The organism is Syntrophomonas sp. UBA1041, from assembly GCF_002316705.1.
In the GTDB taxonomy this organism is placed as follows: domain Bacteria; phylum Bacillota; class Syntrophomonadia; order Syntrophomonadales; family Syntrophomonadaceae; genus DTU019.
Genome location: NZ_DCEA01000003.1, coordinates 89186 through 131910, shown reverse-complemented (window position 1 = coordinate 131910; position 42725 = coordinate 89186). Strand labels below are relative to the sequence as shown.

Below are 42725 nucleotides of genomic sequence, written 5' to 3'. Positions count from 1 at the left end.
TCACCCGCGAGGAATTCTGTGAGCTGGCGCTTTTGCTCTATGAAAAGACCACGGATAAAACGCCCGCGCCGGTTTCACCCAATCCGTTTACCGACACGACAAACCCGCGGATATTGAAAGCCTTCGCGCTGGGCATCACGCAGGGCACATCAGCCACCACCTTTACTCCAAACAAACTGATCAACCGGCAGGAGTGCGCCACCATGCTGTTCAGGACGATCAAGGCCATCGCCCCGAGCGCGGATTACTCCATCGCGGGCGTGCCCGACTTCCCCGACCAAAAGGATATCGACTCCTGGGCGGCGGAGAGTACGAAATACATGTCGAAGCTGGGCATTATCAAGGGCGACGACAAAGGTTACTTTATGCCGAAAGCGACCACTACGGGACAGGAGGCTTCCGGCTACGGCACGGCCACAAGGGAAGCGGCGCTCCTTATGAGCGTACGGACTTATGACGCTATTTAAACCTTCAGAAAGGAGAGATCTTTAATATGGGATTAAAGATAAAATTGCTGTCCGTCCTACTGGCGGTATGTCTCGTGGGTGTTTACGCCCCCGCAACCGCATGGGCGGGGGATGGCGACGTCTGCGAGATCGGCGGTAAAGGCTACGCTACGCTGGATCTGGCGCTAGCCGCGGTGCAAAACGAACAAACCATTAAGCTGCTGCAAGACATCGACTACACAGACGGTATTGAAATCATGAATAAAGACATCACCTTTGACGTGAACGGATATACGCTGGATCTTGTGAATACCGCGGGATATGGACTCCGGGTCGACGACGGCATCGTTGACCTGACTGACACTTCCCCGGGCGGCGGCGAATTTAGCGTCACCGGCTCCACTTTCGGCGTGGTCGCCTTATACGGCACCGCCTCTGTCACCAACGCTACGGCTACCGGACCCGGCGGCTACGGAGCCATCGCGTTAGACGGCGGAGACATTGAGATATCCGGCAATGTCCAGGGCGTCACGGTGGGCGCTTCAGCCCAGGACGCAGGCAGCAGCATTTACATCGGCGGTGGTGTCACGGCAGGCGCCGGTATCGGCGCGGCCGCGGCGGATCAGGGAACCGTCACCGTTGACGGCGGAATTTCAGCCGCAACGTATATCAGGATCGGCGCTGTATCCAAAGCCCAGGGAGAACACACCGGAACCGAAGGCGGCTACTTCGTTTACACCGACCAAGCCAGTTCCGGCAGCACCGTACGGGTTAAGAACACCACCCCGCCGTCGGGTGGCGATGTCTGCGAGATCGGCGGTACAGGCTACGCTACGCTGGATCTGGCGCTGGCCGCGGTTCAGGATGGGGAAAGCGCGACCATTAAGCTGCTGCAAGACATCGACTACACAGGCGGTATTGAAATCGTGAATAAAGACATCACCTTTGACCTGAACGGGTATACGCTTGATGTGGTCAATACTGCAGGTATAGGGCTGCGGGTGGATACGGGCAGCGTTGACCTGACAGATACTTCACCGGGCGGGGATGGCGAATTCAACGTCACCGGGACTACTAACGGTGTGTATGTGGTCCGCGGCGAGGCCACGGTATCCGGCGCCACGGCGACTACAGGAACGGGCGCCTTCGCCGTCGGTTCATCCGCGGCTATCGTGATAACGGACGACGTGCAGGGTGAAACAAACGGCGTCTGCGCTGGCGGAAGCGGAAGCAGCGTCACAGTCAGCGGCAATGTCCAGTCAGACCAGACAGGCGCACGTGTTTATGACGGCGGAACGGTGACCGTCAACGGACAGATGACGGCAGAGGTATTCTATGTCATTGCCGGAAGCGCCACCGAACCCGTTTACTTATCGGAAAGTGATTACCAGCTTGACCTCGCAAACCCGGGCTATTACCTCTACACAGGCAGCGGCGCAGAAAAGGCCTGGGTCAAAATTCCCATTTTGGCGGACATCCCTCATGACGGAAATTCGGGAATCACAAATCAGACGCAGGGAGCACACGGCAGCAGACAGGTTACCCTGACCGTGACGGTGCAGAATGAGGCGGGAGACCCCCTGACCGGCATCGGTCCGGAGTATTTTGAAGTAACCATAAACGGCGAGCACCAGTGGTTTGACACCAGTTCCCTGCTCTCAGGCTTTACCGACAATGGAGACGGGACCTATACGGTGGTCTTTACGGGAGCCGCCGACAGCGCGGGATATCCCTTCATGTACCTGAAGGTGAAAGGCGTGATCATTGAGTACGGCCCGACAGCTGTCACGACTCCGGGGCCGACGGATGACTATGTCTGCGAAATCGTCGGCGGAGATCAGCATAACACGCTGGACGAGGCGTTGGACGCCGCGTTCAGCGGAGATATCATCAGGCTGCTCCAGGATATTGATTATGAGGGCGGCCTTGTTATTAACAGCAAAATCATAACCCTGGACGTGAACGGCTATACTTTGAATGTGGTTAATGACGAGACTGGAGGAAACGGACTGGTCGTGGAAAATCACGGCAGCGTTGATCTGGCGGACACTTCTGCGGAGGGTGGCGGAGAATTCAATGTCACCGGCAAAACATACGGGGTCAAGGCCGATTTGTCTTCGGTCACCGTTACAAGCGTAACAGCAACAGGCCCCGGAAGCATCGGCATTTTTGCCAATAACAGCAGCAGCGTCAATACAGAAAGCGTCCGTGGTGTGCAGTTTGCCGCCTATGCCTGCGCAGACAGCTTTATCGAGGTTGAAGGCGATGTAACGGCCGTTGCATCCAACGGCAAAGGCGTATATGCAGACGATAAAAGCGAGATCTGCGTTTCAGGCAATGTAACAGCGACCGGCGGCGCCGCAAGCATCGGTGCGCATGCCATCAGAAGCAGTGCGATTACCGTTGATGGTATTATTACGGCAACGACTTATATCAAGATCGGCGACGTACCTGTACTTCAGGAAGATTATACGGGCATTGACGGCAGCTATTATGTTTATACCGATGCGGCAAGTCCCGGCAACACCGTCCGGGTCAGGATCCCTCCGCCTGCCATCATCACTGAAAGTCTGCCGAACGGCAAGGCAGGTATAGCCTACAGCCACGCCGTTACAGCAACAGGCGGAGGCCCCATCGCCTTCTCGCTGTTGAATGGAAGCCTGCCTGGAGGGCTGAGCCTTGACCCTGTCACCGGATTTATCTCCGGTACACCTGACTCTACCGCTACATTTACCTTTACTGTCAGGGCTGAGAACAGCGCCGGAGTGTTCGATAAGGAGTTCACAATTACGATAACCGCAGCTTCCTCGGGTGGCGGCAGTGGCAGCAGTCCGTTAACCCCGGCAACGCCGACATATCATGCGGATGTAAAAGCAGAAAATAACGCTGCAACGACAATCCCTGTCGCGGTTAACAAGGATACTAGAACCGCATTTATAGATGCGGGCTCGCAGAATCTCACTCAAAACAGAACTGTCGTCACGGTCCCTTCTATTCCCGATGTTGACACTTATACTTTTGGCATACCGGTACCCGACTTATCAACAGCGGTCGAACATGGTACACTAACACTTAATACCGACACGGGCAGTGTCACCGTCCCGTCCAATATGCTTACAGGCGTGGCGGGAGTCAGCGGAAGCAAAGCTGACATCACTATCGGTCAGGGCGACAAGAACGCCCTATCAGACCATGTGAAAGCCTTAATCGGCGATAAGCCGCTCATCTCGCTCACGCTGTCCATCGATGGAAAGCAGACCGATTGGAGCAATCCCGTTGCGCCTGTAACTGTGAGCATACCCTATGCGCCCACGGCGGCGGAGCTTGCTAACCCCGAAAGCATCGTCGTGTGGTACATCGACGGCAGTGGAAACGTAGTCACCATCCCCAACGGACGCTACGATGCGGCGACGGGAACGGTGAGCTTCTTCACCACCCATTTCAGCGATTACGCTGTGGCGTATAACAAGGTAAACTTCAAAGACGTTGCAAGCGGCGCGTGGTATGCTGACGCTGTTTTCTTCATCGCGGCGAGAGAAATCACAGGCGGCACAGGAGATGGCACTACATACAGCCCCGAAGCCAAGCTCACGCGCGGAGAATTCATCGTCATGATGATGAGAGCCTATGGCATCGCTCCCGACGCGAACCCGACCGACAACTTCTCTGACGCGGGCAGCACATATTACACCGGCTACCTTGCGGCGGCAAAGCGGCTGGGCATAACCGCAGGCGTAGGAAACAATATGTATGCTCCGGGCAAAGAAATCACTCGTCAAGAGATGTTCACCCTACTGTATAACGCGCTGAAAGTCATCGTTCAACTCCCGCAGGGTGACCCCGGCAAGACGCTCTCAGACTTCACCGATGCCGGTCAGATTGATCCCTGGGCAAAGGAGGCGATGAAGCTGTTGGTCGAATCCGGAACGGTATCCGGCAGCAATGGCAAGCTCACGCCGACAGGCACAACCACCCGCGCTGAAATGGCGCAAGTACTGTATAATCTGCTGGGGATATAAGCTAAAAATAGGTAAGCTGTAAAAAGCAGAAAACCAGTCATAAAAATCGTGACTGGCTTCCTGCTTTTTTCGTTGCCCCGTACCGGTTATCCCCTCGGTTCAGTCATTGTACCTGTGGGTGACACTTGTGTTCCGGTATGTTATTGACGGCTTAACTGCTGGTAGATGATAGCGGCCAGGCCCAGTGAGCCCTGGCGGCTGATGGTTTTGGCGTATTCTTCGTCCAACATGGATTCAAAGGTCTCGGTGGCCATACCGCGGGCGATGAAATCACTGCGCGGGATGCTGGCCCGCATAGCTGACAGCAACCGGTATACAAAAACGCTCTCCAGCTCCTCGCAGGCCTGGCGTAATTTTTTATCCTCTTTACTCTGCATGGCTTCCTGCAATACCCGGTTGAACTTGCCGGCCTGCTGCTGTTCGCGGCTGGCCTGAACCCCGGACATATTGACGGGATTGCCGATGCCTATGGCGTTAACCGCACTCATTCGGGATCAGCCTCCTCTTTAGCGGCGCAGATTGGTAGTGGTCTGCAGCATTTCGTCCACCGACTGAACCACCTTGGAGTTAATTTCATAGGCGCGCTGAGCGGTGATCAGACCCACCATCTCCTCCACGATCTGTACATTGGAAGACTCCAGGTATCCGGACTCCAGGGTGATGGTGCTGTCCGCTTCGGGGTCCCAGTCCACCGCTTCACCGGCGGTGTCGGTGGCCCGATAGAGATTGCCCCCTAATTTCTCCAGACCGGAAGGGTTCATGAAGGTGACCAGTTCCAACTGGCCGGCCTCCTGGATTTCATCCGAACCTGAAACCTTATAAGTCACCCGGCCGTCCTTTTCAACCAGGATATCATAGGCGCCCGCTTCCAGCGCATCCACCCCCGCAACCAGGTTGCCGCCGCTGGTCACCAGATTGCCCTCCGCATCCAGTTTGAAAGAGCCATCCCGGGTATAGAGCTCTTGATCTCCAGGGCCGTAAACGCGGAAATAGGCATTACCACCGGAAATGGCTACATCAAGGGGATTGCCCGTGGGCTGCAGGTTGCCCTGACCGGTCATGATATCGATGGCGGACGGTCGAACCCCCAGGCCTACAGACACCCCCACCGGCTCGATCAGTTCATCGCTTACTGTGGGGCGTTTAATAGTCTGGTAGAGCAGATCCTGAAACTCCACCCGTTGCCGCTTGTATCCGGTAGTGTTCACGTTGGCGATGTTGTGCGCCAGGGTGTCCACATTGAGCTGCTGGGCATGCATGCCCGTGCTGGCAGTGTAGAGGGACCTCATCATAGCGGGTTTCCTCCTTAGAATAATTCGTTTTTGATCATAGCTTGAGGAATTGCACCTCGGTCGATCGGTGCAAGGTGGGCCCCTCGGCGAGTCCAGCCCACAACGCAATAAAAAGTTATTCCATTTCTATATCGTAAAACAGCTGCATAAACTTTAACGATAATTTGTCCACCAAAGGGTCTTAATGTAGCAACTTTTTTCCTCTATTTTCATATATTAAAGCACATACAGTTTTCGAGGTGTGATTCATGATAAAAATATCCGACTTGCGAACCCGAGATGTAATCAATATAGTAGACGGGAAGAAACTGGGCAACATCATAGATATAGATTTAGACTTGGAGAACGGCCGTGTCCTGGGTTTGGTCATGCCCGGGCACAGCCGGGGCTTCAACATTTTCTCCCGCCGGGAAGAGGTGACTGTGCCCTGGCATAAGATTATCCGCATCGGCCGGGACGTCATTCTGGTGGAAGTTCCCGTGGCTAATGAGGTTGAGGGCTACCAGCGCCGCGATTATCGCATCGATGACGATCGCTATTAAGCCTCAATAATATCAAGTTGAATTATCGGCCCCTTTTGGCGATAATAAGGGCAGCACCTGAACTAGAAAGGCCTAAGGGGGAAGATAATTTGAGATGCCCCTATTGCCAGGAGTTTGAGAGCCGGGTGGTGGATTCCCGGGCCAGTGACGACGGCGCCTCCATACGCCGGAGGCGGGAGTGCAACGCCTGCAAGCGCAGATTCACAACTTATGAGAGAATCGAAGAGAGACCTCTGGTGGTGGTAAAAAAGGACGGCAGCCGCGAGCAATTCAACCGTGATAAGCTGCTGGCCGGCATCACCCGGGCCTGTGAAAAGAGACCGGTCAGCATGGAGGATATTGAAAACCTGGTGGCCGGTTTGGAGCGCGAATTGCGCGATGAATATGAACGTGAAGTGAGCAGTCAGGTGATTGGGGAGAAGGTTATGAAGCGTCTGCAGGCCCTGGATGAAGTGGCCTATGTGCGCTTTGCCTCAGTCTACCGACAATTTGCCGATCTCAACAGCTTCATTAAAACCATCGAACAGCTGAAAAAACAGTAGGACATGAGACACATGGGGACGTCGGACACATGTGTCCGTCTGTGTCCGCGGGCGTCATCGGTTGAGGTAGGCGGTGAGGGCTTCCACTACCATAGCCGGCGGGAAGCTCTTTTCTTCCACCCGGGTGGAGGCACGGCCGTAAAGATACATGAAGTCTTCATAAGGCCCGGTCTCGCGGTGGCCCTGCTCCAGATCGGGAATATCTTTTAACCAGCGCCGGGCTGAGGAGCGGGGCAGGTGAAAAACGAAACGGTAGTTGCCTAGAGCTATAATAAACTCGAAAAGCGAGTAATATTCGGGTTCAACCGATTGCACAAAACATTTGGGACAGTGATGTCCCTTTTTTAAATATTCCACAAAGGAAAAGCCTGCGCTGCGGGCCGAGTCTTTGCAGTCTTCACACAGCCAGATGCGGGTGCGGTCCGGCCCCATGAGGTAGCGCACCTGAATAAGATCCGGATTTTCCCGGTAGAGCTTTTTTATCACCCGGTTCTTCAGGGAATACAGTTCCTGGCTTTGCTCTGGATAACGTTTGGCATAATGGTTAAGATGAAATAAGTAAAACGATATGCGCAGGACTTCCTCGCCGGGCAGGCCCGCTATGCTGGCCAGAAAACGGTCGTAATGGTGGACGGCCTTTAGCACTTTGCTGAACCGGGCCTTATTGAGGCCCCGGCCCCCCAGGAGGGATTTTTTATCTTGCAGGTCGGCCAGTGACGAATAAATATCGACCGCTTCCAGATCCTTCTCAGCAAACAGATAGCTTAGGCCCCCGTTGGCGTTGCGTAAGACCTGTGAGACCTGCAGATAGCCATATTCCATCAATTCGTGAACCTGGCGGTTGTTAAGCTGGTAGCGTCGGGCCACCTGGCTGATGGTCAGCAAGTTGGGCACCTTCCTTGCTTACTGATATTGCTTCCGGCCATCCGGATTCAGAAATCCAAATAAACCAAAAACCATTGAGATAAAGCGCTGCAATCTGAGCAAAACTGTATTGTTTTCAAGGGGGGATCCCGGCCCTGAGGTTCAAATCCGCAGAGATCAAACCGCTGATCCGGCCAGGATGCAGACTATTCAAGACAACTCCATAATCCGGATGGAGAAGCAGCCCTTATCTTAATTATCCGGAGCCGTGCCGGGTTCGCCTTCAGCTTGCTCAGGAACGGGCTCCAAGAGCCTCAAGGCCTCGGTTTCCCATTCCTGCGGCACTTTTATCACGGTTTCCGCATAAGGTCCTACCGACAGCGGAATCTGCGAAATGGCATTGCGTTCGATTCGATAAGGTATTTCCTGTGATCTTAACAGGCTTTCAATTATAATGTCATCAGGAGGAAAGACTCGTACTAGAGTAACCCAAACCATAGTCTGGTCGCGACTGCCCCCGCTGCCTTCAGGGGTCGGGGGAACGGAGTGACTGCTCATTACAACCCACCTCCTTAACCATATTGTACGCGAAAGAAAGAGGTTGAACAAATGAACCGCTGGACCTGGCAACAATTACATGGTCTCGAGTATATAACCGTGCCGTCCTGGCAGGAAAAAGGCGCGCAAGTGGTCTTTACCGCCCGCACCGGAGGCTTGAGCAGCCAGCCTTGCCACAGTTTAAACCTGGCCCTGCATGTGGGCGACGACCCCGAAAAGGTAGTGCATAACCGGCAGCTGCTGATGCAGCTTTTTGGCTTGGGGCTGGAGGATATGGTGTCCTGCCAGCAGATCCATGGCAGCGAAGTGGGTATAGTATCCCGCAAAGACCGCAGCAGCGGGGCTTACAGTGATCAGACCGCACTTTGCGGCTGGGATGGGATGATTACCGACCAGACCGATCTGGCTCTGGCCACTTTTTATGCCGATTGCATCCCATTATTCTTTTTTGATCCGGCCCGGCGGGTTATAGCCGTATCCCACAGCGGCTGGAAAGGTACTTACCTGCAGATTGCAGCCAAAACCGTACAGGCCATGGTCAAGACCATGGGCTCTGTTCCGGGGGATATACAGGCCTTTATCGGCCCCGGCATCGGCGCTTGCTGTTATCGCGTTCAGCCTGATCTGGTGCAGAAAGTAAAGGATAGATTTCGCGATTTTAGTGATATAATTTATGAGGATGAACACGGCTATACCTGGGATCTAAAAGCCACCAACGAGCAGATCCTGATGCTTGCCGGCATTCCCTGGGACAACATCATCACCTGCCCGTTGTGTACCGCCTGCTACCCGGAGCGCTTTTTTTCCTACCGCCGCGATCAGGGACAAACCGGACGCATGGGCGCGGCTATAGCTCTCAGGAAATAAGGAGAAGAAATGCAGAACACCAAGATACTGGTAGTCGATGACGAAACCTATATCGTTGAGCTGGTCAAGTTTAACCTGGAAAAAGAAGGATACAAAGTGGTTGTGGCCTATGACGGCCTCAGCGCCTTGCAGAAGGTCAAGAGCGAGATGCCCGACCTGATTATCCTGGATATCATGCTCCCCAAAATCGACGGGTTGGAGGTATGCCGTACTTTGAAACTCAACCCGGAGTACAACAGCATTCCCATCATAATGCTCACCGCCAAAGGCGAGGAATTCGACACCGTTTTGGGACTGGAGATGGGCGCTGACGATTATATCAAAAAGCCTTTCAGCCCCCGGGAGATGATAGCCCGGGTCAAGGCCAGGCTGCGCGCTTTGAAAATTCTGCAGGCCGAGAAGGCCATGGGCAAAAAGGTATATGTGTATAAAGATCTCCTGGTAATCCCCGAAAAGTATGAAGCCTTTATCGGTGAGAAGAAGCTGGAACTGACCCCCAAGGAATTTGAGTTACTGGGCCTGATGATCTCCAATCAAGGCAAGGTGTTTACCCGCGAAGCCTTGCTGGAAAAGGTCTGGGGCTATGAGTACTCTGGTGATACCAGAACGGTGGATGTTCACATTCGCCACCTGCGCCAGAAGCTCAGCGACGACTCGGCTTATCCGGATTATATTGAAACCGTCCGCGGAGTAGGTTATCGTTTTACTGAAGATAAATCGGTGATTTAGAGGTATTAAACATGGTTACATTACTGGATCAGCCTAAAATGCAAGCTATATTGACCAGCCTGGTCGAAGGCGTGATCATATTTGACCTGGACGGCCGGGTGATAGTGGCCAATCATGTCGCCGAGAGAATCTTTCGCACCGCCAGGGGCACCCTGGTAGGCAAGACCATGGAAACCATCAGCCCCAATAATGGCGAGTTGGTGGCCATGGTTGACGAAGCCCTGTTGGGGGGCAAAGAAACTTTTACTGAGACCATGCTGGGAACCCATAATCAGGTGTACCGGGTTCTGGTTCGGCCCATCAAGGACGAGCAAGGCCAGCTGGAAGGCACCGTAGTGGTTTTCCACGATATCACCGACATTCGTAATTTTGCCCAGGTCAGGTCCGAGTTTGCCGGCAACGTTTCCCACGAGCTGCGCACCCCTTTAACCTCCATCAAGGGTTTTGTAGAGACTCTTCTGGACGGAGCCATGGGCAATTCCGACACCTGCCGGCGCTTCTTGACCATCATCGACACCGAGACCGATCGTCTGAGCAGACTGATTGAGGATCTCTTGACCCTTTCTTCCATTGAATCCAAAGAAAAGCTGATTCAGCCCAAGCCGGTCGGCTTGGCCCGCTCTATCCGCTCGGTGATCAATATGCTGGGGCCGCAGATCAGTGAAAAGGATTTGATGGTTAAATTCATCTACCCGCCGGCCATGCCTGATGTGCATGCCGATGAAGACCTCCTGGGCCAGGTTTTGATCAATCTTTTGGATAATGCCATAAAATACACCCCTATCGGGGGAGTCGTGATCATTCGCTGCAAACAGCGGGAAAGCCGTATTATAATTACTGTGACCGACACCGGGGTGGGGATACCCGAGGACAGCATTTCCCGGGTGTTCGAGCGTTTTTACCGGGTGGACAAGGCTCGCACCCGCAGTCAGGGGGGCACCGGTTTAGGGCTTTCCATTGTCAAGCATATCGTGGAATCACATGGCGGGCAGGTGTTTGTCAAGAGTGAAGTGGGCAAAGGCTCCACTTTTGGAGTTTGTTTTCTGACTGTTTAGAGTCCCGGGAACCGGGAAGCAGGGAGTTGCGATTCATTGGGCATAGTCGAAAATCTACATAATATACAGCAAAAGATTGCAGCCGCCGCCCGGCGTTGCGGCCGCGACCCCCAGGAAGTCACCTTGATTGCGGTCAGCAAAACCGTAGGCTTAAAAGCCGTAGAGCAGGCCATGGCCCTGGGGCTGACCCATTTTGGCGAGAACCGGGCCCAGGAGCTGAAGCAAAAGCAGGGGCATTTCCCCGAAGCCCGTTGGCATATGATCGGCCGTTTGCAGACCAATAAAGTCAAGGACGTGGTCGGCACGGCGGCTTTGGTCCATTCCCTGGACCGCTGGTCTCTGGCCGAAGAGTTGGATAAAAGAGGCGGGTTGATGGGAATAGAGGTTCCGGCCTTGCTGCAGGTCAGTTTGGCCGGTGAAGCTCAGAAGACCGGGGTATTAGTTCCCGATATCGAAGAATTCTTGCAGTCGGTGGGGCAGTTGAAGTGGCTGAGGATAAAGGGTTTGATGACCATGGCTCCTCTTTCGGAAGATTCCGAAGAATCTCGGCCAATATTTAAAGAATTGCACGAAATTTATCGATGCTATAAGCGTAGGACTTGCCAGAATGTGGAGATGAGGCACCTTTCCATGGGGATGTCGCAGGATTTTGAAAGCGCCATAGAGGAAGGGGCTACCATGATTCGGGTAGGTACCGCGTTGTTTGGGGAGCAAAATCGTTAGTGAGCAAAGGGACAAGGAGGTAAGTAGAATGGGTAAACTTAACAAATTATGGAATTGGCTTGGTTTAGAAGCGGAGGAAGTCCAGGAGGAAGTCATCGATATGCCGGCAGTTCCCGAAGAAAACATGCGTAGTATTTCCAATGTGGTCAGCATACACTCCAATAAGACCATGAAAGTGGTGGTCTGCGAACCGGAAAGCTTCGATGAGGTGCAGATTCTGGCCGATCATCTGAAAAACCGCAAACAGGTAATCATGAACTTTGAAAATACCCCTAAAGAATTATCGCAGCGCATTCTTGACTTTGTAAGCGGCACCACCTATGCCTTGGACGGCAACAGCCAGCAGCTGGGCCAGCATGTGTTTATCTTCACCCCCAGCAATGTGGAGATTGCCAGGGACGCCCGGTCAATAATGCGCAAACATGGTTTAGGCAATATCTTCGGGGGTGATAAATAGTGCCCCAAAGACTGGCAGTTATCGGTTGCGGCAAAATGGCTTACGCCATACTCAAAGGACTTGACCGGCAGGCTTTTGCGGCAGTTTATTGCAATGATATCAACCCGGCCCGCAGCGCTTTGTTCGAGGCCGAGTTCGGAGCCGCGGCCTGCGCATTGTGCGAATCCATAGAGGCGGCCGATGTGATCATCCTGGCGGTCAAACCCCAACAGCTCGAGCAGGTCATGAAGGACAGCCTGGGAACCTGGAGTTCGGGTAAACTGTTGATCTCGGTTTTGGCCGGGGTCAAGACCGAAACCCTGGAAAAGGCCAGCGGCTGTAAAACCGCAGTCATCCGGGTCATGCCCAATACCCCCTGCTTAATCGGCCAAGGGGTATCGGCCCTGTGTGCGGGCAAGCTGGCTACGCCGGTGCAGATGCAGATCGCCCGGGATATTTTTGCCCAGTTGGGTGCGGCGGTAACTGTTGAAGAAAAACTGATGGACGCTGTCACCGCAGTCTCAGGAAGCGGCCCGGCCTATGTGTTTTTAGCGGTTGAAGCCATGATTAACGCCGCGGTGAATGTCGGCCTGGATGCGCCCCTGGCCCGGGAACTGGTGCTTGCGACCTTTAAAGGCAGCGTGGCCATGCTGGAGTCTGAAAGCCTGCATCCGGCTATACTGAGAGAACAGGTGTGTTCTCCTGCCGGCACCACCATCGCCGGGGTCAGGCAGCTGGAAGCCAACGGCCTGCGCAAGGCTTTCTTCGACGCCATTGAAAAAGCCTACCAGCGCTCCATAGAGCTGGGCAGACAATAAAAGACGGGAGAGAAAGAATTGAGCGGCTTATTAATCCAAATCGTCAATATCGCCTTCAGCGTATTAATCTGGATGGTGATTATACGCTGTCTGCTGTCATTTATACCCCATAATCCTTACCAGTCCATCATCCGTTTTGTGTACGAGGTCACCGAACCGATCATGGCCCCCTTCCGGCGCCTGGTGCCGATGCTGGGCGGGCTGGATCTTTCACCCATCGTGGTGGTTTTAGCTCTGGAAGTGGTGCGCTGGGCGGTTATCCGGGTCATATTGATGATATTCAGATTCTAACCGCCTGATCTAATAACTACGAATCATAAGAGCCGGTATCTGCCGGTCATTTGGTCATTTATCAAAGGAGTTGTCTTTTAAACTATGCGAGAATTAGAACTCCTGGCCCCAGCCGGAAAATGGGAAGTATTAGAGGCTGTGGCTGAGGCCGGGGCTGATGCGGTATACTGCGGAGACAAGCGCTTCAATATGCGCATGCTCAAACCCGGTATGAATTTCACCCCTGAGGAACTTCAGGATGCGGCCGCCTATCTGCATCAGCAGGACAAGAAATTATACATCACCGTAAACAACCTCTACTATGACCGCGAACTGAGCGAACTGCGCGGCTATCTGGATTTTGTGCAGGATATCGGGGCTGACGGCATGATCGTGCAGGATATGGCAGTGGTGGCTTTGGCCCAGGAAATGGGCCTGACCGTGCCCTTGCATGCCAGTGTACAGATGGGCGTCGGCAATCTGGCCGCAGTGCAGTTTTTGGAAGAGCAGGGTTTCACTCGGGCTATATTGTCCAAAAACCTCTCTCTGGCCGAAATAAAAAGCATTCACCAGAACTGCAGACTTTCCCTGGAATTCTTCGCCCACGGCGATCTGTGCATAGCCCATACCGGACAATGCTATATGAGCAGCTATCTTAGCGGCGCCAGCGGCAACCGGGGCCGCTGCATCAAACCCTGCCGCTGGGCCTACCGCCTCACCGGCGCAGCTGCCGACCCGAAAGAATTCAGCTACCACTTGGCCCACCATGACCTGTGTGTATATCCTTACCTGCGCGAATTAGCCCGGTCCGGGGTGCGCTCCTTTAAGATCGAAGGGCGCATGCGTGAAGCCGGGTATTTGACCAGCATTATTTCAGTTTACCGCCAGGCCCTGGACCGCATCATGAGCGATCCTGAAGCCGCCCCGGATCCGGAAGACCATCAATTGCTTATCAACCACCGGCAGCGCGATTTCACCCTGGGCAATCTCCTGGAGCGTCCCGGTCGGGAAGCGATCGGGCTGGATGGTTCGCGGGAGCCCTTTTTCCCCACCGAGGCCCGGCCTTTGTTGAGCCTTAAAGCTGAAGACTATCAGCCCCAAACGGTGCTTGCGCCCTGCCAGACGCAACTGCGGGTTAAAATAGGTTCTCTGGATCAAATGCGCGGACTGCTGGGCAGCGGGGTCAAAGAACTGATAATAGGAACGGAAAAGATGCGTCAGGAGGGCTCCAATTGGACCCGGCAACAACTCAAGACGGCCTTCGACCTGGCTGCAGCGGAGGATATCGGACTTTTTGCGGAAACCCCCCGCATCATCACCCAGGATAACCTGGACCCGCTGCGGAAAAATCTAAAAGCCTGGAGTCAATTTCCCTGGCAGGGGGTCATCGCTAATGAATACGGGGCATGGAAGCTGGCCGGAGAGATGGATATGGCGGTGGAAGCCGGGTATGGCCTGAATGTCGCCAATTACGAAACCGCCCATTGGTTGTTGAACCAGGGGGCCGCACTCGTCACCGCCTCGCTGGAAACCGACCGGGACAGCCTCCGGGCATTGGCTGCCCTGGGCGAAAAACTGGAGGTTCTGGTGCAGGGGCCGTTGTGCGGCATGATCACCGACTACTGCCCGGCCCGTTCCTGGAGCGATGATAGCGCGGCCGACTGCAAGATTCACTGCTTAAAGACCGGCTACGCTCTGATGGACTGCTACGAACAGGCATTTAAGATCAGAACCGACTGGCAATGCCGCAACCATATTTATTTCCCCTATGATCTGGCCTTGTTCAACCACCTGCCGGGTATGGCGGCGGCCGGCATTAAACGCTTCCGTATTGACGGGCAATTCTATCATCCTCAGCTGTTGCGGGAGGTGGTAGAAATCTATCAACAGGCCATAGCTGACATGGCGCAGGGAAAGCGGCTAGAACAGCCTTCCTACCTGCAGCTTATAGAGCTGTTCCCGGATGGACTGACCGCCCGGCGCCTGTAGCGCCGCCTCACACCAGCGCGCAAGCGGGGATGGTTCTTGACTCGCGCCAAAATAAATAAGTATGAGTATAAAATGAGGAGATGTTGAAACCCCGGGTATTCCACGGGGGTTGCACCAAATAGAAAAGGAGGGCTGCCTAATGATGACGTCCATGGAGATACGCAGTCAGCAGTTCAACCGCAGCATGCGTGGCTTCAAGGAGGAGGAAGTGCGCAATTTCCTGGCCCTGGTGGCGCAGGACTATGAGAAGTTGTTCCATGAAAACGCCACCCTGCGCGATCAAATTCAGCGGTTGGAATTTGAGATCAGCAAATACCGCAAGATGGAAGAGACCATGAACAACAGCCTCATTCTGGCACAGCAGACCGCCGAAGAATTAAAACAGAACGCTCACCGTGAAGCGGCCCTGATGCTGAGTGAATCCAAACAGAAAATTTCCGAGATGCTCAACATATACCAGGATGTGATCAAGCGGCTCAATATTTACAGCGCTGAACTCAAAGCCCAGTTGGGCGGGCAGATGGAAATGCTGGACAAGAGCCAGAAGCGCTTTGAAGACCTGGCCGGCTTTTTCTACGGCAAAGACCTCAAAGAGATGATGGAGGGTCTGGAGGCTATCAAGATGGAGGTAATATAGGTTGCTCAATATAATTGAAACCCGGGAAGGCCTGCGCCTGGAGGTCCTGGTTCAGCCGCGCTCCTCCAGGAATCAGATCGTGGGTGAATTCGAGGGGGCTTTGAAAATAAAAATCACCGCACCACCAGTGGAAGGCGAAGCCAACCAGGCCTTGGTGGCTTTTTTATCCCAGCGGCTGAAGCTCTCCAAAAGCCAGGTGCACCTGGCCAAAGGGGAATCCTCCCGCCATAAAACCGTGGAGATCAAAGGCCTGAACAGAGAGCAGCTCCTGGCTAGATTGGGATTAGCTTAGGATTATCAGGGGCAGCCATCCATTAAGCCTCTCAAAATAATCACTTCAACTTTTGCTGTTTCAGGCAATTTTTCTCAGCCCAAAAACTGCTTGTCATCTTGGCGGTTAGCCGTTATAATCAAAACATAACAAACATGATAAACATTATCCACTTTAAGCAACAGGAGCAGAGAAAATGCAAATCACCAGACAGGCCGAATATGCCATTAAAATAATGCTGGAACTGGCCAAGAACCCGTCCGGGGAAGTGTTGGCCAGCAAGCTCATAGCCGATCGGCAGGGGATACCAGAGGATTTTCTCAAAAAAACCGTGCATCTGTTGTCGCTGCAAGGTCTGGTCGTTACTCAGCGTGGGGTGCAGGGCGGAGTGCGCCTGGGCAAACCCGCGGGCGAGATCACCATAGCGGACATCATCGCCGCGGTAGAAGGTCCCCTGGCCCTCAATGTCTGCCTGGAACCGGGTTATGATTGCCCCAATCAGCCGACCTGTCCGGTGCACCGGGTTCTGGCCAGAGGGCAGGCTGCGCTGCTTCGGGAACTCAACCGCGAATCCCTTTTAGATCTGTTAGCGGACAACCCGGAATAAAAAATTTTACTCTAATTGTGGATAATAGTACTCAACAAAATCTTTTATAGGAGGATGACAAGATGTTCTGTAATCAATGTGAGCAGACAGCTAAAGGCGGCTGTACCGTCAAAGGAGTATGCGGCAAAAGCCTTGATGTAGCAGCCTTGCAGGATCTGCTGGGGCATGCCCTGCAGAGCCTGGCGTCCGTGGTGGAAAAAGCCCGTCCCACGGGTATGGACCTGACCGAGGCGGATCGCCACTTCATGCCGGCCATGTTCAGCCTCTTGACAAATGTCACCTTTGACCCGGTGCAGATTACCGCCTCGATTACAACTACAGTGAAGCTGCGGGACGGTCTTACGAAAGAGCTTGAGGCCAAAGGCATCAGCCTGGATGGAGCCATAGCATTTGAGCCGGCTGCCACCTTGAGCGAGATGATCAAACAAGGCGAGGAAGCAGGGCTTATCATTGACCGCCAGGCTAATCCGGACATTCGCTCTCTACAGGAAATTCTGCTCTATGGACTGCGCGGGATTGCGGCCTATGCCTACCATGCACAGATCCTGGGACAGGAAAATCAGGAGATCTATGAGTTCATGACCAGGGCTCTGACCACACTGGGGCACAGCCAGATGGAACTGGGCGAATGGGTGCAATTAGTGCTGGAATGCGGACGCATCAACCTCCTGGCCATGGAGGCTCTGGACCGCGGTAATACCGAACATTTTGGCCATCCCACCCCGACTGAGGTGCCCTTGGGACACCAAGCCGGCAAATGCATTCTGGTCTCAGGCCATGACCTCAAGGATTTGGAGGATATCTTAAAGGCCACCGAAGGCAGCGGTATCCTGGTTTACACTCATGGTGAAATGCTGCCGGCTCACGGCTATCCGGGCCTGAAGAAGTACCGGCACCTGTACGGGCACTACGGAACCGCGTGGCAGCATCAGAAAAAAGAATTTGACCTGTTCCCGGGCCCCATCCTGATGACCACTAACTGTTTGCAGGAGCCTGCAGAAAGCTATAAAGGACGTATTTTCACCACCGGACCGGTAGGCTGGCCGGGGGTGGCTCATCTGCCCAACGGGGTATTCGGGGACATTATTAAAGCCGCTCAATCCGCACCTGGTTTTGCCGAAGATGAAGAGGGTAAGAAGGTTATGGTCGGTTTTGCCCGGCAGACGGTTCTGAGCGTAGCTGATCAGGTTCTGAAGGCAGTGGCTGACGGCAAACTGCGCCACGTCTTCCTGGTAGGGGGCTGTGACGGCTCCAAGGGGAAGCGCAGTTACTACACCGACTTTGTGGCCCAAACCCCGCCCGACACCCTGGTATTGACCCTGGGATGCGGCAAGTTTCGCTTCTTCGATCAGGAACTGGGCAGCATCGGCGGCATTCCGCGCCTGCTGGACGTAGGACAATGTAATGACGCCTATTCGGCCATACAAATCGCAGTTGCCCTGGCCGAGGCTCTGAACTGCGGGGTCAATGACCTGCCTCTTTCACTGGTGTTATCCTGGTATGAGCAAAAGGCGGTCTCGATACTGCTGACCCTTTTGTACCTGGGCATCAAAGATATTCGCCTGGGGCCCAGCCTGCCTAATTTCGTCAGCCCCAACGTATTGGGGGTCTTGGTGGAAAACTTCGGCATCCAGGCGGTAGGCGAACCGGAACAGGACTTACAAGCCATTTTAGGCTAAGCGCTGAAATAAATATTGGCCGCGGCTGATCAACCCGGGGCCAACTTCAATATAATTCTTCTTCCCTGCTGGGGCGGGCTGACCGCCCCGGGGGGCTTTTTCCACATCTTGAGTAAAGGAGTGAAGCTCATGAACAAGCAGCCTGATCAAAAAATTCTAAACGGCGCCGCTGCCGCCGGACTGATCGAATATCAGGAGCAGTCCGTGGTCAGCCGCACACTGATAGCCCGGCCCACCGGAACCGTAACCCTTTTTGCTTTCGATGCCGGACAGGGCTTGAGCGAGCACAGCGCACCGTATAATGCCCTGGTGTATATCCTGGACGGGAAGGGCGAGGTGACCGTTTCCGGGGCGCCCCATCAGGTATCAGCGGGAGAGGTCATCATGATGCCCGCCGGAGAGCCGCACGCCCTGCACGCTCCGGAGAGATTTAAAATGATGCTGGTCATGATCCGCTCCTGAGGCCGGGTATAGGCTACAGGCAGCGAATCCGGCCGGATGAGTCCCGTCCCCTGTACAGGGGTGGACTCTTTAAAATGCGGAGGGTTATACTGTGAAATGGAGCGAGGAAGCTCAGCAAGCCCTGGAGAAAGTGCCCGGGTTTGTACGCAAAATGGCCCGGCGCGCGGTCGAGCAAGAGGTGCGCAAAAAAGGAGCCGATACCGTTGAGCTAAGCGATGTCACCGCAGCGCAGGCCAAATACCTGGGCTACATCGGAAAGGAAGCCGATGCTTCCAAAACCCGGGTGGCGGTGGTGCGCTGCGAAATTGTATCCGAGGTCTGCCCCGGGGTGGCCTGTTTGAAGTCCTTCAACCGCCGGGAAAGCCATTTCAAGGACTACCCGGGCGATATAGAACTGGTGGGGTTTTTTACCTGCGGGGGCTGTCCGGGACGGCGGGTATTTCGCCTGGTGGACAGCTTAATGCGCTATGGGGTGGATGTGGTGCACTTATCGTCCTGCATGCTCCTGGAAGAGGATTATCCACGCTGCCCCCATGTCAAACAAATAAAAAAGACATTGGAAAGCAAAGGCCTCAAAGTAATAGAAGGAACCCATCATTAAAAACCCGGGCGCTTAGCGACGCTGCCTGGCGCAAGCCGGGAAGGTTTTCTGGCTGGCGTAAACGAGGTGCGTACAGAACCCAAACGCAAGTGAGAACGGTCTTGCCTTGCGCAAACCGGGTGAGCGCATGACTCCGCCCGAGCTATTAAACGGCTTTGTTGGCCTGATTAAACCGCATTTCATAAAGATCCCAACCCCCGATTGGGAATACTACAAGAAATTCTGCCAGGGAGGTAGATGAGATGGCGAGAACAGTTATAAAGATTGATGAAGAATTATGCAACGGCTGCGGCGAGTGCATTTCACCCTGCGTGGAAGGCGCTCTGGCGCTGGTAGACGGCAAGGCCAAAGTAATCAGCGCGGAGCTTTGCGATGGAGCCGGAGTGTGTATAGGGGCCTGCCCGGTAGGAGCCCTGTCTTTGCAACGAAGGTCAGATGCAGTGGAGATCCCGGAAGATATCGGCCGTGACCCGGCAGGGCAGGAACTGTTGCGCTGCCACCTGTGCCGGCACAGCGAAGCCGAACACTACCTCTTGCAGGTCCGCAAAAATGGGGAGAGCCACTGGGTTTGCACCCGATGCCTGCCCGGCCTGATCCACGGTTAAGCCGGTCTGCCGTCCCCGCGACATGCGGCGGGGGCTACTTGCGGGCGATGAGGATAGCGATCAGCATGGCCAGGAGAATCAGCAGGGCCCCCAGATAAGCGCGCGACGAGAGCACTTCACCCGCCCACCAGTAGCCCGCAACACCGGCAAACACCGGTTCCATGGCAAGAACTACTGCGAAGCGGGTAGGGGTGCTGTATTTTTGCATGGCGTTCTGGATCAAAAAGGCCAGACTGGTGGCGAAAATGGAAGTGATCAGGATGGCTTTGATCACCGGGACGGTCAGAACGATCCGTCCGGGCTCGACTACCAGGCCGATGGCCAGGCACAAAATCCCCACCGTAAATATCTGCACCGCGGTGATGGCTGTGGCCCCAAAATTGTGGGAGTAGCGGTCTACCAGGATGATATGCACCGCGAAGCCGACCGCGCAGCCTAGCACCAGCAGATCGCCGTACCCGGGGCGGAAAGAGCCCGCCGGAACTGACATCAGGAAAAGCCCCAGGGCAGCTGTTGCGGCGCTGAGCAGTGTCGACCAGTGCGGCACAGAGCGCTCCAGGAGATGATACAGCAAAGGCACCAGAACCACGCTCAAACCGGTGATAAAGCCGGCGTTGGAAGAGGTGGTGTACTGCAACCCCACGGTCTGAAAAATATAGCCCACAAATAAAAAGAACCCGATGAAAATACCGGTCAAAACAGTCTGCTTATTTATTTTGCGCAGGTGCCCAAAGCTGAGTAATACCAGGACCAAAAAAGCCAGGAGAAAACGTATCCCCAGAAACATAAAAGGTCCGATATCAAGCAGGGCTTGCTTGGTGATAACAAATGTGGCGCCCCACACCAGTGCCACCATCAACATGCCCAGATCAGCCTGAAGTCCTTTATCAAGCCTTTTTAACAAATCCTCATCCCCCAACTCTTTTAAGTTAGCACTATATAAACCGGGAAGCAACACCCGAAAGCAGTGCGATGTCAAGGCAGCCCCGATACAGACTGAAGTCGGGCCGAGTGTTCGTCCGGCGCTGCTAATCCAGCGGCATGAACAGCCTCGAACGTCTGAATTCCGCTTGAGAAAAAGAAGTTCAGCCGCTCCCCAATGTAAATTCCTATAATCTCCTGAGGCAAGATTGTTGCCATAGAGCCCGGCAACCTCCCTGTAAGGCTGTACTGAAACCTGATAATCCCCCATTACACCCTGTAAATTTTTGGCGAAAAATTGTATGATAGATAGTGGCGAAATCAAATCCCCTAGCTTGGGGAAAGCTAAAGCGAAGCCATTTGAGGGGGCATTGCCATGTGGCTGGTTGCCATCTGCGTAATAATTGGATTTGTACTCAGCAAGCGCTTATTACGCTGGTCGGACCGGATGATACGCGTCGGACTTTATATTTTATTGATAGCCATGGGTATGAATCTGGGCAGAAGTGAGGAAATCATGCGGGCTATTCCCATCCTGGGGGCCCAAGCTCTGCTTTATTGTCTGGCCTCGAGCCTGGTGAGCGTGCTGGCGGTGTTTCTTTATGAGCGGCTTTTCATCCACCGCTTCATCCGCCGCGGAAAACCCCGCGAACGTTCAGGCCTGGGACGGGAAGCCTTTCTGATCGGAATCATCGCCTTATGCGTCATCCTGGGGGTATTGAGCGGAAAATACTGGATTACCATGCCTGCCAATCTGGCCGGTGTGCTTTTCAACCTGTCGCTGGTAATTATCTGCACCGCTATAGGGGTGACCATTCGCGGTTCACTGCATTTCATCACCCAGACTAAAAAGATATGGCTGTATGCCATGGTGCCGGTCATGGTTACTATCGGCAGCGTAGCGGGAGGCCTCCTGGCCGGCCTCTTCACCGGGCTCGATCCGGTGGACTCTGCAGCCATCGGCGGGACGATGGTATTCTATTCCTTCGCTTCGGTGGTCATCACCCATCAATCCGGCGTCGATATCGGCCTCCTGGCCCTGCTTAGCAACATACTGCGGGAAATCCTCACCTTTGCGGCAGTTCCGTTCTTGTCCCGCTTTTCAGAATTGTCTGCTTTTGGGGTGGGAGGGGCTTCCACCATGGATGTGACCCTGCCGGTTATCAAACGCAGTCTGCCGGAAGAGTACACCCTTTTGGGAATCTTCAACGGAGTGGTTTTGTCTGTAGCGGTGCCGCTCCTGCTTATGCTGCTTTATGGCCTGGCCTAGCCATTCCTTATAATGATAACGGGCGGACATATCAGCTGCCGCCCTTTCCTGGCAGACCTGACCGTTTTCACGGCCGCTCTATTCCCGACACAGTCTGTCGCCTGTGCATGGCGATATTGACCTTGTCACCTTGTTGTAATCTTATGACCTCCCTTGCTCACAAGCTCCGCCCCAACACGTTCCCAACCCTATAGAGGCCCGCCAATTCCAACATTTCGACGACGCCCAATATGCCTGCGGCGCCCTTAAAGGCGGCGAATAATCGGCATGAAAATTTCAGTGTCCGCCTTTACTGCATTTACCTTCTGGCGAAAAACCCTTTTTGTTGTCGAGCCGGGTAGTTACATGTATAATTAACTTGTCTGTTGAGATCGTGGGAAACCCAGAAAACAAAAGAGGGAGATGAGGAGAGCATGAAAAAGCACTTAAAACTGTTGTTGGTTGCCATGCTGGTCTTTAGCCTGGCAGCCGTGGGCGGATGCGCCCAGAAAGAACCCGCACCCCAGCCGGGGGCCCAAACCCCTGCTCCGGCAAAAGTCCTCAATGTCGGCACCCAAGCTACATATCCGCCTTTCGAATTTGTGGACAAGGCCAGCGGTGATTTCATAGGATTCGATATGGACTTGATCCGGGCTATCGGTAAGGTTCAGGGTTATGAAGTCAAGATTCAGAGCATGGGCTTCGACGCTTTGATTCCATCCTTGCAGGCCGACAAAGTGGATGTCACTATTTCGGCGCAGTCCATCACCGAGGATCGCCTGAAAGCCATTGATTTCAGTGATCCCTATTTCAAAGGCGGCCTCATTGTAGCGGTACGCGCTGACAATACCACCATCAATAAATACGACGACCTGGCCGGTAAAAAACTGGCTGCTGAAGTAGGCACCATTGGAGCCGCTGCTTCCGAGAAACTGAAGGAAAAAGACCCCAAGACTCAAGTGCGTATTTTTGACGGTATCGGTGAAGCCTTTATGGAACTGGAAAAGGGCGGGGCCGAAGGAGTTATCAATGACTGGGCGGTCACCGATTATTATATGCAGACCGACGGCAAAGACAAGATCAAAGTGGTGGGCGAGATCTTCCAGGCTGATGATCAGTACGGCATCGGCATCAAGAAGGGCGATGCCGAGACTTTGCAGATGATAAACGAAGGTCTGGCCAAACTCAAGACCAGCGGAGAATTCGATCAGATCTACAAGAAGTGGTTCAGCGAGTAAGAACAGACTCATTGATGCCTGAAAGTGCGAGAGGCTTCTCGCTCTTTCAGGCATCTCGTTGGGAAGGAGAAAACAGCCAATGGCCATAACGCCATATCCGATGTTGTTCGGTGCCACGCTATGGGAGAAATTAACCGCTATTAATGGCTTTAACGTGGTTGCTTCCAATTGGGCATACTTCATTGAGGGCGGCCTGGTAACTCTACAACTGACGGTTTTGTCCGTTTCTGCGGGCATGGTGCTGGGACTCATTATTGCCTTAATGAAGATGTCCCGTTGGCGGCTTTTGAGTTCAGTAGCCGTCATTTATATTGATTTCTTCCGCGGGACCCCTTTATTGGTGCAAGTAATGCTTTTTCACTTCGGCATCTTGCCCATATTTATTGATAGCGGGCCATTTTTATCCGGCGTTATCGCCTGTTCGCTCAACAGCGCCGCCTATGTGGCAGAAATCGTGCGAGCCGGCATTCAGGCGGTGGACCGGGGGCAAATGGAGGCGGCCCGCTCGCTGGGCATGAACGGCAGTCAGGCGATGCGTTACGTGATATTGCCGCAAGCCTATAAAATTGTGGTTCCCCCCATGATCAATGAATTCGTCATGTTGTTAAAAGACACTTCACTGGTTTCGGTGATCGCAGTTATGGAATTGACCCATCGCGGCAAACTGCTCTATTCCACCACCTATGAAGCGGCCTGGGTGTGGGGCGCTGTCTGCGTGGTATATTATATAATGACCAAGACCATCGCCATGATGGGGGACTGGATTGAAAGGAGACTGGCGACAGAATGATAGAAGTCAAAGGCATTCACAAAAATTTCGGTCGCCTGGAAGTCCTAAAAGGCATCGATTTCCACGTCGCAGAGCGCGAAGTGGTCTGTGTGATCGGGCCCAGCGGCTCCGGAAAAAGCACTTTGCTGCGCTGCATCAATCAACTGGAAACGGTTCAGCAGGGGCACATATTCATCGACGGGGTGGAGGTCACCAACCCCAAGACCGATATCAACGCGTTGCGCCAGCAGGTGGGGATGGTTTTTCAGCTTTTCAACCTGTTTCCCCATAAAACCACCCTGGAGAACATCACCATGGCCCCCATAATACTCAAAGGCATGCCCAAAGAACAGGCTGAGGAAATCGCCATAGGCCTCTTGCGCAAAGTGGGTCTGCCGGATAAGGACCACGTCTATCCCGCCCAACTGTCCGGGGGACAAAAGCAGCGGGTGGCCATCGCCCGGGCCCTGGCTATGCATCCCAAAGTCATGCTGTTTGACGAGCCTACCTCCTCGCTGGATCCGGAAATGGTAGGTGAGGTATTATCGGTCATGAAAGACCTGGCCCATGAAGGCATGACGATGGTGGTGGTCACACATGAGATGGGCTTTGCCCGCGAAGTGGGGCACCGGGTGATATTTATGGACGAAGGGATTATCATGGAGGAAGGCTCACCGGTCAACATCTTTGACAATCCGCAAAACTCCCGTACTCAGTCCTTCCTGAGCAAGGTTCTGTAAAGCAAATTAATGGAAAAGGCATGGGGACGGTTCTTTTGCCTGCCGAAGGCAGGCAAAAGAACCGTCCCCATGCCTCAGGTGAAAGAGCATGAATCGTAAAAGAACCCAAAAAATTTTGGATATTCTGCAGGATGCCTATCCGCAGGCGGGAACCAGGCTGAATTTCCAAAGCCCTTTTCAGCTCTTGGTAGCGGTGGTTTTGTCTGCGCAGAGCACTGACGAGCAGGTTAATCAGGTCACTAAAAGATTATTCAGCCAATACTCCACCCCGCAAGGGATGGCATATCTGCCGATGGAGGAACTGCAGGAGCTCATTAAAGGAGTGGGCCTGTTCCGCAACAAAGCCCGCCATATCAAAGCCCTGTCAGAAATCCTGATCGAAAAATACGGCGGGGAGGTGCCGCATACATTTGAAGAGCTTATCGAACTCCCCGGGGTGGGGCGCAAAAGTGCCAATGTGGTTATGGCGGTGGGGTTCGGTCTGCCGGGTCTGGGGGTGGATACTCATGTCCACCGGGTCAGCAACCGGCTTGGACTGGTTGATGCCAAACAGCCCCATCAAACCGAAGCTGGCCTGAAAGCTCAGATTCCCCGCCAACGCTGGGGTCAGGCCCATCACCTCTTGATAAGCCACGGGCGGGCGGTGTGCAAAGCCCGCTCCCCGCAATGCAGTTTCTGTCCTCTAGAATCGATGTGCCCCAAAAACATCGACTGACATTCCCGGGACACAAGGGGACCGTCGACCGTCTCCATTATCAACCTGCTATTTTGTCAAACCAGTTGCGTTCAGAAAAACACTGGAACGGTCCCCGCCGCTTGATCAGCGGCAAAAACCGTCCCGTGTTCCCCCCTATTTCCCTCTATTCCCTCGGGATATAAATATGCCACCGGTTATTTCACCAGTGGCGGTAGCTCTCGCAGTATAGCTCAATGCATGCGGTCAAGGAATGAAATGCTGCTGGTCTTTGTCACAAATGCAACCGGTCTAACCGCAGCTTTTTAATCCCGGAACCGAATCTGCTGTCCTAAAGGATTACCCGGCGAAAGCCTTGAACCGGGACAGCGGGCCATGAAGCGAAGATCTGCGTATTGAACCCCAAACCACCAATGATTAAATGCTTTAACAAGACCCTCCGCGCGGGTCTGAGCTGATCTCGCTATTCTCCTCCCAACAGCTAATGACTTGAAGGTGATTTCCCGATTAAGATAGGCTGATTAAAGTCATAATGAACCGGGATTCTCTAAATATCTCTATGATTATACTCATTATAGCATAGTGAAAAAAAAAACAATATACTGCGCGAACATTACAATAACGTAAGAAAAATACGAACGAAGGCAGCCAAAGTCGACAAAATATAAATAATTTGCAAAAAATGCTGAAATAAACCACGAATGCAGTTAACGGAAACCATACGCATAAGACAGGGCAAAAGGCTCAAATGGCCATAAACAGCTGAAACCTCACAGCTTAATCTCTGACTTGATACGTAAGAAGAATTTTAATAATAGTGTAAGCCTAAACTAAATCACTGTTGCCAAGTGTCTTTTTTCAATAATTTTTTTGACTGGGTAAAGAATTGAAGCTTTGAAGACTGAGCATCAAGTATTGGTATATGATTGCGGCAAAAAGCGGCAATAGCATGTTGCCGAGAAATCGAGTGGAGTCATCTTAAGGTGGAGGTGTAACGTATAACTCTCAGTATAATAGCACCGCCCCACGGCAAGAATCGATATATAAATTTTCACAACCCCGAGCAGTGGTGGGGATGCTTCCCAGCAGCCCTCTTTGCGGATTGCTTGCTAGCCACGAGGGGATATGCTACAATAAATTATTATTTTCGGTTTAACCATGATAATAAGCGGCTGAGAACGGGACAGTAATCGACTTGGTTAAGGTTGAGCGAGGCCGGGTGGGTGCAAGCCGGCTCCTCCCATTTCGACGAAGATCACCCGGGAGCCTTCAACCCGAACTTATAGTAGGTTTGAACGTCTGCTCGCGTTATAGAGCGGAAAAGCGGTGTCTGCGGCTGGGCAGGCGCTAGATGGGTGGTACCGCGGAAGAGGCCTTTCGTCCCTGAGGATGGAGGGCTTTATTTTTCCCGCGGCCTCCCGCCAAATCGCCAGCAAATTAAGACTTGAGGTGAATCACATTGGCAAAAGGTAAGTATGACGCAACCCTGAATCTTCCCCAAACGCAGTTTCCCATGCGGGCCAATCTACCCACCCGGGAGCCCGAAATCTTGGATTACTGGGAAAAGACCAGGATTTATGAAAAGGTGCAGGACAAAAACGCCGGCCGGCCCACTTTTATACTGCATGACGGGCCGCCTTATGCCAACGGGGACATTCACGTCGGCCACACCTTGAATAAGGTATTGAAGGACATAATCGTCAAATATAAATCCATGTCCGGTTATGATTCGCCTTATGTGCCGGGGTGGGATACCCACGGGCTGCCCATCGAACAGCAGGCCATCAAGGCCCTGGGCTTGGACCGTCACCGCACCGATGTGGTGGAGTTCAGAAACCACTGCAAACAATATGCCCTGAAATATTTGGACATCCAGCGCCGCGAGTTCAAGCGCCTGGGGGTCAGAGGCGACTGGGAGCACCCCTACATGACCCTGGACCCGGTTTTTGAATCCGTACAGATTCAGGTCTTCGGGGCTATGGCCAGCAAAGGCTACATTTATAAAGGCCTCAAACCGGTGTACTGGTGCGGCGACTGCGAAACCGCCCTGGCCGAGGCCGAGGTGGAATACGGAGACAAGGTGTCGCCTTCGATTTTTGTAAAATTCCCGGTCAAGGACGGCAAAGGAGTGCTGCCTGAAGACGCTTTTGTGGTGATCTGGACCACCACCCCCTGGACCCTGCCGGCCAATACCGGTATTTCCCTGCATCCCGATTATGAATATGTGCTGGTTCAGGCCGGCAATGAAAAATACCTCCTGGCCAAAGGCCTTTTAGAGGAGGTCAGCCAAGAGCTGGAATGGCAGGATACCAAGATCTTGCAGGAATTTGCAGGCAAAGAACTGGAGCTGATTGTCTGCGCCCATCCCTTTTTCGAACGCGACTCCCTGGTGGTCTTGGGCGAGCACGTCACCCTGGAGGCCGGTACCGGATGTGTTCACACCGCTCCCGGCCATGGCGAAGAGGACTTCTATGTGGGGAAAATCTATGGTCTGGAAGTGATCTCACCGGTTGACAACAGCGGCCGCTTCACCGCTGAAGCCCAGCAATTCCAGGGCTTGTACGTACACAAAGCCAATGATGCGGTTATTGAAGAACTGACCCAGCGCAATATGCTTTTAAAGAGCAGCCGGATCGAACATCAATACGCCCATTGCTGGCGCTGCAAAAACCCCATCATCTACCGCGCCACCGAGCAGTGGTTTGCCTCCATTGACGGGTTCCGCGAAAACGCTTTGCAGGCCATCGATGAGGTGCGCTGGATCCCGGCCTGGGGACGGGATCGCATCTACAACATGGTGCGCGACCGCGGAGACTGGTGCATTTCCCGGCAGCGCACCTGGGGTGTGCCTATCCCTATTTTCTATTGCGATGACTGCGGCGAGACGGTGATCAACGATGAGACGATAAACAGGATCTCCCAGCTCTTCGCCCGGCACGGCTCTGACATCTGGTTCATCAAAGATGCGGCCGAACTTCTGCCGGAAGGCTATCAATGCAGCGGCTGCGGCGGAACCCATTTCCGCAAGGAGACCGACATCATGGATGTGTGGTTCGACTCCGGCTCCAGCCATATGGCGGTCTTGGACACTTATAAGGATCTCAGCTGGCCGGCTGACTTGTATCTGGAAGGCAGCGACCAGCATCGCGGCTGGTTCAATTCCTCGCTTTCCACCGCTGTGGCAGTGCGGGGCGCCGCTCCTTACCGCCAGGTTTTGACCCACGGCTTCACGGTAGATGAACAAGGCCGTAAAATGAGCAAATCCCTGGGCAATGTCATCGATCCCCTGGTGATGATTAAAGAGATGGGGGCCGACATCCTGCGCCTGTGGGTATCTTCGGCCGATTACCGCAACGATGTTTCGGTTTCCAAGAACATCATCAAACAGAGCGCGGAAGCGTATCGCAAGATCCGCAACACCTGCCGCTTTATATTGAGCAATCTGTACGACTTTGACCCGGCAGCAGATCAGGTGGCTTATGAGAACCTGACCGACCTGGACCGCTGGGCCTTGCTGAAAATGGATAAACTGGTGCGCCGGGTGACCAATGCCTATGATGAGTACGAGTTCCATGTGGTGTTCCATGCCATCCACAACTTCTGCACCATCGAACTGAGCAACATTTACTTTGATATCCTTAAGGATAAACTGTATTGTTCCAATCCGCAGGATCCCCAGCGCAAAGCGGCCCAGACCGTTTTGTACCGGCTCATCAACAATCTGGTGGTAATGCTCACTCCGGTTCTGGCCTTCACCACCGAGGAGATCTGGTCCTACCTGCGCCGCGAGGGGCAGCCGGAAAGCGTGCAGCTCCTGGAATGGCCGCTGCCTGATGACAAATATCAGGATGATGCCCTGGAGAAACGCATGGATATGGTATTGAGCGCCCGCGAAGTGGTCACCAAAGCCCTGGAAGAAGCCCGGGCTCAAAAGGTGATCGGTCATTCCCTGGGAGCCGCCATCACCATTTATGTAAATCCGGCCTGGGAACAGGTTTTTGCCGGTATGGGTGAGATCGAGAAAATGTTTATCGTGTCCAGTTGCCGGGTTGTACCCGAAGAAGCGCCGCCTGCCGCGGCTGTGAGTCTGGAGCATGTTTCCGGCCTGGCGGTGGAGGTTCAACCCGCGCCTGGCGAAAAATGCGAGCGCTGCTGGATAATCGACCTTACCGTGGGAAGGCATCCCGGGCATACCACCTTATGCCGGCGCTGCGCAGAGGTCATCGATAGTTTGTAATCGAGGGCGGGGCGGTCAAGCATCGCCCCTGACCATAAATACAATCAAAAGCAGGAGGACGCTATGGAAGAAGGCAACCGCTTGATTATCACCGTCCTGGGACATGACCGGGTCGGGATCATCTACGGAATTTCCGGGGTGTTGGCCAACACCAATGTAAATATCCTGGACATCAGCCAGACCATACTGCAGGGATTCTTCACCATGGTGATGGTGGTGGATTTCTCCCACAGCACCGTGGATTTGGCCCAGCTGAAACAATTGCTGGATCAAAAAGGCCAGGAGCTGGGCCTGCAGGTTACAGTGCAGCATGAGGACATCTTCCGTTACATGCACCGCATCTAACGAATCACGGGGACGGTTCTTTTGACTGGCCAGGAGACAAGAAACGGGGATATAGCGCTAATGTGCGGGGACACACCCCGTTTTGGGTAATGTCCCGGAGTACTGGGAATGTTCCCGCTTATTGCTTCATTTACGACTTAAAAAATGACACAAGGAAAACTCACCGGGTGTCATTAAGGAGGGCGGATATGCCGTTTAAAGTTAGTAAAGAGGAAATATTGGAAACCATCAATATGGTGCAGGGCCAGAACCTGGACATACGCACCATCACCATGGGCATAAACCTGCTGGACTGCCGGGAAGAGGACGGTAAAAAGACCGGCCGGCGGGTTTATGACAAGATTACTCGTCTGGCCCGGGATCTGGTCGGGGTCGGCGAAGAAATCCAGCGGGATTACGGCATTCCCATCATCAACAAGCGCATCAGCGTAACCCCCATCGCCATGCTGGTCAACGGCCTGGGCGAAGACGATATCTTCGCCATCGCCCTGGAGCTGGACCGGGCCGCAGCCCAGGTTGGGGTCAACTTCCTGGGCGGCTTTTCAGCCCTGGTGCACAAGGGCTACAGCAGCGGCGACTACAATTTGATGCAAACCATTCCCCGGGTTCTGGCCGCGACCGAGCGGGTCTGCTCCTCAGTCAACCTGGGGACCACCAAGTCGGGCATAAATATGGATGCCGTCTATGATATGGGCAAGATCATCAAGGCCACGGCCCAGGCCACCGCAGACCGGGACGGCCTGGGCTGCGCCAAACTGGTGGTGTTCTGCAACGCAGCCGAAGACAACCCCTTCATGGCCGGGGCTTTCCACGGCCCGGGCGAACCTGAAACAGTCTTGAATATCGGTATCAGCGGCCCCGGGGTGGTGGCCACGGTGGTAAAAAACAACCCCGGCTGCGATCTGGGCGAACTGGCCCATCTCATCAAAAACACCGCATTTAAAATCACCCGCACCGGCGAACTGGTGGGGCGGGTAGCCTCCAAGCGCCTGGGGGTGCCTTTCGGCATTCTGGATCTGTCTTTGGCCCCCACTCCGGCGGTAGGAGACAGTGTGGCCGATATCCTCGAAGCCATGGGCCTGGAACGGGTGGGCGGCCCGGGGAGTACCGCCGCGCTGGCCATGTTGAACGATGCCGTCAAAAAGGGCGGAGCCATGGCTTCATCCTATGTAGGGGGTCTTTCCGGGGCCTTTATTCCGGTCAGCGAAGATGCCGGCATGATACGGGCCGCCGCCGAAGGAGCCCTGAGTATTGAAAAGCTGGAGGCCATGACCGCAGTATGCTCGGTAGGACTGGACATGATCGCCATTCCCGGCGACACCAGCGAATACACCATTTCGGCTATAATCGCTGACGAAGCCGCCATCGGCATGATAAACCGCAAAACTACGGCAGTGCGCATAATTCCCGCACCGGGCAAAAAGCCCGGGGATTGGGTGGAATTCGGCGGACTCTTGGGACGCGCACCGGTGATGCCGGTGAACAACTGCTCTCCTGCGCATTTCATCGCCCGTAAAGGCAGAATCCCCGCGCCTATCCATTCGCTCAACAATTAAAAAGCGTATTGAAGCCGCTCAACCTGGAATAATATATATATAGGTGAGGAAAGTGAAGAAAAATGACCAGGATGTACAGGTAGAGCTGCTTCTGAGATTAAACCGCAAGCTGGAGGAAATGGCTGAGACTATGCACAAAATCGGGGTGGCGGAGTACATTGAGATGCTGCGCCATCCCCGGCGGCTGTTCTGGATCAACTTCTGGTCCGGGGTGGCCCGGGGACTGGGCATGGCCATAGGATTTACCATTCTGGCCGCATTGGTGTTGTATCTGCTACAGCGCGCCATTCTTCTCAATTTACCGGTAATCGGCGATTTTATCGCCGATATCGTACAGATTGTGCAAAAACAGTTGGGGGTCGATTAAACGGGTTTGTAAAATAACCTGAAGGTGAGGAAAGGCCATGAACCAGATTGATTATTACCAGGCTTTATTATCCAGAAAACAAGATATCGAGGAGCAGATCGTGCGCCGGCGTGATATTCTGCAAATGCCTATGTCAGAATACCTGGACGAACTGTCTCTTTACGATCAGCACCCCGGAGACCTGGCCAGCGATACCTATGAGCGCGAAAAAGAAATCGGCCTCCTGGAAATGCTGGAATTTGAACTGGAGAAGGTCAATGATGCCCTGATGCATTATCAAAACGGCACCTACGGGATCTGTGAGCAGTGCGGCCAGCCCATCGAACCGGCCCGTCTGCAAAGGGTGGTCAATACCACGCTCTGTGCCCGCTGCGCCCGCGAACACAGTCACAACTACACCCGCCCTGCCGAGGAGGACGTGATCAGTCCGGGCCGGATGTTCGATACCGCTTTCGATATAGCTGGCTACGACCATGATGAATATCGCAATACCTTGCACAACCCGGACCCGGATTGAGCGAGGCACAAATAAGTTTAGCTTTACTTAAGATGAGAACGGGTACGGCTGGAGCCGGATTGAACGCGGTGGGCAGGCTTAGAATAATTTAAGACGAGCACCTTGGATTTGACGGGGTGCAAGTTTAGAAAGGCTGGGGCGTAGTTTAAAACGAGCGCATATGCCGGGGGTGCCGCTGTAAAGTCTCTAGACTCCGGGCTCAGTTGCCAATAATTGCCGGCCCCGTTAGGCTGATGAACGGGCCGTCAATTTTTGAACAATCCGGTCTCCTAAAGTGTAAATAGCCACTATTGTCGCTTCCTGCTTTAACAGGACGAGTAGGCTGGAATTTTGGCTTAAGCTGAACATTGCCAAACATTTCTGGCTTGTTTATAGTAGTTATAACCAAGGCAAGACTGACGAGTACATCATGGAAAAGGAGGACTGGGCGTGAAAATCGGGATTTTCACCGATAGTTACAAACCTTATACCAGCGGTGTAGTTACCTCGATCACCACCTTTAAAAAGGAATTAGAAAAATTAGGGCACCAGTTGTTTATATTTGCTCCCAATTATTCCAATTATGTGGAAACCGAAGAAGGGGTATACCGCTACTACTCTGTACCCGCGCCGACCAACCCTGATTTTACCCTGGCCATACCGGTGTTTCCGGGCATGAAATACCTCCTGCGCAAGCTGGATCTGGATATCATCCATGTTCACTCCCCATTTACCATGGGACGGGTGGGGCTGCACTATGCCCGGCGCCTTAATCTCCCTATCGTATTTACCTATCACACCCTCTATGACCAGTACATACACTACCTCCCCGTGGCCCAGGAGCTGGCCCGGGAAATGACCGTCAAGTTCAGCAATAATTTCTGCCGCCAGGTGGATCATCTCATCGTCCCCAGCTCAGAGGTGAGCAATATTCTCTCCAGTTATGACATCCCCACTCCCATCTCGGTGATCCCCACCGGAGTGCCGGTGCAGCTGTTCAAAGCGGTGAGCCGCAGGGAAAATATCTTGCGGGAGCGTTACGACATTCCCGCTGAGAATAAAATTCTGCTCAATGTGGGGCGACTCACCAAAGAGAAAAACCTGGAATTCCTCCTGGATGCTTTCGCCCGGGTGCATCGGCAAAAACCTCAGACCACTCTGGTGATAACCGCGCAGGGGCCTTTGGAAAGCGCCTTAAAACAGCAGGTGGCGGAGCTGGGCTTAAGTCTGGAGCGGGACGTTATCTTTACCGGGGCGGTTCCCTTTGAAACCCTGATTCAAGTTTACTACAGCGCCGACCTTTTCATATTCTCCTCCATGACCGAAACCCAGGGACTGGTATTAGTCGAAGCCATGGCCGCCGGTCTGCCGGTGGTAGCCATTAAGGCCTACGGGGTATTGGACATGGTGGATCATGGCATCAACGGGCTCTTAACCGCATGTGATCAGGAGGAATTCACCAGGGCCGTCCTGCGCATGCTTAACGATGACAAGGTTTATCAGTTTTTCCGGCACAATGCCCTGTTGAAGGCCGAGGAGATCTCCTCTCAGAACATGACCCTGGAGCTGGAAAAGGTCTATCAACAGCTGATAAATAAGAATGTTCACCGCCGCAGCCGGGTGTACGACTGGCTGTCCCGCATCGCGCCATAGGAGAGGCTGGCCTCTCCTCCCCCATGCCCTCCCAGTTTCGTTCGGGGTGGGTTTGTGTTACATTGTTAATGGGACAGCCCCACCCCAGATTGAGGAACATTTCAGAACGGGAATGAGACCACAAATGCTGCGGACCATCCTGGCTATAATAGCCGCCAAAATCATCATAAAGCTCAGCCGCCGCTTCGGCAATCAAGGCACGGTCATGGCCGGGCGGGTGGCGCGCCGGCTCGACCCCGGGATACTCAGAAAACTGGCCGGCCGGGTAGAGAAGCAGATCATCATCATTACCGGCACCAACGGTAAGACCACCACCAGCAACATGATCGCACAAATTCTTAACGCCGACGGCCATAAGATAGTTCACAACCGGGCCGGGGCCAATATGCTAAACGGCATCACCACCGCCTTTATCGGGGCCACCAACCTGACCGGCAGCAGAAGCTGGGATTATGCCCTGCTTGAAACCGACGAGGCCAATGTAGCCCCGCTGCTGAAAGAGGTGGATGCCGGAGTATTGCTGGTAACCAATTTTTTTCGCGACCAATTGGACCGTTACGGCGAACTCGATTATACCATCGGCTTAATCAAAGAGGGCGTGAAAGGCCGCCGCCTGCGGTTGTGGCTGAATGCGGACGATCCCTTGATGAGCAGTTTCCCGCAGGATACCGGACTGCCCTGCAGCTATTACGGTTTTGACGAAACCCCTTATGACACCCTGGAGAATCACAACAGCCGGGAGGGGCGCTATTGCATGCTGTGCGGGGAGGAGATCGAGTACCTGCGTTTTCATTTCGCGCAGCTCGGGGTTTTCCGCTGCCCCAAATGCGGCAACCAGAATCCGGAGCCCGATTTCGTAGCGACTGATCTGCAGCTTGATCAAGGCATTGCCATGAAAGTAAATGAAATCCCCATCAAGAGCCCTTACCAGGGATTCTATAACGCCTATAATCTTTTGGCCGCAGTGGCCTTGACCAGAGGCCTGGGGGTTAGGGATGCCGTCATACAGGAGGCCCTGGCCCGCTTCCAGCCCCAGGCGGGGCGCATGGAGCGCTTCAGCGTAGGAGAGCGGGAGGCCACCTTGATCCTGGTCAAAAACCCCACCGGATTCAATCAGAGCCTACAGGCCCTGCTGCAGGACGGCAGAAGCAAAAATCTGTTTCTGGCTTTGAATGACAATGCCGCCGACGGGCGCGATATCTCCTGGATCTGGGATGCCGATCTGGAGGTTTTGGCCGAACCCGGCGCCGGGATAACCATCCTGGTCTGTTCCGGGCTGCGCAGTGGAGATATGGCGGTCAGGGCGAAATACGCTGGAGTCGACAGCGGGGTTATAGAGATTGAGAGCGACCTGGAGGCCGGTATCAAGAAAACCCTCGGGGGTACAGGCCAGGTCGGCTACATTTTATCCACCTATACGGCCTTATTCCAATGCCGCAAAATACTTCTGGGTATGCAGAGCGAACCGTCTGTAAAAGCCGAACCCCGCCGGGCCTACCAGAAGTCCTGAACGGCTCGGGGAAAATCGTGAAGCCGCTGCGCAGATTCGGGCCAGCTCAGCAAGACTCAGCTCATCGAGCTGGGGTCCTTTTTCAAATCGGTGCGGGTTGATACTTCTCAAACCGTGGCCCTGCCCGGTCATATTCCGGCGGCCCGGATCGAGAACAACAGTACCTGAGGCTCCTAAAAGGTGCCGGCGGCACCGCAAAAGCGAAGTATTAGGAGAGAAACATGGCTCAATTCAACATCGCCCATTTGTATCCTGATTTGATGAACCTGTACGGCGACCGGGGCAATCTGATCTGCCTCAAAAAGCGCCTGGCGTGGCGCGGGCATGAATGCCGGATTCAGAGCGTGGGCCTGGGCCAGGCCATTGATTTCGACAATATGGACATGGTGTTCATGGGCGGCGGTTCTGACCGCGAACAGGGCCTGGTGTATGAGGACCTTATAACCCGGGCCGAGGCCTTCTTTGACGCCATCGAAGCGGGGCTGCCGGTCCTGTGCATCTGCGGGGCCTACCAGCTGCTGGGGGAGTCCTACATCGCAGCGGACGGGCAAAAACTGCAGGGATTGGGATTCTTCGACTTCATCACCCGGGGTTCGGAGCCGCGCCTGATCGGCAACATTTTGCTGGAAACGCAGCTCAATGGCCGTAATACCACGGTGGTTGGCTTCGAAAACCATGGCGGGCGCACCTATCTTGACGATCCCCGCCTGGAGGCCTTCGGCAGGGTCGTTAAAGGGTACGGCAATAACGGGCAGGACGGCAGCGAAGGCCTCAAATACCACAACCTCATCGGAACCTATCTGCATGGCCCCTTGTTGCCTAAAAACCCGGTTGTAGCCGATTTCTATATAAGCGCCATGGCAGAACGGCGCGGCCTCACCGCGACGATCACCCCGCTTTATGATAGCATTGAAAACTTCGCCCACCAGCAGGTCAAATACAAAATCCTCACATCATAGCCTGCCACCCATACCTGCCAGTTCCCGAATGCTGGTATATTCTGTATGCGGTAGGGAATACTAGCCACAAACAGAATTTATCAGAAGGGGAGTTGTCATCATCAAACAAGCAACAGCTGTCAAACCAAGCCCATTTCCGGCTGAACTCATACAGAACCGCCTTCGCCAGGTTACCAGCACCGGCAGTCCGCGGGTGGATAGAATCATGGCTTATCTTTTAGAGGGGAGCGGTAAAATGCTGCGCCCCCGTCTGGTGTATCATACCGCCGCCTTGAATGAGCATGACCCCATTGTGGTGCGTGATATTGCCGTGGCGGTAGAATTGATCCATCTGGCCTCACTGGTGCACGACGATGTGATCGACCATGCCCCCATACGGCGCGGGCGTGACAGCCTCAATGCCCGTTACGGCAATCAGGCCAGCGTTTTGGCCGGCGATTTCCTGTTTGCCACGGCTTTTCATCTCATCAACCGCCATCAGCAAAGCCGGGTCATGGAAAACATCACCCATACCATTCAGGTAATGTGTTCCGGGGAGATCATTCAAATGGGGCAGGCTTACGACCTGAATATCGGGTTGGATGAGTATTACGACAAGACGTATCGCAAGACCGCTTGTCTGTTCGCCTCCAGCTGCAAAATCGGCGCCTTGATCAGCCAGGCCGGCCCTGAGCAGGTCAAGCATCTGGAGCAGTTCGGGATGTGTTTGGGCTATGCTTATCAGATTATCGATGATGTGATGGATCTGGTGGCCGACAGCACCACCTTGGGTAAGCCGGTGGGAAACGATATCACCCAGGGCAATATCACCCTGCCGGTCATATTAACCATAAAAAACGAGCAATACGGCCAGCGGCTGACAGGCCTGCTGGAGCGGCGTTCCAGCATTGCCGCCAGTTTGGGAGAGATTATAAATATAGTCATCGAGAGCGGCTCTGTCGGGGAAGCTATCGAGCACGCCGGGGCCTTCCTGGAGCGCGGGCTGGAGCGCCTGGCGGAACTGCCTTCCGGCGAAAGCCTGGAAGAATTGAAGAGTACCTGTCTTAGTTTTATCGACAACTATCGCCCGGTATTGGGGCGTTATCATCCACCTATGGAAAGGCAGGCCTGAATATGACTGCTACCAAAACCGCCCGAAGTTCTGCCGGCATACGTCCCCGGCGCAAGGCTGCCCCGGGGCAGTCGGCTTTGCTCATACACCATATTCTGGTCTTACTCCCCCGGGTGCAAAAATTGCTGGCCGCCTGGCGGGTGGAGGCAGAACGCTGCCCGGATCCGGTCTTGCGCCAAATGGCTCTGGCCAGTCTGGAGCACAAGGCTTTTCATTGCCAGGGGGGCGCGGTTTTCGCCAGCTTAGCGCCCGGATATGAAAAAACCCTCTTGCGTATCATCGTGGCCTATCAGATCTTATGCGATTATCTGGACAATTTGTGCGACCGGGCCGGCAGCACCGATGGCCAGGCCTTCCGTCATCTGCACAACAGCTTATTGACGGCCTTGACCCCCGGCAGCGCCTGCGGCGACTACTACCTGTTCTATCCGTACAAGGAGGATGGCGGCTATATCAGCCAGCTGGTAGCCGAGTGCCAGACTCAGATCGAAACCCTCCCCAACTACTGGAGGGTGCAGGAGCGGCTCTGGGAACTGGCCAACTGGTACAGCGAATTGCAGGTGCGCAAACACCTGGACCCGGAGATCCGGGAAGAGCAGCTCATAAGCTGGGCCAGCCAGCAGGCCTCGCGTTATCCCGGGGTGCGCTGGCAGGAATTCGCCGCCGCCACCGGCTCTACCCTGGCTATATTTGCCCTGCTGGGCCTGGCCTGCCGGGAAGAACTGGACGACGCCAGCATGCACCGTACCTGGCAGGCCTACTTCCCATGGATCTGTGGATTGCACATCCTCTTGGACTACTTCATAGACCGCGAGGAAGACCGGCAGAGTGGCGATTTGAATTTTACTTTCTACTATCGGGATGAAGGGGAGATGCTGGAACGGCTCAAATTTTTTGTTTGCCAGGCCCATGACTGCGCGGCCAGCATGCCCAACCGGGCTTTTCACATCACGGTGGTGGAAGGGCTGTTAGGTCTTTACCTCTCTGATGCCAAAATTGCCGCCCAATCTTATCAAGACCTGGCCCAGAGCCTGCTCAACTGCTCCGGCCAGCGAGCCGTCAACACCTACCGCATCTGCCGCATGGTCCGCAAAGTCCTGTAATGGACCAGAAGGAAGCTTTCCTGGTGTCTTTTTTATTCGAAAATATATCAGCGTGCAAGCGGGGGGAAAGGGTTCTCTGCGGCATATCCTGCATAAGGGGTGTCCTCTTCTCAAAGTTTGGCAGCTAGGCTATAATATTGGCAGTAAAGGTTCTTTTATCCAGCAGGAAGCAGGTGAAGCGGTGCCCGCAGCGATTGCACAGCCGAACGGGGAAGACCCCAGCCATCCCATGCAAATCACCATTTTCAACTACAGTCCCGATTCTGTCACGGTTCAGCACCTGAAGGACGGTCAACTTGTCTGGCCGCCGGCGCAAGCGGGAATCACCTGGATACATATAAGCGGGCAGGTCACCTGGGAAATCCTTGAACAGTTGGCCGGGCATTATCAGCTTCACCCGTTGGCTATTGAGGATGTTACCCATCAGGGCCAGCGCAGCAAATTGGAGATGTATGATCAAAACCTCTTTTTGGCCATGTACGCCATGGATCACCAGACCCAGGAGCGGATGCAGGTCAGCATATTTGTGGGAGACAGCTATGTAATTACCATCGTCCCCCGCGAAAACCGTCTGTTTGAACCATTACAGGAACTCCTGCAGCACGGAAACAGCAATCTCCGCAAAAAAGGCAGCGACTTTTTGTGCTACAGCCTCTGTGACCGCATTATCGACAGTGTCTTTCCGGTGCTGGAAGAGGTGGGCAAAGAGGTTTTCGAAATGGAGGATCAGATATTTTCCATCACCCGCGAAGCCATCACCGCCAAACTGCATCATCTGCGGGTTCGCCTGGTGGAGTTGGAGCGCATCATCGCCGGCTCGCAGGAGGTCATCGAAGACATGCGCACCGGCGAGATACCCCTGATCCAGACCGGCACTCTGGTATACCTGCGCGACTGCTATGACCACACCTTGCAGCAACTGCACAGTACTGATTCCTACCGGCAAATCACCGCCAGCATCCTGGAATCCTACCTGTCGCTGGCTAACAACGAGATGAACGAGGTCATCAAGGTGCTGACGGTAGTGTCCACCATTTTTATCCCCCTGACCTTCATCACCGGTGTCTACGGCATGAATTTTGATTATATGCCGGAACTGGGGCACCGTTTCGGCTATATCGGGGCCTGGGTGCTGATGGCTGCCGTGGCGGGCGGTATGTTGTTGTATTACCGGCGTAGACGTTGGTTATAGGGTGCAGAGTAGGCGCACGCCCTATCGATTCAGGGCTGAAACATCATATTGAAAGACCGGGGCGGGTATCAAGCCGCATCCCGGCAGCGCGCAAGTGGATGCAAGCGGGACCGGTTCTTGACTTACGTCTGTTACCCAACCGGCCTGCTTAAGCGGAGCGAAAAGGTTGTAAAGGGCGGCAGCTATGCGGCAGCCTACCCTTAAAATACATATTGGGAAAGGAGCAAAAAATGGCTGACATCATCGATTATCAAATTTTCGGAGACGATATGCAGTTAGTGGAGATTGAGCTGGATCCGGGGGAAGGAGTTCGTGCTGAGGCCGGGGCCATGACCTACATGGACGCGGGCATACAGATGCAGACCGGAACCGGAGGCGGTATGTTCCAGGGCTTCAAGCGCATGCTCACCGGAGAGAGCTTCTTTATCACCACCTTCATGAACGGGGCTAAAGCCAAGCAAAGAGTAGCCTTCGGGGCCCCTTATCCGGGGAAAATCATCCCTATCGAACTGGGACAGCACAGCGGGCGTTTCATGTGCCAGAAAGACTCTTTTGTCTGCGCCGCCAGGGGGGTGGAGATTGAGATCGCCTTTACCAAAAGAATCGGGGCTGGCTTGTTTGGCGGAGAGGGCTTCATCCTGCAGCGCCTCAGAGGGGATGGCCTGGCTTTCGTACACGCCGGGGGCACACTGATTGAGAAAAGGCTGCAGTCTGGTGAAAAACTTAAAGTAGACACTGGCTGTCTGGCCGCTTTTGACGAATCGGTAGATTATAACATCGAGTTTGTGGGTGGGTTCAAAAATGCCCTGTTCGGCGGGGAAGGCCTCTTCATGGCCACTGTGACCGGACCGGGCCTGGTCTATCTGCAAAGCCTGCCCCTGTCCCGTCTGGCCGACCGTATAGTCGCCGCTTCAAGGGTGGGAGGTTCCCGGGAAGAGAACCGCGGCCTGGGCGGCATCCTCGGCAACATGATCTCCGGCGACTAAATTATCACACAAACGGTTCTTGACGCAAGCAGGTGATGGTGACAATGGGGGAGGTTCCTTTTTTGTCACCATCACCTGCTGTCACACGGTTGTCACACTATGCAGGAAATCCCCGATTATGACCATCCTCCTATTACAGGTTGTCTTAAGGGGCGGAGTTGGAAGATGAGAGATAAAGAGAGTACAAACGCTGAAAAAAGCGCTATATTTGAGCTGATATGGAACAATTGCACCGAAGCAATGGCAGTAGCCCGGATGATATTTGACGATAATGGCCGGCCCGTCGATTATACTGTCCTCGATATGAATTACTCCTATGAAAAACAATCCGGCCTCAGTAAAGAGCAGGTTTTGGGGCGCCGGGCCACGGCATTTTTGCCCAATATCGAATCGGCCTGGTTAGAAAAATTCGGAGAGGTGGTGCGATCCGGCCGCGGTCTGAAGTTTGAAGAGTATAACACCGCATTGGACCGCTGGTTTAACGTGCAGGCCTTTTCGCTCCATTCGGAAAACAAGTTTGTGGTTGTTTTCACCGATATAACCGATCCGTTAAGGAGGGAGCGGACCCTTAAGCAAAGCGAAGCCCGCCGGCGGGAACAAGAGACTCTGGCTTTTCAAGCTCAAATTCTGGCCAATGTCAAGGATGCCGTCATGGTTGTGGATGAAAACGGGCTCATCATCTACTGCAACCGGGCTTTTGAAGATTTATTCGGCTGGAAAGAGGATGAACTCCTGGGGCAGCGCTTTTATAGTTTTGTAAACAGCCATGTCGATGAAGGGGCACAAGCGGCCTACCATTATTTGTATGATTGGAAGATAGATTTCGAAACAATAGATGAGCAATTGGTAAACATAAAATGGTTTAGAAAGGATGGCCGGCCGATCGTCATCGATGTGAGCAGAACCGTTCTGACAGGGCCCGGCGGCGAATACAAAGGCATCATATCATCCATCCGGGACGCTACTCCACGTGTTCAGGCCGAGGAAGCCTTGCGGGAAAGCGAGAGAAAATACCGCGAACTGGTGCAAAACGCCCCGGCCGCCATTTGTCAAATTGACCTCCAACAACAGCGTTTTGTCTCCGTTAATGCTGTCATGTGTAAATTGACAGGATACCGCCGCGATGAATTGCTGAAGATGGCTCCCGTTGATATTCTGGGCGAGCAGGGCAGGGAAATTTTTCAACTCAGGGCCAGGCAGTGGCTGAACGGTGAAAAACCTGAGCCTATTGTGGATTGTTCAGTGAAGACCAAAGCCGGCCGGGAAATACTGGCCTCATTGCATGTTACCTATACCACCGACCAGGATGGCAAACCGCTGGGAGCAACGGTGATTGGCTATGATGTCACCGAGCGCAGACATGTTGAGAAAGAGTTACAAAAAGCCCATGACCATTTGGAAGCCAAAGTACAAGAACGCACCAGAGAGCTGTCCCTTGAACGGCAGCGGCTATTTGATGTCCTGGAGACACTGCCGGTAATAATATGCATTTTGACACCTGATCACCACGTTGCCTTTGCCAACCGGGCTTTTCGCAACAAATTCGGCGAGTCGGAGGGGCGGCACTGTTACGATTATATTTTTGGT

Annotated in this window: 42 protein-coding genes and 1 other annotated feature (1 of these 43 cut by a window edge); of the genes, 37 read left to right on the top strand and 5 right to left on the bottom strand. The window is 53.9% G+C overall.

What is annotated here, in order from left to right:
- Both B2633_RS01150 and B2633_RS01145 read left to right on the top strand, forming a co-directional pair.
- The coding region (locus B2633_RS01150) for an S-layer homology domain-containing protein (RefSeq protein WP_483168699.1) at positions 1 to 467 on the top strand (467 nt) is incomplete at its 5' end.
- A gap of 26 nt (positions 468 to 493) precedes the next feature.
- A complete protein-coding gene (locus B2633_RS01145; RefSeq protein WP_483168698.1) occupies positions 494 to 4465 on the top strand; it encodes an S-layer homology domain-containing protein in 3972 nt (1323 codons plus the stop codon).
- 140 nt (positions 4466 to 4605) lie between these two features.
- On the opposite strand, the gene B2633_RS01140 is transcribed toward B2633_RS01145, so the two are convergent.
- The gene (locus B2633_RS01140) at positions 4606 to 4953 is read right to left on the bottom strand and encodes a rod-binding protein (RefSeq protein ID WP_483168697.1); all 348 of its coding nucleotides are present in this window, start codon (positions 4951 to 4953) and stop codon (positions 4606 to 4608) included.
- A gap of 18 nt (positions 4954 to 4971) precedes the next feature.
- Entirely contained in the window at positions 4972 to 5757 is a 786-nt protein-coding gene (gene flgG, locus B2633_RS01135; RefSeq protein WP_483168696.1) for a flagellar basal-body rod protein FlgG, read from the bottom strand.
- A gap of 248 nt (positions 5758 to 6005) precedes the next feature.
- Here flgG and B2633_RS01130 point away from each other — a divergent pair, with 248 nt between their 5' ends.
- Both B2633_RS01130 and nrdR read left to right on the top strand, forming a co-directional pair.
- Positions 6006 to 6299, top strand: a complete 294-nt coding sequence (locus B2633_RS01130; RefSeq protein ID WP_483168694.1) for a YlmC/YmxH family sporulation protein — start codon at positions 6006 to 6008, stop codon at positions 6297 to 6299.
- A gap of 89 nt (positions 6300 to 6388) precedes the next feature.
- Positions 6389 to 6841: a transcriptional regulator NrdR gene (gene nrdR / locus B2633_RS01125; RefSeq protein ID WP_481038284.1), complete on the top strand. Its 453-nt coding sequence runs from the start codon at positions 6389 to 6391 to the stop codon at positions 6839 to 6841.
- Positions 6842 to 6895: 54 nt separating this feature from the next.
- On the opposite strand, the gene B2633_RS01120 is transcribed toward nrdR, so the two are convergent.
- Positions 6896 to 7726 carry a hypothetical protein gene (locus tag B2633_RS01120; protein ID WP_483168693.1) on the bottom strand — a complete coding sequence of 277 codons (831 nt, stop codon included), beginning with the start codon at positions 7724 to 7726 and terminating at the stop codon, positions 6896 to 6898.
- 231 nt (positions 7727 to 7957) lie between these two features.
- Complete coding sequence (locus B2633_RS01115) at positions 7958 to 8263, bottom strand: putative signal transducing protein (RefSeq protein WP_481038286.1); 306 nt, start codon at positions 8261 to 8263, stop codon at positions 7958 to 7960.
- Between the two features lie 51 nt (positions 8264 to 8314).
- Here B2633_RS01115 and pgeF point away from each other — a divergent pair, with 51 nt between their 5' ends.
- The 15 genes from pgeF (at position 8315) to B2633_RS01040 (ending at position 20012) form a co-directional block, all read left to right on the top strand.
- Complete coding sequence (gene pgeF / locus B2633_RS01110) at positions 8315 to 9130, top strand: peptidoglycan editing factor PgeF (RefSeq protein ID WP_483168692.1); 816 nt, start codon at positions 8315 to 8317, stop codon at positions 9128 to 9130.
- Between the two features lie 9 nt (positions 9131 to 9139).
- On the top strand, positions 9140 to 9859 hold the full coding sequence (locus B2633_RS01105; RefSeq protein WP_481038288.1) for a response regulator: 720 nt from the start codon (positions 9140 to 9142) through the stop codon (positions 9857 to 9859).
- An 11-nt stretch (positions 9860 to 9870) separates the two neighbouring features.
- On the top strand, positions 9871 to 10914 hold the full coding sequence (locus B2633_RS01100; RefSeq protein ID WP_481038289.1) for a sensor histidine kinase: 1044 nt from the start codon (positions 9871 to 9873) through the stop codon (positions 10912 to 10914).
- A 36-nt stretch (positions 10915 to 10950) separates the two neighbouring features.
- Positions 10951 to 11637, top strand: coding sequence for a YggS family pyridoxal phosphate-dependent enzyme (locus tag B2633_RS01095; protein WP_483168691.1), 687 nt, complete (start codon positions 10951 to 10953; stop codon positions 11635 to 11637).
- 28 nt (positions 11638 to 11665) lie between these two features.
- The gene (locus tag B2633_RS01090) at positions 11666 to 12094 is read left to right on the top strand and encodes a cell division protein SepF (RefSeq protein ID WP_481038291.1); all 429 of its coding nucleotides are present in this window, start codon (positions 11666 to 11668) and stop codon (positions 12092 to 12094) included.
- Entirely contained in the window at positions 12094 to 12891 is a 798-nt protein-coding gene (gene proC, locus B2633_RS01085; RefSeq protein WP_483168690.1) for a pyrroline-5-carboxylate reductase, read from the top strand. Before B2633_RS01090 ends, proC begins: the two co-directional genes overlap by 1 nt.
- A gap of 18 nt (positions 12892 to 12909) precedes the next feature.
- Positions 12910 to 13182: a YggT family protein gene (locus B2633_RS01080; RefSeq protein ID WP_483168688.1), complete on the top strand. Its 273-nt coding sequence runs from the start codon at positions 12910 to 12912 to the stop codon at positions 13180 to 13182.
- Positions 13183 to 13266: 84 nt separating this feature from the next.
- A complete protein-coding gene (locus tag B2633_RS01075) occupies positions 13267 to 15150 on the top strand; it encodes a peptidase U32 family protein (protein WP_483168687.1) in 1884 nt (627 codons plus the stop codon).
- A 139-nt stretch (positions 15151 to 15289) separates the two neighbouring features.
- Entirely contained in the window at positions 15290 to 15787 is a 498-nt protein-coding gene (locus B2633_RS01070; RefSeq protein ID WP_481038295.1) for a DivIVA domain-containing protein, read from the top strand.
- Between the two features lies 1 nt (position 15788).
- Positions 15789 to 16079 carry a DUF167 domain-containing protein gene (locus tag B2633_RS01065; protein WP_481038296.1) on the top strand — a complete coding sequence of 97 codons (291 nt, stop codon included), beginning with the start codon at positions 15789 to 15791 and terminating at the stop codon, positions 16077 to 16079.
- Positions 16080 to 16254: 175 nt separating this feature from the next.
- Positions 16255 to 16665 (top strand): RrF2 family transcriptional regulator, encoded by a 411-nt coding sequence (locus B2633_RS01060; protein WP_481038297.1) that lies wholly within the window; start codon positions 16255 to 16257, stop codon positions 16663 to 16665.
- Between the two features lie 62 nt (positions 16666 to 16727).
- Positions 16728 to 18344 carry a hydroxylamine reductase gene (gene hcp, locus B2633_RS01055; RefSeq protein ID WP_483168686.1) on the top strand — a complete coding sequence of 539 codons (1617 nt, stop codon included), beginning with the start codon at positions 16728 to 16730 and terminating at the stop codon, positions 18342 to 18344.
- A 129-nt stretch (positions 18345 to 18473) separates the two neighbouring features.
- The gene (locus tag B2633_RS01050; protein WP_483168685.1) at positions 18474 to 18806 is read left to right on the top strand and encodes a cupin domain-containing protein; all 333 of its coding nucleotides are present in this window, start codon (positions 18474 to 18476) and stop codon (positions 18804 to 18806) included.
- A gap of 91 nt (positions 18807 to 18897) precedes the next feature.
- A complete protein-coding gene (locus B2633_RS01045) occupies positions 18898 to 19407 on the top strand; it encodes a CGGC domain-containing protein (protein ID WP_483168684.1) in 510 nt (169 codons plus the stop codon).
- A 242-nt stretch (positions 19408 to 19649) separates the two neighbouring features.
- Positions 19650 to 20012, top strand: a complete 363-nt coding sequence (locus B2633_RS01040; RefSeq protein ID WP_483168683.1) for an ATP-binding protein — start codon at positions 19650 to 19652, stop codon at positions 20010 to 20012.
- Positions 20013 to 20046: 34 nt separating this feature from the next.
- Here the strand turns inward: B2633_RS01040 and B2633_RS01035 are convergent, their stop codons facing one another.
- Positions 20047 to 20916 (bottom strand): DMT family transporter, encoded by an 870-nt coding sequence (locus B2633_RS01035; RefSeq protein ID WP_483168681.1) that lies wholly within the window; start codon positions 20914 to 20916, stop codon positions 20047 to 20049.
- A gap of 393 nt (positions 20917 to 21309) precedes the next feature.
- Between B2633_RS01035 and B2633_RS01030 the strand changes: the two genes are divergently transcribed.
- The 18 genes from B2633_RS01030 to B2633_RS00945 all read left to right on the top strand — a co-directional run.
- Positions 21310 to 22203 (top strand): LysO family transporter, encoded by an 894-nt coding sequence (locus B2633_RS01030; RefSeq protein ID WP_481038303.1) that lies wholly within the window; start codon positions 21310 to 21312, stop codon positions 22201 to 22203.
- Positions 22204 to 22616: 413 nt separating this feature from the next.
- Entirely contained in the window at positions 22617 to 23420 is an 804-nt protein-coding gene (locus tag B2633_RS01025) for a transporter substrate-binding domain-containing protein (RefSeq protein WP_483168680.1), read from the top strand.
- Positions 23421 to 23499: 79 nt separating this feature from the next.
- Positions 23500 to 24210, top strand: coding sequence for an amino acid ABC transporter permease (locus B2633_RS01020; protein WP_483168679.1), 711 nt, complete (start codon positions 23500 to 23502; stop codon positions 24208 to 24210).
- A complete protein-coding gene (locus tag B2633_RS01015) occupies positions 24207 to 24929 on the top strand; it encodes an amino acid ABC transporter ATP-binding protein (protein WP_483168677.1) in 723 nt (240 codons plus the stop codon). Before B2633_RS01020 ends, B2633_RS01015 begins: the two co-directional genes overlap by 4 nt.
- Before the next feature lie 88 nt (positions 24930 to 25017).
- On the top strand, positions 25018 to 25644 hold the full coding sequence (gene nth / locus B2633_RS01010) for an endonuclease III (protein ID WP_483168676.1): 627 nt from the start codon (positions 25018 to 25020) through the stop codon (positions 25642 to 25644).
- A gap of 1144 nt (positions 25645 to 26788) precedes the next feature.
- Positions 26789 to 27011 (top strand) — a binding site (T-box leader).
- Positions 27012 to 27136: 125 nt separating this feature from the next.
- Positions 27137 to 29860: an isoleucine--tRNA ligase gene (gene ileS / locus B2633_RS01005; RefSeq protein WP_483168706.1), complete on the top strand. Its 2724-nt coding sequence runs from the start codon at positions 27137 to 27139 to the stop codon at positions 29858 to 29860.
- A gap of 63 nt (positions 29861 to 29923) precedes the next feature.
- On the top strand, positions 29924 to 30205 hold the full coding sequence (locus tag B2633_RS01000) for an ACT domain-containing protein (RefSeq protein ID WP_483168675.1): 282 nt from the start codon (positions 29924 to 29926) through the stop codon (positions 30203 to 30205).
- 188 nt (positions 30206 to 30393) lie between these two features.
- The gene (locus B2633_RS00995) at positions 30394 to 31761 is read left to right on the top strand and encodes a DUF711 family protein (RefSeq protein ID WP_483168674.1); all 1368 of its coding nucleotides are present in this window, start codon (positions 30394 to 30396) and stop codon (positions 31759 to 31761) included.
- Between the two features lie 52 nt (positions 31762 to 31813).
- On the top strand, positions 31814 to 32128 hold the full coding sequence (locus B2633_RS00990; protein ID WP_483168673.1) for a DUF5665 domain-containing protein: 315 nt from the start codon (positions 31814 to 31816) through the stop codon (positions 32126 to 32128).
- 37 nt (positions 32129 to 32165) lie between these two features.
- Positions 32166 to 32645, top strand: a complete 480-nt coding sequence (locus B2633_RS00985; RefSeq protein ID WP_483168672.1) for a TraR/DksA C4-type zinc finger protein — start codon at positions 32166 to 32168, stop codon at positions 32643 to 32645.
- A gap of 429 nt (positions 32646 to 33074) precedes the next feature.
- Complete coding sequence (locus tag B2633_RS00980) at positions 33075 to 34277, top strand: glycosyltransferase family 4 protein (RefSeq protein ID WP_483168670.1); 1203 nt, start codon at positions 33075 to 33077, stop codon at positions 34275 to 34277.
- 124 nt (positions 34278 to 34401) lie between these two features.
- Complete coding sequence (locus B2633_RS00975) at positions 34402 to 35787, top strand: MurT ligase domain-containing protein (RefSeq protein WP_483168669.1); 1386 nt, start codon at positions 34402 to 34404, stop codon at positions 35785 to 35787.
- A 221-nt stretch (positions 35788 to 36008) separates the two neighbouring features.
- Entirely contained in the window at positions 36009 to 36746 is a 738-nt protein-coding gene (locus B2633_RS00970) for a type 1 glutamine amidotransferase (protein WP_483168667.1), read from the top strand.
- A gap of 193 nt (positions 36747 to 36939) precedes the next feature.
- Complete coding sequence (locus tag B2633_RS00965) at positions 36940 to 37857, top strand: polyprenyl synthetase family protein (protein ID WP_481038314.1); 918 nt, start codon at positions 36940 to 36942, stop codon at positions 37855 to 37857.
- A 2-nt stretch (positions 37858 to 37859) separates the two neighbouring features.
- Positions 37860 to 38960, top strand: a complete 1101-nt coding sequence (locus B2633_RS00960) for a tetraprenyl-beta-curcumene synthase family protein (RefSeq protein WP_483168666.1) — start codon at positions 37860 to 37862, stop codon at positions 38958 to 38960.
- 181 nt (positions 38961 to 39141) lie between these two features.
- On the top strand, positions 39142 to 40152 hold the full coding sequence (gene corA / locus B2633_RS00955) for a magnesium/cobalt transporter CorA (protein WP_483168665.1): 1011 nt from the start codon (positions 39142 to 39144) through the stop codon (positions 40150 to 40152).
- 230 nt (positions 40153 to 40382) lie between these two features.
- Positions 40383 to 41138 carry a TIGR00266 family protein gene (locus tag B2633_RS00950; protein WP_481038317.1) on the top strand — a complete coding sequence of 252 codons (756 nt, stop codon included), beginning with the start codon at positions 40383 to 40385 and terminating at the stop codon, positions 41136 to 41138.
- Between the two features lie 165 nt (positions 41139 to 41303).
- Positions 41304 to 42725 carry the 5' portion of a PAS domain-containing protein gene (locus tag B2633_RS00945; RefSeq protein WP_483168664.1) on the top strand. 1230 nt of this gene lie beyond the right edge of the window, so the window shows 1422 of its 2652 coding nt (coding positions 1-1422); the start codon lies at positions 41304 to 41306; the stop codon falls past the right edge of the window.

Bases quoted from the DNA above. Each gene is read 5' to 3' on its own strand.
- B2633_RS01105 (WP_481038288.1), top strand. From the start codon at position 9,140: ATGCAGAACACCAAGATACTGGTAGTCGATGACGAAACCTATATCGTT.
- B2633_RS01040 (WP_483168683.1), top strand. From the start codon at position 19,650: ATGGCGAGAACAGTTATAAAGATTGATGAAGAATTATGCAACGGCTGC.
- B2633_RS01060 (WP_481038297.1), top strand. From the start codon at position 16,255: ATGCAAATCACCAGACAGGCCGAATATGCCATTAAAATAATGCTGGAA.
- pgeF (WP_483168692.1), top strand. From the start codon at position 8,315: ATGAACCGCTGGACCTGGCAACAATTACATGGTCTCGAGTATATAACC.
- B2633_RS01025 (WP_483168680.1), top strand. From the start codon at position 22,617: ATGAAAAAGCACTTAAAACTGTTGTTGGTTGCCATGCTGGTCTTTAGC.
- B2633_RS00995 (WP_483168674.1), top strand. From the start codon at position 30,394: ATGCCGTTTAAAGTTAGTAAAGAGGAAATATTGGAAACCATCAATATG.
- B2633_RS00970 (WP_483168667.1), top strand. From the start codon at position 36,009: ATGGCTCAATTCAACATCGCCCATTTGTATCCTGATTTGATGAACCTG.
- B2633_RS01050 (WP_483168685.1), top strand. From the start codon at position 18,474: ATGAACAAGCAGCCTGATCAAAAAATTCTAAACGGCGCCGCTGCCGCC.
- B2633_RS00960 (WP_483168666.1), top strand. From the start codon at position 37,860: ATGACTGCTACCAAAACCGCCCGAAGTTCTGCCGGCATACGTCCCCGG.
- B2633_RS01115 (WP_481038286.1), bottom strand. From the start codon at position 8,263: ATGAGCAGTCACTCCGTTCCCCCGACCCCTGAAGGCAGCGGGGGCAGT.
- B2633_RS01140 (WP_483168697.1), bottom strand. From the start codon at position 4,953: ATGAGTGCGGTTAACGCCATAGGCATCGGCAATCCCGTCAATATGTCC.
- B2633_RS00985 (WP_483168672.1), top strand. From the start codon at position 32,166: ATGAACCAGATTGATTATTACCAGGCTTTATTATCCAGAAAACAAGAT.
- nth (WP_483168676.1), top strand. From the start codon at position 25,018: ATGAATCGTAAAAGAACCCAAAAAATTTTGGATATTCTGCAGGATGCC.
- B2633_RS01100 (WP_481038289.1), top strand. From the start codon at position 9,871: ATGGTTACATTACTGGATCAGCCTAAAATGCAAGCTATATTGACCAGC.
- B2633_RS00950 (WP_481038317.1), top strand. From the start codon at position 40,383: ATGGCTGACATCATCGATTATCAAATTTTCGGAGACGATATGCAGTTA.
- B2633_RS01000 (WP_483168675.1), top strand. From the start codon at position 29,924: ATGGAAGAAGGCAACCGCTTGATTATCACCGTCCTGGGACATGACCGG.
- B2633_RS01030 (WP_481038303.1), top strand. From the start codon at position 21,310: ATGTGGCTGGTTGCCATCTGCGTAATAATTGGATTTGTACTCAGCAAG.
- B2633_RS01075 (WP_483168687.1), top strand. From the start codon at position 13,267: ATGCGAGAATTAGAACTCCTGGCCCCAGCCGGAAAATGGGAAGTATTA.
- B2633_RS01130 (WP_483168694.1), top strand. From the start codon at position 6,006: ATGATAAAAATATCCGACTTGCGAACCCGAGATGTAATCAATATAGTA.
- B2633_RS01090 (WP_481038291.1), top strand. From the start codon at position 11,666: ATGGGTAAACTTAACAAATTATGGAATTGGCTTGGTTTAGAAGCGGAG.
- B2633_RS01070 (WP_481038295.1), top strand. From the start codon at position 15,290: ATGATGACGTCCATGGAGATACGCAGTCAGCAGTTCAACCGCAGCATG.
- B2633_RS01145 (WP_483168698.1), top strand. From the start codon at position 494: ATGGGATTAAAGATAAAATTGCTGTCCGTCCTACTGGCGGTATGTCTC.
- flgG (WP_483168696.1), bottom strand. From the start codon at position 5,757: ATGATGAGGTCCCTCTACACTGCCAGCACGGGCATGCATGCCCAGCAG.
- B2633_RS00975 (WP_483168669.1), top strand. From the start codon at position 34,402: ATGCTGCGGACCATCCTGGCTATAATAGCCGCCAAAATCATCATAAAG.
- hcp (WP_483168686.1), top strand. From the start codon at position 16,728: ATGTTCTGTAATCAATGTGAGCAGACAGCTAAAGGCGGCTGTACCGTC.
- ileS (WP_483168706.1), top strand. From the start codon at position 27,137: ATGCGGGCCAATCTACCCACCCGGGAGCCCGAAATCTTGGATTACTGG.
- B2633_RS01015 (WP_483168677.1), top strand. From the start codon at position 24,207: ATGATAGAAGTCAAAGGCATTCACAAAAATTTCGGTCGCCTGGAAGTC.
- B2633_RS01020 (WP_483168679.1), top strand. From the start codon at position 23,500: ATGGCCATAACGCCATATCCGATGTTGTTCGGTGCCACGCTATGGGAG.